At 68.9% G+C, this 57,114-nt stretch carries 52 protein-coding genes; 32 read left to right on the plus strand and 20 right to left on the minus strand.

The window, feature by feature from the left end; genetic code table 11:
• Positions 1-7 precede the first annotated feature (7 nt).
• The gene (locus VI238_RS07690) at positions 8-1,042 is read right to left on the minus strand and encodes an aldo/keto reductase (protein WP_331650108.1); all 1,035 of its coding nucleotides are present in this window, start codon (positions 1,040-1,042) and stop codon (positions 8-10) included.
• Positions 1,043-1,360: 318 nt separating this feature from the next.
• Here VI238_RS07690 and VI238_RS07695 point away from each other — a divergent pair, with 318 nt between their 5' ends.
• From VI238_RS07695 to VI238_RS07720, 6 genes are all read left to right on the plus strand, one after another.
• The gene (locus VI238_RS07695; protein ID WP_331650109.1) at positions 1,361-2,281 is read left to right on the plus strand and encodes a LysR family transcriptional regulator; all 921 of its coding nucleotides are present in this window, start codon (positions 1,361-1,363) and stop codon (positions 2,279-2,281) included.
• A gap of 58 nt (positions 2,282-2,339) precedes the next feature.
• Positions 2,340-3,026: a hypothetical protein gene (locus tag VI238_RS07700; RefSeq protein ID WP_331650111.1), complete on the plus strand. Its 687-nt coding sequence runs from the start codon at positions 2,340-2,342 to the stop codon at positions 3,024-3,026.
• 78 nt (positions 3,027-3,104) lie between these two features.
• Positions 3,105-4,643, plus strand: a complete 1,539-nt coding sequence (locus VI238_RS07705) for a right-handed parallel beta-helix repeat-containing protein (protein WP_331650112.1) — start codon at positions 3,105-3,107, stop codon at positions 4,641-4,643.
• Between the two features lie 175 nt (positions 4,644-4,818).
• The gene (gene acnD, locus VI238_RS07710; protein WP_331650114.1) at positions 4,819-7,428 is read left to right on the plus strand and encodes a Fe/S-dependent 2-methylisocitrate dehydratase AcnD; all 2,610 of its coding nucleotides are present in this window, start codon (positions 4,819-4,821) and stop codon (positions 7,426-7,428) included.
• Positions 7,429-7,484: 56 nt separating this feature from the next.
• Entirely contained in the window at positions 7,485-8,705 is a 1,221-nt protein-coding gene (gene prpF, locus VI238_RS07715; protein ID WP_331650115.1) for a 2-methylaconitate cis-trans isomerase PrpF, read from the plus strand.
• 242 nt (positions 8,706-8,947) lie between these two features.
• Positions 8,948-10,102 carry an OmpA family protein gene (locus tag VI238_RS07720; RefSeq protein ID WP_331650116.1) on the plus strand — a complete coding sequence of 385 codons (1,155 nt, stop codon included), beginning with the start codon at positions 8,948-8,950 and terminating at the stop codon, positions 10,100-10,102.
• A 255-nt stretch (positions 10,103-10,357) separates the two neighbouring features.
• Here VI238_RS07720 and VI238_RS07725 read toward each other — a convergent pair whose 3' ends face one another.
• The gene (locus VI238_RS07725; RefSeq protein ID WP_331650117.1) at positions 10,358-11,158 is read right to left on the minus strand and encodes an inositol monophosphatase family protein; all 801 of its coding nucleotides are present in this window, start codon (positions 11,156-11,158) and stop codon (positions 10,358-10,360) included.
• Positions 11,159-11,314: 156 nt separating this feature from the next.
• Between VI238_RS07725 and VI238_RS07730 the strand changes: the two genes are divergently transcribed.
• The gene (locus tag VI238_RS07730) at positions 11,315-12,070 is read left to right on the plus strand and encodes an RNA methyltransferase (protein WP_331650118.1); all 756 of its coding nucleotides are present in this window, start codon (positions 11,315-11,317) and stop codon (positions 12,068-12,070) included.
• A gap of 75 nt (positions 12,071-12,145) precedes the next feature.
• Here VI238_RS07730 and VI238_RS07735 read toward each other — a convergent pair whose 3' ends face one another.
• Positions 12,146-13,459 carry a hemolysin family protein gene (locus VI238_RS07735; RefSeq protein ID WP_331650119.1) on the minus strand — a complete coding sequence of 438 codons (1,314 nt, stop codon included), beginning with the start codon at positions 13,457-13,459 and terminating at the stop codon, positions 12,146-12,148.
• 215 nt (positions 13,460-13,674) lie between these two features.
• Between VI238_RS07735 and VI238_RS07740 the strand changes: the two genes are divergently transcribed.
• Together VI238_RS07740 and VI238_RS07745 are read left to right on the plus strand one after the other, a co-directional pair.
• Positions 13,675-14,304, plus strand: coding sequence for a DUF47 domain-containing protein (locus tag VI238_RS07740; protein WP_331650121.1), 630 nt, complete (start codon positions 13,675-13,677; stop codon positions 14,302-14,304).
• Positions 14,305-14,463: 159 nt separating this feature from the next.
• On the plus strand, positions 14,464-15,597 hold the full coding sequence (locus tag VI238_RS07745; RefSeq protein ID WP_331650122.1) for an inorganic phosphate transporter: 1,134 nt from the start codon (positions 14,464-14,466) through the stop codon (positions 15,595-15,597).
• 93 nt (positions 15,598-15,690) lie between these two features.
• Here VI238_RS07745 and VI238_RS07750 read toward each other — a convergent pair whose 3' ends face one another.
• Positions 15,691-16,095, minus strand: a complete 405-nt coding sequence (locus VI238_RS07750) for a hypothetical protein (RefSeq protein ID WP_331650123.1) — start codon at positions 16,093-16,095, stop codon at positions 15,691-15,693.
• A 47-nt stretch (positions 16,096-16,142) separates the two neighbouring features.
• Between VI238_RS07750 and VI238_RS07755 the strand changes: the two genes are divergently transcribed.
• The 13 genes from VI238_RS07755 (at position 16,143) to VI238_RS07815 (ending at position 30,642) form a co-directional block, all read left to right on the plus strand.
• The gene (locus VI238_RS07755; RefSeq protein ID WP_414650037.1) at positions 16,143-16,592 is read left to right on the plus strand and encodes an MGMT family protein; all 450 of its coding nucleotides are present in this window, start codon (positions 16,143-16,145) and stop codon (positions 16,590-16,592) included.
• A gap of 39 nt (positions 16,593-16,631) precedes the next feature.
• The gene (locus VI238_RS07760) at positions 16,632-18,521 is read left to right on the plus strand and encodes a DUF1800 domain-containing protein (RefSeq protein ID WP_331650125.1); all 1,890 of its coding nucleotides are present in this window, start codon (positions 16,632-16,634) and stop codon (positions 18,519-18,521) included.
• Positions 18,522-18,564: 43 nt separating this feature from the next.
• Positions 18,565-20,094, plus strand: a complete 1,530-nt coding sequence (locus VI238_RS07765) for a DUF1501 domain-containing protein (RefSeq protein ID WP_331650126.1) — start codon at positions 18,565-18,567, stop codon at positions 20,092-20,094.
• 7 nt (positions 20,095-20,101) lie between these two features.
• A complete protein-coding gene (locus VI238_RS07770; RefSeq protein ID WP_331650127.1) occupies positions 20,102-20,482 on the plus strand; it encodes a cupredoxin domain-containing protein in 381 nt (126 codons plus the stop codon).
• Positions 20,483-20,623: 141 nt separating this feature from the next.
• Positions 20,624-21,691 (plus strand): M35 family metallo-endopeptidase, encoded by a 1,068-nt coding sequence (locus VI238_RS07775; protein WP_331650128.1) that lies wholly within the window; start codon positions 20,624-20,626, stop codon positions 21,689-21,691.
• Between the two features lie 210 nt (positions 21,692-21,901).
• Complete coding sequence (locus tag VI238_RS07780) at positions 21,902-22,531, plus strand: rhomboid family intramembrane serine protease (RefSeq protein WP_331650130.1); 630 nt, start codon at positions 21,902-21,904, stop codon at positions 22,529-22,531.
• A 7-nt stretch (positions 22,532-22,538) separates the two neighbouring features.
• On the plus strand, positions 22,539-23,852 hold the full coding sequence (gene folC / locus VI238_RS07785) for a bifunctional tetrahydrofolate synthase/dihydrofolate synthase (RefSeq protein ID WP_331650131.1): 1,314 nt from the start codon (positions 22,539-22,541) through the stop codon (positions 23,850-23,852).
• 74 nt (positions 23,853-23,926) lie between these two features.
• Complete coding sequence (locus tag VI238_RS07790) at positions 23,927-24,862, plus strand: SPOR domain-containing protein (RefSeq protein WP_331650133.1); 936 nt, start codon at positions 23,927-23,929, stop codon at positions 24,860-24,862.
• Between the two features lie 109 nt (positions 24,863-24,971).
• On the plus strand, positions 24,972-25,586 hold the full coding sequence (locus VI238_RS07795; RefSeq protein ID WP_331650134.1) for a CvpA family protein: 615 nt from the start codon (positions 24,972-24,974) through the stop codon (positions 25,584-25,586).
• A 15-nt stretch (positions 25,587-25,601) separates the two neighbouring features.
• The gene (gene purF, locus VI238_RS07800) at positions 25,602-27,080 is read left to right on the plus strand and encodes an amidophosphoribosyltransferase (RefSeq protein WP_331650136.1); all 1,479 of its coding nucleotides are present in this window, start codon (positions 25,602-25,604) and stop codon (positions 27,078-27,080) included.
• Between the two features lie 126 nt (positions 27,081-27,206).
• The gene (locus VI238_RS07805; protein WP_331650138.1) at positions 27,207-28,025 is read left to right on the plus strand and encodes a ferritin-like domain-containing protein; all 819 of its coding nucleotides are present in this window, start codon (positions 27,207-27,209) and stop codon (positions 28,023-28,025) included.
• Positions 28,022-29,224: a hypothetical protein gene (locus VI238_RS07810; RefSeq protein ID WP_331650140.1), complete on the plus strand. Its 1,203-nt coding sequence runs from the start codon at positions 28,022-28,024 to the stop codon at positions 29,222-29,224. Before VI238_RS07805 ends, VI238_RS07810 begins: the two co-directional genes overlap by 4 nt.
• Entirely contained in the window at positions 29,221-30,642 is a 1,422-nt protein-coding gene (locus VI238_RS07815; RefSeq protein WP_331650142.1) for a hypothetical protein, read from the plus strand. The genes VI238_RS07810 and VI238_RS07815 overlap by 4 nt, the downstream gene beginning before the upstream one ends.
• On the opposite strand, the gene VI238_RS07820 is transcribed toward VI238_RS07815, so the two are convergent.
• From VI238_RS07820 to VI238_RS07830, 3 genes are read right to left on the minus strand one after another with little or no spacing between them, the layout of a single operon-like run.
• Complete coding sequence (locus VI238_RS07820) at positions 30,597-31,754, minus strand: glycosyltransferase (RefSeq protein ID WP_331650143.1); 1,158 nt, start codon at positions 31,752-31,754, stop codon at positions 30,597-30,599. The genes VI238_RS07815 and VI238_RS07820 overlap by 46 nt on opposite strands.
• 15 nt (positions 31,755-31,769) lie before the next feature.
• Entirely contained in the window at positions 31,770-32,153 is a 384-nt protein-coding gene (locus tag VI238_RS07825) for a DUF2304 domain-containing protein (RefSeq protein ID WP_331650145.1), read from the minus strand.
• Positions 32,147-32,845 carry a glycosyltransferase family 2 protein gene (locus tag VI238_RS07830; protein ID WP_331650146.1) on the minus strand — a complete coding sequence of 233 codons (699 nt, stop codon included), beginning with the start codon at positions 32,843-32,845 and terminating at the stop codon, positions 32,147-32,149. The genes VI238_RS07825 and VI238_RS07830 overlap by 7 nt, the downstream gene beginning before the upstream one ends.
• 469 nt (positions 32,846-33,314) lie before the next feature.
• On the opposite strand from VI238_RS07830, the gene VI238_RS07835 reads away from it, so the two are divergent.
• The 6 genes from VI238_RS07835 (at position 33,315) to VI238_RS07860 (ending at position 38,401) form a co-directional block, all read left to right on the plus strand.
• A complete protein-coding gene (locus tag VI238_RS07835; RefSeq protein ID WP_331650148.1) occupies positions 33,315-34,061 on the plus strand; it encodes a hypothetical protein in 747 nt (248 codons plus the stop codon).
• A 43-nt stretch (positions 34,062-34,104) separates the two neighbouring features.
• Entirely contained in the window at positions 34,105-34,611 is a 507-nt protein-coding gene (locus VI238_RS07840; protein WP_331650150.1) for a hypothetical protein, read from the plus strand.
• A 79-nt stretch (positions 34,612-34,690) separates the two neighbouring features.
• Entirely contained in the window at positions 34,691-36,076 is a 1,386-nt protein-coding gene (locus tag VI238_RS07845; protein WP_331650152.1) for a hypothetical protein, read from the plus strand.
• Between the two features lie 628 nt (positions 36,077-36,704).
• Positions 36,705-37,187, plus strand: a complete 483-nt coding sequence (locus VI238_RS07850; RefSeq protein WP_331650154.1) for an integrase core domain-containing protein — start codon at positions 36,705-36,707, stop codon at positions 37,185-37,187.
• Positions 37,188-37,356: 169 nt separating this feature from the next.
• A complete protein-coding gene (locus VI238_RS07855) occupies positions 37,357-37,860 on the plus strand; it encodes a hypothetical protein (RefSeq protein ID WP_331650156.1) in 504 nt (167 codons plus the stop codon).
• Positions 37,861-37,927: 67 nt separating this feature from the next.
• Positions 37,928-38,401, plus strand: a complete 474-nt coding sequence (locus VI238_RS07860) for a hypothetical protein (protein WP_331650158.1) — start codon at positions 37,928-37,930, stop codon at positions 38,399-38,401.
• 46 nt (positions 38,402-38,447) lie between these two features.
• On the opposite strand, the gene VI238_RS07865 is transcribed toward VI238_RS07860, so the two are convergent.
• The 8 genes from VI238_RS07865 to VI238_RS07900 form a co-directional block, all read right to left on the minus strand.
• Positions 38,448-39,167 (minus strand): UDP-2,3-diacylglucosamine diphosphatase, encoded by a 720-nt coding sequence (locus tag VI238_RS07865; protein ID WP_331650160.1) that lies wholly within the window; start codon positions 39,165-39,167, stop codon positions 38,448-38,450.
• 172 nt (positions 39,168-39,339) lie between these two features.
• On the minus strand, positions 39,340-40,044 hold the full coding sequence (locus tag VI238_RS07870; RefSeq protein WP_331650162.1) for a peptidylprolyl isomerase: 705 nt from the start codon (positions 40,042-40,044) through the stop codon (positions 39,340-39,342).
• Positions 40,045-40,130: 86 nt separating this feature from the next.
• The gene (locus VI238_RS07875; RefSeq protein ID WP_331650164.1) at positions 40,131-41,663 is read right to left on the minus strand and encodes a Ppx/GppA phosphatase family protein; all 1,533 of its coding nucleotides are present in this window, start codon (positions 41,661-41,663) and stop codon (positions 40,131-40,133) included.
• Positions 41,664-41,736: 73 nt separating this feature from the next.
• The gene (ppk1, locus tag VI238_RS07880; protein WP_331650166.1) at positions 41,737-43,815 is read right to left on the minus strand and encodes a polyphosphate kinase 1; all 2,079 of its coding nucleotides are present in this window, start codon (positions 43,813-43,815) and stop codon (positions 41,737-41,739) included.
• A gap of 16 nt (positions 43,816-43,831) precedes the next feature.
• On the minus strand, positions 43,832-44,749 hold the full coding sequence (locus VI238_RS07885) for a phosphate ABC transporter substrate-binding protein (RefSeq protein ID WP_331650240.1): 918 nt from the start codon (positions 44,747-44,749) through the stop codon (positions 43,832-43,834).
• Positions 44,749-46,065 (minus strand): phosphate regulon sensor histidine kinase PhoR, encoded by a 1,317-nt coding sequence (gene phoR, locus VI238_RS07890; RefSeq protein WP_331650168.1) that lies wholly within the window; start codon positions 46,063-46,065, stop codon positions 44,749-44,751. The genes VI238_RS07885 and phoR overlap by 1 nt, the downstream gene beginning before the upstream one ends.
• 66 nt (positions 46,066-46,131) lie before the next feature.
• A complete protein-coding gene (phoB, locus tag VI238_RS07895) occupies positions 46,132-46,821 on the minus strand; it encodes a phosphate regulon transcriptional regulator PhoB (protein WP_331650242.1) in 690 nt (229 codons plus the stop codon).
• A gap of 238 nt (positions 46,822-47,059) precedes the next feature.
• Positions 47,060-48,808 (minus strand): M48 family metalloprotease, encoded by a 1,749-nt coding sequence (locus VI238_RS07900; protein ID WP_331650170.1) that lies wholly within the window; start codon positions 48,806-48,808, stop codon positions 47,060-47,062.
• Between the two features lie 191 nt (positions 48,809-48,999).
• On the opposite strand from VI238_RS07900, the gene grxC reads away from it, so the two are divergent.
• Positions 49,000-49,263 (plus strand): glutaredoxin 3, encoded by a 264-nt coding sequence (gene grxC, locus VI238_RS07905; RefSeq protein ID WP_331650172.1) that lies wholly within the window; start codon positions 49,000-49,002, stop codon positions 49,261-49,263.
• Entirely contained in the window at positions 49,260-49,622 is a 363-nt protein-coding gene (locus VI238_RS07910; protein WP_331650174.1) for a carboxymuconolactone decarboxylase family protein, read from the plus strand. The genes grxC and VI238_RS07910 overlap by 4 nt, the downstream gene beginning before the upstream one ends.
• Before the next feature lie 13 nt (positions 49,623-49,635).
• On the opposite strand, the gene VI238_RS07915 is transcribed toward VI238_RS07910, so the two are convergent.
• A complete protein-coding gene (locus tag VI238_RS07915; protein ID WP_331650176.1) occupies positions 49,636-50,718 on the minus strand; it encodes a hypothetical protein in 1,083 nt (360 codons plus the stop codon).
• Between the two features lie 191 nt (positions 50,719-50,909).
• Here VI238_RS07915 and VI238_RS07920 point away from each other — a divergent pair, with 191 nt between their 5' ends.
• A complete protein-coding gene (locus tag VI238_RS07920; RefSeq protein WP_331650178.1) occupies positions 50,910-51,920 on the plus strand; it encodes an isocitrate dehydrogenase in 1,011 nt (336 codons plus the stop codon).
• Between the two features lie 25 nt (positions 51,921-51,945).
• Here VI238_RS07920 and thiD read toward each other — a convergent pair whose 3' ends face one another.
• Positions 51,946-52,746, minus strand: coding sequence for a bifunctional hydroxymethylpyrimidine kinase/phosphomethylpyrimidine kinase (thiD, locus tag VI238_RS07925; protein ID WP_331650180.1), 801 nt, complete (start codon positions 52,744-52,746; stop codon positions 51,946-51,948).
• 303 nt (positions 52,747-53,049) lie between these two features.
• Between thiD and VI238_RS07930 the strand changes: the two genes are divergently transcribed.
• Positions 53,050-54,132: a hypothetical protein gene (locus tag VI238_RS07930; protein WP_331650182.1), complete on the plus strand. Its 1,083-nt coding sequence runs from the start codon at positions 53,050-53,052 to the stop codon at positions 54,130-54,132.
• Between the two features lie 156 nt (positions 54,133-54,288).
• On the opposite strand, the gene VI238_RS07935 is transcribed toward VI238_RS07930, so the two are convergent.
• The 3 genes from VI238_RS07935 to VI238_RS07945 all read right to left on the minus strand — a co-directional run bounded on the left by VI238_RS07935 (position 54,289) and on the right by VI238_RS07945 (position 56,940).
• A complete protein-coding gene (locus VI238_RS07935) occupies positions 54,289-55,689 on the minus strand; it encodes a PhoH family protein (protein ID WP_331650184.1) in 1,401 nt (466 codons plus the stop codon).
• A gap of 205 nt (positions 55,690-55,894) precedes the next feature.
• Positions 55,895-56,356, minus strand: coding sequence for a peroxiredoxin (locus tag VI238_RS07940; protein ID WP_331650185.1), 462 nt, complete (start codon positions 56,354-56,356; stop codon positions 55,895-55,897).
• 2 nt (positions 56,357-56,358) lie between these two features.
• A complete protein-coding gene (locus VI238_RS07945; RefSeq protein WP_331650187.1) occupies positions 56,359-56,940 on the minus strand; it encodes a glycine cleavage system protein R in 582 nt (193 codons plus the stop codon).
• Positions 56,941-57,114: the final 174 nt, after the last annotated feature.

Raw genomic sequence — 57,114 nt, forward strand, 5'->3', positions numbered from 1 at the left:
CGCTGCCTCAGACCGGCGGCGGGTTGCGTTCGGCGAAGCCGGCCTGATGCCAGTAGGGGTAGTACGGATACGCGGTCGTCTTGCCGCTCGCCTCGTCGAGTTTGGCGACGTGTTCCGGCGTGAGGTTCCAGCCGACCGCGCCGAGGTTCTGCTTCAACTGGTCCTCGTCGCGCGCGCCGATGATCACGCTCGACACGGTCGGCCGCTGCAGCAGCCAGTTGATCGCGATCTGCGCAATCGTCTTGCCGGTTTCCATCGCGATGCCGTCGAGCGCGTCGACGACGCGGTAGAGCTGCTCATCGTCGACAGGCGGGCCGAACTCCGCGCTGCCGTGCAGGCGGCTGTTCTCCGGCAACGGGCGGCCGCGCCGGATCCTGCCGGTGAGGCGGCCCCAGCCAAGCGGGCTCCATACCATGGCGCCTACGCCCTGGTCGATGCCGAGCGGCATGAGTTCCCACTCGTAATCGCGCCCGATCAGCGAGTAGTAGGTCTGGTTGGCGACGTAGCGCGACCAGCCGTGGCGATCGGCGATCGCGAGCGATTTCATGAGGTGCCAGCCCGAGAAGTTCGACACGCCGAGATAGCGGATCTTGCCCGCGCGCACGAGGTCGTCGAGCGTGGAGATGGTTTCCTCGATCGGCGTCTTCGCGTCGAATCCGTGCAGTTGGAACAGGTCGATGTAGTCGCTGCCGAGACGCTGCAGCGCGGCATCGATCGCGCGCACGAGGTGGAAGCGCGAGGAGCCGACGTCGTTCGGGCCGTCGCCGCTGCGGAACGTCGCCTTGGTGGAGATCAGCACCTTGTCGCGACGGCCCTTGATCGCGGCGCCGAGGATCGCTTCCGACGCGCCGCTCGAATAGACGTCGGCGCTGTCGAACAGCGTGAGCCCGGCGTCGAGGCAGATGTCGACGAGGCGTTTCGCGCCGGCGACATCGGTGTTGCCCCAGGCGCCGAACAGCTTGCCTTCGCCGCCGAACGTGCCCGTGCCGAAGCTGAGCGCCGGGACCTTGAAGCCGGAGCGGCCGAGATGACGGTATTCCATGCGAACCTCCAGAAGGGATGACGGATTCAATGCGCATCGCGCGATGCCGCGTACGTCGCGCGCGGCCGACGTTGCCGGGCGCGAGCGTGCGTGCGCATGGGCATCCCGTGCGTGCACGGCATGCGTACGGTCGTCGAGGTCGCACGGAGCTTGCGGCGAACCGATGCGGCGAACGTGGGCGACGCGTACGGGTCGAACGGCAGGATGGGGAAGGCGAACATCGGGGATCCGGGTACGGATGCGTGGGTGCAGCGTAGGCGGGGCGCGGCCGTCGAAAAACCTTTGATACGGACAAGCACTTTCGCCAGAGTATTGAGAATGGACCGCCTGGACGACATCGCCTTGTTCCTGCGCGTGCTCGATCTCGGCTCGATCAGCGCGGCTGCACGCAGTCTCGACCTGTCCGTCGCGCTCGCGAGCCAGCGACTCAAGCGGCTCGAGCAGCAGCTCGGCGTGCGCCTGCTGCACCGGACGACGCGGCGCTTGCATCCGACCGCGGAAGGCAGCGCGCTCGCCGAGCGGGGACGCGCGCTCGTCGACGACCTCGAAGCGCTCACGGCCGAGTTGCGTCGTGGCGGCGCGGAGGCATCCGGGACCTTGCGCATGACGGCGTCCGCATCGTTTGGCCGGCAATACCTCTCGCCGCTGCTGCCGCAATTCCTTGCCCGCTATCCGAAGGTGCGCATCAACCTCGATCTCAGCGATTCGATGAAGGACCTCGTGAGCTCGGGTTACGACCTCGCGGTGCGCATCGGCGCGCTCGACGATTCCTCCCTCGTCGCGCGCAGGATCGCGACCAACCGGCGCGTGCTGTGTGCGTCGCCCGACTACCTCGCGCGGCACGGCACCCCGCAGGTGCCCGACGACCTCGCGCGCCACGAGTGCCTCGTGCTCGTCGGCAGCCAGGGCCGCCAGGACGTCTGGCGCATGAACGACCACGACGGATGCGAGGTCGCGGTGAGCGTCGGCGGGCGGTTCGAGTGCAACTTCGGCGAGGCGCTGCGCGACGCCGCGCTCGGCGGTCTCGGCATCGCCCTGCATTCGACCTGGCATGTCTGCGACGACCTGCGCAGCGGTCGCCTGCGCCGGGTACTGCCCGCGTACACCGTCGCCGAATCGGGCATCCACGCCGTGATGCCGCAGCGCCGCCTCGTCCCTCCGCGCGTGCGCGCGTTCGTCGACTTCCTGTGCGAGCAATTCGCCGATCCGCCGTGGGAGCGCGACGGCGCGCAGGTTTGACGACCCGCATCGGCGCCTCGCGCGATATGCTCGGCGCCGGTTCCCGCAGGGATGCGCCATGCGCCGCCTCGTCTTCCCGATCCTGCTCCTTCCCACGCTGGCCTTCGCCGCGCCCGATCGCGCCGGCCTGATCCAGGCATGGGAAGCGGCGATGCGCCGCGACGGCACGCTCGAGGCGGAAGACGGCGGCTATCGCTATCGCAGCGAGTCGCTCGGCTACGACGGTTCCGTGCGGTTGCTCGCCGCGATCGTGCGCGCAGAAGGCGGTCACGGCGCCGACCACGTCGCCGCCCGCGGCACGGTCGACTTCGATCTGCCGGACCTGCCGGTCGCGCAACCGGCGACGCCACTGGCTCCAGTCGGCGTCGCGAGCTGGAAGGCCGAGCGGCAGAATTTCGTCTACACGGACGATCGCCAGGCATGGCTGTCGATCGCCGAATGGGCCGCGGCGTACTACCGCGACGACGAGCGCGCGAGCGACGGGTTCTGGTCGCGCTGGAGCCTCGTGCTCGGCCTGCTCGGCGTGCTGCTGCTCGCGTTCGCGCTCGTCTTCGCGGTGCAGCGGCGCGCGTGGCGCCTGCTGCGCGAATCGGCCGATGTGAACCGCCTCGGTCGCGAGAACATCGCGCGCGCGGCGGAGCTGCGCGACGCCCAGTTCGCCGCGACGCAGGAATCGCTCGAGCTCGCGCGTCGCAATGCGGCCACCCTTGCGGCGATCCTCGAGGAGCTGCGCCGCCGCGGCTGACCGGCGATGTGATCGCGTGCGCCTTCGTGCCGGCAGCCGGCTGGCATAGTGCGAACGTTCCCGATCGAGGCTGTTCGCATGCGTGCATTCGCCGGACTCGCCGCCTGCTGCGCGACGTCGCTCGCGGCGGCGCAATGCCCACGTACGGGCGATACCGTGTTCGATTCCGGGTTCGAGCAGCCTCCCGTCCACGCCTACCACGTCGCTCCGGGCGGCGACGACGGCCACGACGGCAGCGCGGCGTCGCCGTGGGCGTCGATACAGCATGCGGTCGACGCGGTCGCGGCGGGCGACGCGATCTGCGTGCATGCGGGCGTCTACAACGAGCTGGTCACGATCACGCGTTCGGGGTCGGGCGCAGCGGGTCCGATCGTGCTGCAGGCGGTACCCGGCGACGCAGTGGTCATCGATGGCACGGCGCTGCCGATCCCCGGCGGGCAGCACGGCCTCGTCACGCTCGTTGACGCGAGCCACGTGATCGTGCGCGGACTCGAGCTGCGCGACTATTCGACTGCGTCGGTCGCGAACGTGCCGATCGGGCTCTACGTGACCGGCGCGGGCAGCGACATCCGCGTGGAGGGCAACCACATCCACGGCATCCGCACGACGGCGAGCGGTTGCGCCGCGAACGCGTTCGGCCTCAAGGTCGACGGCACGCGCGCTCCGGCGTCGATCAAGCGACTGGTGATCGCCGGCAACGAGATCGACCATCTCGTGCTCGGCTGCAGCGAATCGTTCTCGCTCGACGGCAACGTCGAGCAATGGACGATCAGCGGCAACCACGTGCACCACACCAACAACATCGGCATCGGTGCGATCGGCTTCGAGGGTGTCGCGCCGGACCCTGCCTTCGACCAGGCGCGCGACGGCGTCATCGTCGGCAACGTGGTGCACGACGTCAGTTCGTACGGCAATCCGGCCTACGGCAACGAGTACGCCGCCGACGGCATCTACGTCGACGGCGGCACGCGCATCACGGTCGAGCGCAACCTCGTGCATCACGTCGATCTCGGCATCGAGCTCGCGAGCGAGCACGCGGGGCGCACGACGAGCCATGTCGTCGCGCGGTCGAACATCATCCATTCGGGCAACTCGAGCGGCATCTCGCTCGGGGGCTACGCGGCCGGCGTCGGCGGCACCGAGCACTGCAGCGTGGTCGGCAACACGCTGCTGCGCAACGACGTGCAGGGAACGGGCTCGGGCGAGCTGCAGATCCAGTACCACGCGAGCGACAACCTCGTCGTCGACAACGTGGTGTACGCGGGACCGGGCGGCGTGCTCGTCCACGCCTACACGGGCGACACGGCGATGCCGGCCGTGCTCGATCACAACCTGTACTGGTCGGACGCGGGCGCGGCGGGATCGACCTGGACCTGGCGCGGCAGCGACTACGACAGCCTCGCGGGCTGGCGCGCGGGCTCGTCGCAGGACGCGCATTCGCCGTTCGCGGATCCGCTCTTTCTCGACCTCGTGGGCCCCGACCTGCGTACTGCGCCCGGCTCGCCCGCGATCGACGCAGGCGTCGAACCGGACGGCGGGCTCGCCGGCTCGTTCGACTACGGCGGCGATCCGCGCGTGGCCGGCGGCGCGATCGACATCGGCGCGTACGAGCGTTGAAGCGCCCGACCCGCGCCCGCATCTCCTTGGCACGCCATTGCGACCGCCGCGCGCATCCTGTCTGGCACAATAGGCGTTTTGGAAGGCCTCGGTCGCCGTCGCTTCGCGCGGGCGCGCCGAACGACCCGTGAACGGCGCCGAAGGTCTTCCGCCGACCGCCATCCACGGTACCGCCATGAATACCCGATTCCGCAAGCCGCTGCCGGGCACGTCGCTCGACTATTTCGATGCGAGCGCCGCCGTCGAGGCGATCGAACCCGGAGCGTGGGCCACGTTGCCCTACACCGCGCGCGTGCACGCCGAAAACCTCGTGCGTCGCGCCGAGCCGGACAAGCTCGATGCCTATCTAGGCCAGCTCGTCGGCCGCAAGCGCGAAATCGATTTCCCGTGGTTTCCGGCCCGCGTCGTCTGCCACGACATCCTCGGCCAGACCGCGCTCGTCGATCTCGCGGGCCTGCGCGACGCGATCGCCGACCAGGGCGGCGATCCGGCCAAGGTTAACCCGGTCGTGCCGGTGCAGCTGATCGTCGATCATTCGCTCGCCGTCGAATGCGGCGGCTACGACCCGGACGCGTTCGCGAAGAACCGCGCGATCGAGGATCGCCGCAACGAGGACCGCTTCCATTTCATCGACTGGACCAAGCGCGCGTTCCGCAACGTCGACGTGATCCCGCCCGGCAACGGCATCATGCACCAGATCAACCTGGAGAAGATGTCGCCGGTGATCGCCACGGAGGGCGGCGTCGCCTATCCGGACACCTGCGTCGGCACCGACAGCCACACGCCGCACGTCGACGCGCTCGGCGTGATCGCGGTCGGCGTCGGCGGCCTCGAGGCCGAGAACGTCATGCTCGGCCGCGCGTCGTGGATGCGCCTGCCCGACATCGTCGGCGTCGAGCTTTCGGGCAAGCCGCAGCCGGGCATCACTGCGACCGACGTCGTGCTCGCGCTGACCGAGTTCCTGCGCAAGGAAAAGGTCGTCGGCGCCTACCTCGAGTTCCGCGGCGAGGGCGCCGCCGCGCTCACCGTCGGCGACCGCGCGACGATCTCCAACATGGCGCCCGAGTACGGCGCGACCGCGGCGATGTTCTTCATCGACGGACAGACGCTCGATTACCTGCGGCTGACCGGCCGCAGCGACGAGCAGGTGCGCCTCGTCGAGGTATACGCGAAGACCGCGGGCCTGTGGGCCGACGCGCTGGCGACCGCGCGCTACGAGCGCACGCTGCACTTCGACCTCTCGGGCGTCGTGCGCAACATGGCCGGCCCGTCCAACCCGCACAGGCGCCTGCCGACCACCGCGCTCGCCGAGCGCGGCATCGCCGCGAACCTCGAGGGCGCTCGCGCACAGGAAGCGCAAGGGCTGCTGCCCGACGGCGCCGTGATCATCGCCGCGATCACGAGTTGCACGAATACGTCGAACCCGCGCAACGTGATCGCCGCGGCGCTGCTCGCGCGCAATGCGAACCAGAAGGGCCTCGTGCGCAAGCCGTGGGTGAAGACCTCGCTCGCGCCGGGTTCGAAGGCGGTGCAGCTGTATCTGGAAGAAGCGGGGCTGTTGCCGGATCTCGAGAAGCTCGGCTTCGGCATCGTCGCGTTCGCGTGCACGACCTGCAACGGCATGAGCGGCGCGCTCGACCCGAAGATCCAGCAGGAGATCGTCGAGCGCGACCTCTACGCGACCGCGGTGCTGTCGGGCAACCGCAACTTCGACGGTCGCATCCACCCGTACGCGAAGCAGGCGTTCCTCGCCTCGCCTCCGCTCGTGATCGCCTACGCGATCGCCGGGACGATCCGTTTCGACATCGAGAGGGACGTGCTCGGCCACGACGCGCACGGCAGGCCCGTGCGCCTCGCCGACATCTGGCCAGACGACGCCGAGATCGACGCGATCGTGCGCGAGCACGTGAAGCCGGCGCAGTTCCGCCGCGTGTACGAGCCGATGTTCCGGATCGCGGTCGGGCACGACGGCGCTGCGAGCCCGTTGTACGACTGGCGGCCTCGGAGCACCTACATCCGCCGGCCGCCGTACTGGGAAGGCGCGCTCGCGGGCGAACGCACGCTGCGCGGCCTGCGCCCGCTCGCGGTGCTCGGCGACAACATCACGACCGACCATCTGTCGCCGTCGAATGCGATCCTCGCCGACAGCGCCGCGGGCGAGTACCTCGCGAGGATGGGCTTGCCCGAGGAAGACTTCAATTCGTACGCGACGCATCGCGGCGACCATCTCACCGCCCAGCGTGCGACATTCGCGAACCCGAAGCTCCTCAACGAGATGGCGGTCGTCGACGGCGAGGTGAAGCAGGGCTCGCTCGCGCGCGTCGAACCGGACGGCAAGGTCATGCGCATGTGGGAAGCGATCGAGACCTACATGGAGCGCCGCCAGCCGCTCATCATCGTCGCCGGCGCCGACTACGGCCAAGGGAGCTCGCGCGACTGGGCCGCGAAGGGCGTGCGCCTCGCCGGCGTCGAGGCGATCGTCGCCGAAGGCTTCGAGCGCATCCACCGCACGAACCTCATCGGCATGGGCGTGCTGCCGCTCGAGTTCAAGCCGGGCGAAACGCGCAGGACATTCGGCATCGACGGCAGCGAGACGTTCGACGTCGTCGGCGAACGAAGGCCGCGCGCGACGCTGACGCTCGTGATCCACCGCCGCACCGGCGAGCGCGTCGAGGTGCCGGTCATCTGTCGCCTCGATTCGGACGAGGAAGTCTCGATCTACGAGGCGGGCGGCGTGCTGCAGCGCTTCGCGCAGGATTTCCTCGAATCGACGCGCGCGGCCTGACCGCCGCCCCACCCATGCCGGCGAAGCGCCGGCCCCGGCACACGGAAGACCGATCGATGTCCATGCATCCGCAGATCCGCATCCCCGCCACCTACATGCGGGGCGGTACGTCGAAGGGCGTGTTCTTCCGGCTGGAGGATCTGCCCGATTTCGCCCAGGCGCCGGGCAAGGCGCGCGACGCGCTGCTGGTGCGCGTGATCGGCTCGCCCGACCCGTACGGCAAGCACACCGACGGCATGGGGGGCGCGACCTCGAGCACGAGCAAGGTCGTCATCATCTCGAAGCCGTCAGTGCCTGGTCACGACGTCGACTACCTGTACGGACAGGTTCCGATCGACGGCGACTTCATCGACTGGAGCGGAAATTGCGGCAACCTGTCCTCGGCGGTCGGCCCGTTCGCGATCGCGAACGGCTTCGTCGACCCCGTACGGGTGCCGCGCGACGGCGTCTGCACGGTGCGCATCTGGCAGGCCAACATCGGCAAGACGATCGTGGCGCACGTACCGATGCGCGCGGGCGAGGTCGAGGAGACCGGCGACTTCGAGCTCGATGGCGTGGCCTTCCCCGCCGCGGAGATCCAGCTCGAATTCCTCGACCCCGCCGATGAGGGCGAGGACGGCGGCGCGATGTTCCCGACCGGGCAGGTCGCCGAGCGGCTCGAGGTGGAGGGCTACGGCACCTTCGAGGCGACGCTGATCAACGCGGGCGTGCCGATGGTCTTCGTCGACGCGGCCGCCGTGGGGTGCGTCGGCACCGAACTGCAGCCGGCGATCAACGGGGATGCGGCGTTGCTCGCGAAGCTGGAGGCGATCCGCGCCGCCGCCGCGGTGCGCATGGGCCTCATCGACGATGCGTCCAAGGCCGCGTCGAGGCCGCTGACGCCCAAGGTTGCGTTCGTCGCGCCGCCGGCGGACTACCTCGCCTCGAGCGGCAAAGCGGTCCGCGCGAGCGATATCGACCTGCTCGCGCGGGCGATTTCGATGGGCAAGCTGCATCACGCGATGATGGGCACCGCCGCGGTCGCGATCGCGACCGCGGCAGCGGTTCCGGGCACCCTCGTCAACCGCGCCGCGGGCGGCGGCGAGCGCGAGGCCGTGCGATTCGGGCATCCATCCGGCACCCTGCGCGTGGGCGCGCGGGCGCGCCGGGTCGAGGGCGCCTGGATCGTGACCAAGGCGATCATGAGTCGCAGCGCGCGCGTGCTCATGGAGGGGGCGGTGCGCGTGCCGTTCGAGGCGGTCGGCATGGACGCGTCGACCGCCACGCAGCGCGCCTGAACGCCGGGCTCGCACGGGCGCGTTTTGCGCCAACTGAGCGAACCCTTAACGGCATCTTCACAATAGCGTTGGCGGGGCCGGGGGATCTGGCTACACTGCGGCCGCAGCCCGCCGCCCATGCTAAAGTGTTAAACGCTCGTTTCCCTGTCATTGTTTTGGCGTAGACTAGGGAGGAGTGTGAGCGTCCTGCGGACATTGGGCGGGCACGCGTTGATACCAAAACGAGAGAGGAGTCCTCCAGAATGAAACGTAATGCCCTTAGTGCGCTCATCGCCCTGGCGCTCGTCGGCGGCAGCGCTGCCGTGCACGCGCAGGATTTCGGCAACTGGTACATCGCTCCGCGCATCGGCGCGAATTTCTCCGACAGCGATCGCATGACCGATACGTCCGTCTGGGGCGGCGTCGGCGTCGGTGTGTGGGTCAACCCCCACTTCGCGGTCGATTTCGAGTACACGATGAACAACGCCGAGTTCGACAACAACTCGTGGCGCGACGGCCATGAGTGGGAAAGCGTCGGCCTGGGCGTCAGTGGCCGCTGGTTCTTCGGCGACGAGGGCGCGCAGTGGCGTCCGTACGTGATGGGTGGCATCGGTGCGCTGCGCCACGCCGCGTATTCGGGCTACCTGCTCGACGGCCAGGGCTACGATCCGCACGGCTGGGATCCGATGCTCACCGTCGGCGGCGGTATCCAGTACAACCTGTCCGAGCGCGTCGCGATCCGCGGCGAACTCGCGGCGCGCTACGACCGTGACAACAACACGCGTGGCAATCTGTCCGATGCGCTCGGCTACAGCGTCTCGCACAAGACGGGCTACGTCGACGGCATCGCCAGCGTCGGCCTCGTCTACAGCTTCGGCCACGCCGCCCCGGCGGTCGCGGAAACCCCGGCGGCTCCGCCGGCGGCGCCGGATTGCCACTCGCTCGACGACGATCATGACGGCGTCAACAACTGCGACGACCGTTGCGCGGACACGCCGGCCGGCACGATCGTGGGTCCCGACGGCTGCCCGCAGAAGGTCGTCATCGACCTGCGCGGCGTGAACTTCAAGTTCGACCGTCCGAAGAAGGGTGAGCACAACATCGATCCGACCCTCGCGGTCCCGACCTCTGATTCGATCGCGATCCTCGACCAGGCGATCGACGCGCTCAATCGTTACCCGCAGATCAAGGTCGAGCTGGACGGCCACACCGACTCCGTCGGTACCGACCAGTACAACCAGGGCCTGTCCGAGCGTCGTGCGCAGATCGTTGCCGACTACCTGACGTCGCACGGTGTCGATGCCAGCCGCATCACCGCGGTCAAGGGCTTCGGCGAGAGCCAGCCGATCGACACCAACTCGACCAAGGAAGGCCGTGCGCGCAACCGTCGCACCGAGCTGAAGGTCGAGAACCCGTAATACCGGTTCTCTGCAAGGCAATACGAAGAAGCCCGGCGCAAGCCGGGCTTTTTCTTTTGTGGGACTTGCCTTGCGCGGCTCGCGGCGTGGTGCCGCCCAAGCGTATCCACGGTGCGAGGGGCAACGTCGAGCATCGAGGGAAATTCGCTTTTCCTTCGTGTTCTTCGTGTCCTTCGTGTTTCGGTCTTCTGCTTTGGCTTTGGCTTTGGCTTTGGCTTCAGCTTCAGCTTCAGCGTCCCCGCGTGGTTCCGGTGTTCAGCGCGCGAGCACCGGCGTCACTTCGGGCGCGATCGCCTTGACCATCGCATTCGCGACGTGGACGTTGCCTGCGACGAGGTTGCCGGTTTCCGGGATGCCTTCGCGTCCGGTGAAGTCGCAATAGCGGCCGCCGGCTTCGCGCACGAGCAGGCAGCCCGCGGCCATGTCCCAGGTATAGAGGCCGATCTCGAAATAACCGTCCATCCGACCGGCAGCGACGTAGGCGAGGTCGAGCGCGGCCGAGCCGGTACGGCGGATGTCCTCGGCCTCGGCGAGCAGTACGCGCGTCATGCCGAGCTGGGCATCGAGATGGCGCCGCTGGCGGTACGGGAAGCCCGTCACGAGCAATGCACCCGCGAGACCGTCGCGCTTGCCGACGCGGATGCGCCGATCGTTGAGGTAGGCGCCGTCGCCCTTGCTCGCGGTGAACAGTTCGTCGCGCAACGGATCGTAGACGACGCCGACGACCGGCTCGCCGGCCTCGAGCAGTGCGATCGAGACGCAGAAATGCGGGAAGCCGCGCAGGTAATTGTGGGTGCCGTCGAGCGGATCGATCGCCCAGACATTGCGCGAATTGCCGATCCGACCGGATTCCTCGCCGAGGATCGCGTCGCGCGGGTAGGCGCGGCGCAGCTCGCGGATGATCTCCGCTTCGGCGAGCTTGTCGACTTCCGACACGTAATCATGCCGCTGCTTCTCGATCACCTCGAGGCTGTCCAGGCGATTCATGTAGCGCAGGATGATCTGGCCGGCGGCGCGCGCGGCGCGCACCGCCACGTTGACGGCGGGTCTGGGCATGGGTCGTTTCGCTGGGCGGCGTTGGAAAGAACGGGCGCGATCGGGCCGCGCAAGCGCGCGAGGGTAGCAGATCGGGTGCTCTTTATGCGATTGTCGCCGACCGCGTGAAGCGAGAAGCGGCCTTGCCCATGGCCGCCGCACGCCGGCCAGGAACCCGTGACGTCACCGCTCGAACTCGTCCGCGTCGTACTCGTCCGCACGTCCCATCCGGGCAACATCGGCTCGGCCGCGCGCGCGATCCGCACGATGGGCCTGCATCGGCTCTCGCTGGTGGCTCCCGAGGCGTTCCCGCACGCCGAGGCGAGCGCCCTTGCAGCCGGCGCGGGCGACGTCGTCGACGCCGCGGCCGTGCATGCGACCCTGCCCGAGGCGGTCGCCGATTGCCGCCTCGTGCTCGGCGCGACCGCTCGTCGCCGCGGCGTCGTGCTCGAAGAGCTCGATCCGCGCGAGGCGGCGCGGCGCGTACTCGGTGCCGCCCGTGCCGGACATGAGGTGGCGTTGCTGTTCGGCAACGAGCGCTCCGGCCTCGACAACGACGAGATCAAGCACTGCCATGCCGGCATCACGATCCCGGCCGATCCGACGTATTCGTCGCTGAACGTCGCCCAGGCGGTGCAGGTGGTCGCGTGGGAAGTGCGCATGGCATGGCTCGAGCACCGGGTGGAAGCAGAGCCGGTGCCGGGCGACGCGCGCGCGGATGCGGCCGCGATGGAGCAGTTCTTCGCCCACCTCGCGCGCACGCTCGACGCAATCGATTTCCACAAGGGCCGATCGCCCGAGCGCATCCTGCAGCGCCTGCGGCGCGTTTTCCTGCGTGCGGCGCCCGACGCGCGCGAGCTGCGCGTCCTGCACGGCATCCTCGCCGATGCGATGCGCATGGCGGACATCGCGCGGCAAGGACCAGTGAAGTAGGGCGGGGCGAGCGCGCAGCGCGAGTCCCGCCGCAGGTGCGTGACGGGATCGGCGGCGCGCGCTTCGCGCGCCGCCCTACGGTCGCGCCGGCTCTTCGGCGCGCGATATGAGGAGCTTGTCGATGCGCGCGCCGTCGAGGTCGACGACCTCGAAGCGGAAGCCGCTCCAGCTGAAATGCTCGCCCGCCTGCGGAATGCGCCCGAACCGCGCCATGACCATCCCGGCCGCCGTGCGGTACTCGTGTTCTTCCTCGTCCGGCAGTTCGGTCAGGCCCAGCAGCTCGCGCAGGTCGTCGGTGCCGACGCTGCCGTCGACGAGCCAGCTGCCGTCCTCGCGCTGCACGATCGGATGTTCCGCGGGACCGGTCGACGGCGCTGCCGCGGACTTGCCGAGCACCGCCGACAGCACGTCGTTGAGCGTGACGAGGCCGTCGATCTCGCCGTATTCGTCGACGACGAGCGCCATCGGGATCTCGGCGTCGCGGAACTCTTCCAGCAGGTCCAGCGCGCGCGCGGTCGACGGTACGTACAGCGGCTCGCGCAGTTGTTCGAACAGTTCCCCCGCGAGCGGGCCGGCGAGGAGGCCGATCAGGCGCTTGCTTTCGAGTACCCCGAGGACGTCCTGCAGGCCGCCGCGGCAGACCGGGTAGCGCGAATAGGGCGTATCGCGCATGGTCGCGAGGTTCTCCTCCAGCGGTGCATCGGCATCGAGCCATGCGATGCGCGTGCGCGGCGTCATGACGCTGTCGGCGCTGCGGTCGCCGAGTCGCAGCACGCGGTTGACCATGTTGCGCTCGTCACTGTCGATCACGCCCTGGTCGGCCCCTTCGGCGACGAGCAGGCGGATCTCCTCCTCGCTCACGTTGCCGCGGCTGACGCGGTCCAGGCGCAGGCTGCGCAACAGCCAGCGCGTGAGGCCGATCAGCACGAACGTGAATGGCGCCGCGAGCCAGGCCAGTGCGCGCATCGGCAGGGCGACCGCGACCGCGAACTTCTCCGGGTCGACGAGCGCGGCGCGCTTCGGGGCGAGTTCGCCGAGCAGCATGTTGAGGAATGTGATGCCGGCCACGCTGAGCGACACGCCGATCGCCACGGCATAGCGATCCAGCAGCGGCAGGTCGAAGGCGTCGAGCTCAGCGCCGATGCGGTCGCCGATGTCGGCGCCGAGCGCTGCGCCCGCGCTGATCTGCAGCAGCGTGATGAACACCTGCACGGTGGCGAGGAACCCTTCCGGCTGCTGCACGAGGTCGAGCGCAGCCTGCGCGCGGCGGCTGTCGCGCGCGAGTTGCTTGAGCCGGCTGTGGCGCGCCGTCATGAGGGCCATTTCGCTGAGCGCGAAGAAGCCGTTGCAGAGTGCGAGCACGACGACGAGCAGGAATTCGATCAGCATCCGGGCCGGTTGCCCTCCAGGGTGGCGGGAGATCGTCCCCGGCCCGCCGGGAACGACGTCGCCGGCGCGCCATGGACCGCTGGCTGCGCCCGCAGCGCCGCCGAGTGTAGCAACGACGCGGCGGTCGGCGCGGTCGGACGGCGACACCGTGCTGAAACGGTGCTGTAACATACGCGCCGCCCGCGCGGCACGGCCGACCACGACAGGACCCCACCATGTTTTCGTTGCAGACGATTTTCGGCAAGGGCGACAAGTTCTACGGCCTGCTCGAGGCGAGTGCCGGCGCTGCGCGCGACTCGGCCGCCGCGCTCGTGCAGATGCTCGCGACGCGCCAGTCGGCGGTATCGCTCGACGAGTTCACGCTCGCGCGCAGGCGCGAGAAGGACCTCACGGCCCAGATCAGCAGGGAACTGGTCAATACGTTCGTGACCGCGCTCGACCGCGAGGACATCGAGGCGCTGTCCGCCGCGCTGAACAAGATCACCAAGGCGATCTCCAAGTTCGCCGAGCGCTACTCGCTCGCCGCCGATCGCCTCGGCGACATCGACTTCGGGGCGCGCGCCGCGCTGCTCGAGAAGGCCGCGGACGTGATCCGCCAGATGGTCGCGCAGTTGCGCAAGGGCATGAACCTCGAGGCGATGAGCGCGCTCAACGACCGCCTCCAGGCCATCGAGAACGAAGCCGATCGCCTGTTGCTGGAACTCTACCGCGACCTCTACGGCGGACGTCACGAACCGATCCGCATCCTGTTGCTGAAGGACCTGTTCGAACTGCTGGAGAAGGCGATCGACCGTTGTCGCGACGCCGGCAACGTCGTCTACCAGATCGTCCTCAAGAACTCCTGATCACGCTTCGGCCGCAAGAAGCGACCGAAGCCGCACTCGCGTTCGCAGTCGCCGTCGCATCGGGCCCGTCGGCCCGATGCGTGATACCCGGCCTACCGCGACCGCTTTCCCGCACGCAACGGCAGGACGCCGGGCTGGCGGAACCACCGAGGATCGTGGATGGAACTGACGCTCGTCCTGCTGGTCGTGCTGATCGCGCTGGCCTTCGAATACATCAACGGCTTCCACGACACCGCGAACTCGATCGCGACCGTGGTCGCCACCAAGGTGCTCAGCCCGGGGCAGGCGGTTCTGCTCGCCGCGGCGACGAACCTCGTCGGCGCGCTCCTCGGCACCGCCGTCGCGAAGACGATCGCGTCGGGCCTGATCGATACCCACCTTGTCGCGGTCACGCCGGTCGTGCTGATCTGCGCCCTGCTCGGTGCGGTGGTCTGGAACCTCATCACGTGGTGGTGGGGCCTGCCGTCGAGTTCCTCGCACGCGCTCGTCGGCGGCCTCTGCGGCGCCGCGCTGGCCGCCGCCCACGATGACTGGAGCGCGATCATCTGGGCGCAGGGTGGCGTGCACTGGTGGGGCGAGAAGGGCGTGCTGCCGAAGGTGATCGTACCGATGGTGACGTCGCCGCTCGCGGGCTTCGTGCTCGGCCTGCTCGTCATGGGCCTGCTGTTCTCGCTGATCGAATTCCTCGGCTCGCGCAAGGGAAGGCTGCAGCGGCTCGGGCGCACGCGCTTCGCGAATGCATTCTTCGGCAAGGCGCAGCTCGTTTCGGCGAGTGCGATGGGTCTGTCGCACGGCATGAACGATGCCCAGAAGACGATGGGCATCATCGCACTCGCGCTCGCCACGGCGACCGCGTCGGGCACGCTCGACCACGTGCCGTCGTGGCTTCACTTCCTGCGCGTCGAGGAAGACGCCGGCAAGCAGTTCGGGATCGCGTTGTGGATCAAGGTGCTCTGCGCACTCGTGATGGCGGCCGGCACGGCCGTCGGTGGCTGGCGCATCATCAAGACGCTCGGGCACAAGATGGTCAAGCTTCACCCGATCAACGGCTTCGCGGCCGAAACCGCATCGGCAAGCGTGATCCTAGCCGCGTCCCACTTCGGCATCCCGGTGTCGACGACGCACAACATCTCGGCCGCGATCCTCGGCGTGGGCATGGCCAAGCGCGCCAATGCGATCCGCTGGACGATCGTCGAGCGCATGGTGTGGGCGTGGATCCTGACCCTGCCCGTCACCGGCGGCATCGCGTGGCTGCTCGTGCGCGCGGCGCGCATGCTCGGCCTCGTCGGTTAGCGATACCGCACGGCGCCGCGGGCGTGCGCGCCGGCTGCCGCGATGTCCTCGGCGCCCGGCTCCCGACAGCAACGCCGCGTGCGCGGCCCAGGCTCAGAAGGTGTCGCCGCCGTTGGAAATCGCCTGTTCCATGCGGTCGCCGAGCGCGCCGAGTTCGGCGATCACGCGGTCGATCTCGCCCGGCGAAAGCAGCGCATACGGGCGGTTTTCGCACAACTGCAGGTACGGCGAGCCCTCGAGGTCGCTCAGCGCGAGGTATCCGGTCCGCTGTTCCCAGTTGAAGCGCAGGCAACGCGTGCCGTCCATGCCGGTGTAGGGGCCGATCGGCGTCGAAATGCGCAGGTATTTCGCGCCTTCCTCGTCTTCCATTTCCGCGAGATAGACGCCCTGGTGACGGCCGTCGTCGAGCGCGAGGTCGAAGCTGATCAGGTACGGATCGTTCGTGCGCAGCGCGTGGCGGCTGCCGACATGGGAACGGATCTGTTCGAAACTCTGCACGTGGAATCTCCGACTGGCGCGACTTCGTATGCTAGCGTGCGCGCGCCATGAAGTCAGGTCGCCCCGACGCACCGCCCGCCCACGATGCGATCCGGGCGACGATCGCCGCCATCCCGTGCGGGCGTGTCGCCGCTTACGGCGAGATCGCGCGGCGCGCGGGCCTGCCGGGTCGCGCGCGGCTGGTCGGGACGGTGCTGCGCGAAGCACCTCCCGCGCTCTCGCTGCCATGGCACCGGGTATTGCGGGCGGACGGCCGCCTTGCGTTTCCGCCGGGCAGCAGGGCGTTTCGCGAACAGGTGCGCCGCCTCGCGGGCGAGGGCGTGCTCGTGCGCGCAGGTCGGGTCGACCTCTCGCTCCACGGCTGGGAACGCGACGTCGACCGACTGCTCTGGGGGCCCGCTGTGCCGGGCGATCGGACATCGGCGCGCGCGAAAACCGGCAAGCGGCATCGCGCAACTGCGGTACGCGTCATGAACGCGACCGGACGGGAGGATTAGAGTCCGCGCATTCCGGAATCGCCGGAAGGGGAGGTCGTGATGCGGTTCGCAAGATGCCTGCGGGACATCCGGGTGGCCGTGCTCGCGTGCCTGTGCGCGCTGCCGGCGGTGCGTACGAACGCGCAGAGCCAATGGCCCGACCAGAACTTCCAGGACGGTTTCGAAGGCATCGTCGGCGGCCCGGCGACGGACGCCGACGCTTCGCGCTTCCTCGCCCAGGCGACGTTCGGCGCGACCGCGGAAGACATCGCGCACCTGCGTGCGGTCGGCTACGACGGCTGGCTTGCCGAGCAGTTCGCCAAGGCACCGTCGACGCAGGTGCCGTACCTCGATTGGGTGCAGGGCCTCTCGTGCGAGGCCGGCGACGACTATTGCAACACCGTCGCCGAATGGGCCGGCACGCGCCTGCAAGCGTGGACGATCAATTCGGTCGGCACCCCCGATCCGAGCCGTGCGCAGCAGGTGCCGACCGACCAGCTGCGCCAGCGCGTCGCGTTCGCGCTCAGCGAGATCTTCGTCGTGTCCAATAGCAACGGCACGCTCGCACAGCAGCCGTGGGCGCTCGCGAGCTATTACGACATGCTCGCCGCCGACGCGTTCGGCAACTACCGCACGCTGCTCGAGGACGTGACCAAGCATCCGGCGATGGGCGTGTTCCTGAGTTCGATCCAGAACCAGAAGGCGAACCCGGAGGAGAACATCCATCCGGACGAGAACTACGCGCGCGAGATCAACCAGCTCTTCTCGATCGGTCTGGTCCAGCTCAACCTCGACGGCACGCCGAAGCTCGTCAACGGACAGCCGGTCGCGACCTACGGCCAGGAAACCGTGCGCGGCTTCGCCGCCGTGTTCACCGGCTGGGACTTCAACAGCATCGGCTGCAGCGTGGACTACCAGGACGGCGTACCGCTCTGCTGCAACAACCCCGACAACCCGTGGCAGTATTTTTACTGCGGGCCGGCCAACCTCGACGACCTGGCGTGGCAGCGCCCGATGGAGCCGGTCGAGTACTGGCACGACGATGCGACCGACAAGCAGTTGCTCGACTATCCGGGCGTCGCCCTGTCGGGCGGCGTGCTCATGCACGGCGGCGATGCGCAGTCCGAGCTCACGGCGGCGCTCGACAACGTGTTCCATCATCCGAACGTCGGCCCGTTCATCGCGGTGCGCCTGATCCAGCGCCTCGTCACCAGCAATCCGACCCCGGCCTACGTCCAGCGCGTCGCGCAGGTGTTCAACGACGACGGCAGCGCATCGCACGTTCGCGGCAACCTCAAGGCGGTGGTGAAGGCGATCCTGCTCGATCGCGAGGCGCGCTACGGCCAGTGGCAGAGGCCGGACACGTTCGGCAAGCTGCGCGAACCGCTGCTCAAGATCACGCAGATGTGGCGCGCCATGTCCGCGCGCACGCCGACCGGCGATCCGCGCTACAGCGGCCGTTCGGGCAACCTCGACACCTGGCCGCCGATCATCGAACAGATCGGCGAGGCGCCGTTGTACTCGCCGACCGTGTTCAACTTCTTCAAACCCGATTTCGCGCAGGCGGGCGAGGTGCGTACGCGCGGCCTGGTCAGCCCCGAATTCCAGATCCTCGGCGATACGACCTCGACGGCGATGCCGAATTACCTGTTCCACCAGATCTTCTGCAACTACACCGCGAGCGACGCCTGCTGGGACGCGAGCGATCCGCAGACGCTGCAGATGGACGAAGCGCGCGACGCGCCGCTCGCCGCGAGCGATCCCGCCGCACTCGTCGACCGCTACAGCCTGCTGCTGATGGGCGGGCAGATGTCGCCGTTCATGCGCGGCGTGCTCGTCGCTCGCCTCGCGTCGATGGCGCCGGGCGACTACGACGACATCGGTCGCGCGCGCGTGCAGGAAGCGCTCTATCTCATCTTCAACTCGCCCGAATACTCGATCCAGAAATGAGCCGCGCCGCCGGTTTGCCCGCGTCCGCCGAGAGGAACCACCCATGCACGTGAATCGACGTGAATTCCTGCGCCGGAGCATCTGCGCCGCGCTCGGCGGCGCCGGCCTCTACGGTGCGCTCGGAAACCTGCGCCTGATCTCCGCCGCGGCCGCCGCGCGTCGATACGCGTTCGGCGACTACAAGGCTCTCGTGTGCGTGTACCTCTACGGCGGCAACGACAGCTTCAATACGATCGTGCCGTGCGACGCCGCGCATTATCCGGTCTACCAGAGCACGCGGCAGGGGCTCGCGCTCGCGCAGGCCGAGCTGCAGGCGAACGTGCTGTCCCCGCTCGCTGCGCAGGGTGGATTGCCCGGCGGGTTGCCGAGCGATGGCGCGACCTACGCGATGCATCCGTCGATGGGCCAGGCGGCCGGCGGCAATGCGGGGCTGCGCGGACTGTTCAACAGCGGCAAGGCCGCGATCGTCGCCAATGTCGGCACGCTGCTGTACCCGATCACGCAGCAGCAGTACCAGGACGGCTCGGTGTCGACGCCGTCGCAGCTGTACTCGCACGACGACCAGACCAACCAGTGGCAGACCTCGCGCCCCGACGACGCCAACGCGAACGGCTGGGGCGGGCGCATCGCCGACATGCTCTACGGATCGAACGCGGGCGGGTTGCCGATGAGCATCACGCTGTCGGGCGAGAACCGCTTCCAGCGCGCGGCGAGCGTCAACCAGTTCGCCGTCGACGCGTACGGCGCGGCGTTCGCCGCCGCCGGTGTCGACGACCAGGGCAACCCGGTCGATTTCTTCCGCGTGCAAGGCATGAGCTTTCGCGGCGACGGTCCCGAATCGTGGCTGGTCGGCAACGGCAACGATCCAGGGCGCGCCGCGGCGTACGACGCGCTGCGCGCAGGCGGCACGCAGACGCACGTGCTCGAGCGCGCGTTCGCCGACACCGCGAACCGTTCCATCGCCAATGCGGTGCTGCTCAACGCTGCGATGACCGGCACGCGGCTTGCCACGCCGTTCCCCGACACCGATCTCGGCAACCAGCTAGCGGCCGTCGCGCTCATGATCAAGGTGCGCGCGGCGCTCGGCATGAGCCGCCAGGTGTTCTTCGTCTCGGTCGGCAACTACGACACGCACGGATCGCAACTCACCGACCAGGCGGACAACCTGCTGCAGCTGTCGCAGGCGCTCGCCGCATTCCATGCTGCAACCGTCGAGATGGGCGTGGCCGACGGCGTCACCGCGTTCACCGCGTCGGATTTCGGGCGTTCGCTCGCCGTCAACAGCGACGGTACCGACCACGGCTGGGGCGGACATCATGTCGTGGTCGGCGGCGCCGTGCGCGGCCAGCGCTTCTACGGCACGATGCCGTCGCTCGCCCAGTACGACGAGGCCCAGCCCGGCAACGGCAATCCCGACGATACCGGCTACGGCCAGATCATCCCCACGCTCGCCGTCGACCAGTATTCGGCGACGCTCGCGCGCTGGTTCGGCGTCGACGCGGGCGGCATCGCCGATCTCTTCCCGAACCTCGGCCGCTTCCCGGGCGGAGGCGACCTCGGCTTCATGGCCTGACCGCGCGATGCGCGCGCTCCTTCTCGTCCTCGCATGCTGCGCGGCCCAAGCGCAGGCGCGTTCGTTCACCGTGACGGCGAACGAGGACATGACGTTCTCGCCCGCGCAGATCGAGATCTACCAGGGCGACACGATCCGTTTCGTCAACAATGGCGGCCTGCACAACGTCCGCGCCGACGACGGCAGCTTCACCTGTGCGCTCGACTGCAACCTGCACAACGCGCCGAGCAGCCAGCACTGGCAGGTGTCGGTGCGCTTCAACCGCCTCGGCGACGTGGGCTACTACTGCGAGCAGCACGGCGACCTCACGAGCGGCATGCGCGGTGCAGTGACGGTACTGGATCGAATCCTCGTCGCCGGGTTCGAAAAGGTATACCTGCCCGAATAGCGACGCACGTCGCATCGTACTGCGCGGTTGTTGCGCCGCGGCGTTGCGTGCGTGCGCATCAGCCCATAACCTCGGGTGCGCGGCTTTGGGGGCCGCGCGGGCATCGTCGATGTCCGCTTCCTGACCACATGAGGGAGAGCCATGGGTAAGGTCTTGTTGGGAGCGTTGTTGCTCGGCTGCGCGTTCGCGGCCACCGCCGGCGCGGCGCCGGGCGGAGTTTCCGTGCATCTCGACGCGTCGGCCGTCGCCGCCGACGTCGGCAGCGGCAAGCTCGTCTTCACGATGACGAACGAAAGCGCGTCGGCGCTGCACGTGCTGCGCTGGCAGACGCCGCTCGACGGCGTCACGTCCGACCTGTTCGACGTCGAACGCGACGGCGTCGCGGCCGCCTACATCGGCCCGATGTACAAGCGGGCGACGCCGGGCGCGCAGGACTACGTCGAACTGAAACCGGGCGAGTCGCGCACGGTCGATGTCGATCTCAGCGCGTACTACGACATGAAGGCAGGCGGGCAGTACACGGTCCGCTACGTGCGCGATGCGCAGAGCGCGCTGCTCGAGGCGCTGCAGGCATCGAAAGCCGGGGTCGCGGCGACCGTCGCGATCGATAGCGATGCGGTGACGCTGTGGGTCGACGGCGCGCCGGGTGCGCTCGATGACGGCGCGGCGGCGCAGGGCATGCCCGGCGTGCTCGCCGCGAGCAACAGCTTCGTCAGTTGCAGCAATACGCGCCAGTCGCAGCTCGCGACCGCACGCAATTCGGCGGTCACGTACGCGACCAACGCGAAGAGCTACCTCGACGCGGGCACGCGCGGCAGTCGCTACACCTGGTGGTTCGGTACCTACACCAGCAGCCGCTATGGGACGGTTCGCTCGCACTTCACGAACCTGAAGAGCGCGTTGTCGTCCCAGCCGTACACGTTCGACTGCAGCTGCACCGACCGCAACACGTACGCCTATGTGTACCCGACGCAGCCGTACCGCGTGTACCTGTGCGGCGCGTTCTGGTCGGCGCCGAATACCGGCACCGATTCGCGTGCGGGCACGCTCGTGCACGAGACGAGCCACTTCAACGTCGTCGCCGGCACCGACGACTGGGCCTATGGCCAGACCGCCGCGCACAATCTCGCGTTGAGCAATCCGAGCCATGCGGTCGACAACGCCGACAACCACGAGTACTTCGCCGAGAACAACCCGGCGCGCAATTGAGTCCCCGGGGGCCGCTGCGGCGGCCCCCGTTTCTCGCGGTCATCCGGGAGCGCTGCCCGCGGGCCTGCATGGGGTGAATCCGTCACATCGGCGGCGGCGCGTCGGGAGCCGGGCGGTCCGTGCCCGCACGCGTCGCGAGGCCGTTTCATCCACACTCGCCTGGGACGATCGGAACCGTCACAATGCCGTGTCGCTCCGGTCGCCACGCGCATGCCCGTCGAAATGCCCCCGATCACCCGCGTCCTGCTCATCGCGAACGTCGTCGCCTACCTGCTGCAGCAGGTGTTCGGCGATGCGCTGCTCGTGCACTTCGCGCTGTGGCCGCTGGGCCCATCGCCGTACGGCGACGTGCCGGGGTTCGAGCCGTGGCAGCTCGTCACCTATGCGTTCCTGCACGGCAACTTCGCGCACATCGCGTTCAACATGCTCGCCTTGTGGATGTTCGGCGGACCGATCGAACAGTTGTTCGGTTCGCGTCCGTTCGCGCTGTACTACGCCGTGTGCGTCGTCGGCGCGGCACTGACCCAGCTCGCGGTCGTGCACTTCTTCGACGGCGGTTACCAGCCGACGCTCGGCGCTTCCGGCGGCGTCTTCGGCCTGCTGCTCGCGTACGGAATGATGTTCCCGCACGCGCGCATCCTCGTCTATTTCGCGATCCCGATGCCCGCGTGGCTGTTCGTGACGCTCTATGGCGGCCTCGAACTGTTCCTCGGCGTCACCGGCTCGCAGGTCGGCGTCGCTCATTTCGCGCACCTGGGCGGACTCGCATTCGGCTTCGTGCTGATCCAGTACTGGCGCGGGCGCCTGCCATGGAAGCCGCGGCGCGTCCTGCGTCGCTGAGGCATCGATGGCGACGCAACCGGCGGGCCTGGCCGACTGGCTCGACTACCAGCAGCGCCTGCATCCTCGCGCGATCGAACTCGGCCTCGATCGCGTGCGCGAGGTGTGGCGGCGGCTCGGCGCGCCGGCGCCGGCGCCGCTCGTCGTCGTCGTCGGCGGCACCAACGGCAAGGGCTCGACCGTCGCCTTCCTCGAGGCGATGCTCGCCGCCGACGGTCGGCGCGTCGGTGCGTACACCTCGCCGCACCTGCAGCGCTACAACGAGCGCGTGAGAGTCGCCGGCGAGGAGGTCGACGACCGCCTCCTCGTCGACGCGTTCGCGCGCATCGAGGCGGCGCGCCTCGCGACGGCCGGCCCGGCCGATCCGGCCATGGCGATCGAGCTCACCTACTTCGAGTTCGGCACGCTCGCGGCGCTGTGGATCTTCGCCCATGCGGAACTCGACGTCGCCGTACTCGAGGTCGGCCTCGGCGGCCGGCTCGACGCGGTCAACATCATCGATGCCGATGCGTCGATCGTCACCACGGTCGATCTCGACCATCAGGACTGGCTCGGCAACGACCGCGACAGCATCGGGCGCGAGAAGGCCGGCATTTTCCGCGCCGGCCGCCCCGCGATCGTCGCCGAATCGGACCCGCCCGCGGCGTTGCTCGATGCCGCGCAGCGCATCGGTGCGGACCTCCGGCGTGCGGGCCGCGACTACGCCTGGGAGACCGCTGCGGGTTCGATGCAGTGGCGCTGGCGCGGGGACGGGGCCGACCTCGTGCTGCCCAAGCCGGGGCTCGTCGCGCCGTGCCAGCACGCGAACGCTGCCGGTGCGATCGCGGTACTGCGCGCGTTGCGCACGCGCCTCCGCTGGAATCCGGCGGCGATCGCGCGCGGTGTCGCGGATGCGCGCGTCGGCGCGCGGCTGCAGCGCTTCGACGGCGATCCGGAATTCGTCGTCGACGTCGCGCACAACCCGCAGGCAGCGCGCGTGCTCGGCGACTGGCTGGGTCGCGAGCCCGCGCGCGGCCGTACGCTCGCGGTGTTCGGTGCGCTCGCCGACAAGGACGTGCGCGGCATCGTCGCTGCGGTCGCTGCCCGTGTCGATCGCTGGTATCCGGCCGGACTCGATCGGGATTCGCCACGCGGACTCGATGCAGAAACACTCGCGAGGCTGGTCGGGGAAATCGCCGGCAGCCGCGTCGCCGCCGCGAGTCCCGACGTCGGCACCGCCCTGGCGGCAGCCCGGGCCGACGCGCGGCCGGGCGATCGCGTGCTCGCGTTCGGATCGTTCTTCGTCGCCGCGGCCGCACTGGCGTTCGTCGCGCAACGCTGAACGCGGGGGCCGTCGCGTGCGGGATCGTTGCGCCGGGCGCGTATAATCGCGCCGTCGCCCGAAGCGGATCGCTCATGGATCTGTCGTTGAAACAGCGCCTGCTCGGCGCCGCGGTGCTGATCGCGCTGGCCGTGATCTTCGTGCCGATGCTCATCTCCGGCTCCGCGCCGCAGAAGTCGGCCGAAATGGAGACGTCGACGCTCGCGATCCCGCCGGCTCCTGATCGGGAGTTCCAGACGCGCGTGCTGCCCGTCGATCCGTCGGCGGCCAATCCGACCGCGGCGTCGACGCCCGCACCGCCGCCGGACACGATCGCGACCGTCGATACATCGACCGCGCCGAAGCCCGCGCCGCCGGTGGCGGCCGCTCCGGCCGAAGTCGCCAGCGCCGCGCCGTCCAAGCCTGCGCCCACGATGCCGGAAGCCGTCAAGCCGCAGGCCGCCAAGCCGGAGCCCGTCGAAACCGCCAAGCCGATGCCGGGGCTGGCCGCCAATGGCCGCTATTACGTCCATCTGGGCGTATACGCGAGCGACAAGAACGCCCGCGACCTCGTCGCGAGCCTCAAGAAGGGCGGTTTTCCGGCGTCGGCCGAAGCGAGCGAGTACCAGGGCAAACCCGCCGAACGCGTGCGCGTCGGCCCGTTCGCCGATCGCGCTGCGGCCGAGGCAGCGAGGCTGCGCATCAAGCAGGCGCAGCCGGGCGTGCCCGGAAGCGTCGTCGCGGCGATGGAGGACGCGACGTCCGATGCGCCCGCCAACGCAGTGCCGGCGGCGCGCGCCGGCGGCTGGGCCGTGCAGCTCGGTGCGCTCAAGACGGTCGATGATGCGAACAAGCTGCGCGATCGGGTCAGGAATGCGGGCTTCGTCGCGTTCGTCGACAAAGTCGACGCGAGCGGCACGGCGCTCTGGCGCGTGCGCGCGGGACCGGAAGTCGATCGCGCTGCGGCGGAGAAGCTGCGCGCGGGCATCAAGGACAAGCTCAAGCTCGATGGCATCGTCGTGACGCAGTGATGAAGCCGGGAACCTGGAATCGGGAACCTGGAATCGTCGGAGGGCGTGACGACGCGCCGTTCGGGTTGCATCCGGTCCGGCGCGCCGATGGCCGGTTCGCGGCGTCCCGATGAACTGGGTCGATTACACGATCGTCGCGGTGCTCGCCCTATCGGTGCTGATGGGGCTCTGGCGCGGGTTCATCGGCGAGGTCCTCGCGCTGGCGATATGGATCGCCGCATTCTGGACCGCATGGATGGTCGGGCCCGCCCTTGCAGAGCGCTTTTCCGCCAGCATATCCACCCCGTCGGTGCGCGTGATCCTCGCCTACGTCCTGTGCTTCGTGGCGGTGCTGATCGCGGGCGCGATCGTCACCTTCCTCGTACGCAAGCTGGTAGAGGGCAGTGGCTTGTCGGGCAGCGACCGGCTGCTCGGCATGGTATTCGGCCTTGCGCGCGGGCTGGCGCTGGTCGTGCTGGTCGTGCTGCTGCTCGGCTTCACGCCGTTCGCGCGCGACCCGTGGTGGCACCAGTCACAATTGCTGCCCGGCTTCGAGCGCGGGGCGCAATGGCTCGCCGCGCGTCTGCCGCAGGAGGTCGCGCGACATCTCGAGCCGGTGCAGGGCCTGCTCGAGCCGTTCGTGCGACCGGCCGCGCCGGCCGCTTCGCCGGGCAAACCTGCCGCGCCCGGCGGCACGCCGGCCGGCAGCAGCGACACCGCCGCCGTCCAGACCCCATCCACTTGAAGTAGCCAGACAACTATGTGCGGAATCATCGGTATCGTCGGCAAGTCGGAAGTCGCCTCGGCGCTCTACGACGCGCTCACCGTCCTGCAGCACCGCGGCCAGGACGCCGCCGGCATCGCGACCGTCGACGGCAATCGCCTGCGCCTGCACAAGGGGCAGGGGCTCGTGCGCGACGTGTTCGACGAGTCGAGCATGCTCGCGCTGCGCGGCAGCGTCGGCATCGGCCATTGCCGCTACCCGACCGCGGGCTCGGAGGGATCCGCCGAAGCGCAACCGCTGTACGTCAACTCGCCGTACGGCATCGCGCTCGCGCACAACGGCAACCTCATCAACACCGATGCGCTGCGTCGCGAGGTGTTCGAGGACGACCGGCGCCACATCAACACCGATTCGGATTCCGAAGTGCTGCTCAACGTGCTCGCGCACGAACTGCAGATCCAGGACCGGCGCCAGCTCACGCCCGACCACATCTTCAAGGCCGTTGCCGGCACGCACGCGCGCTGCGTCGGCGGTTACGCGGTCGTCACGATGCTGCTCGACTACGGCGTGCTCGCGTTCCGCGATCCGCACGGCATACGCCCGCTCGTGCTCGGCGAGCGCGACACGGCGGCCGGCAAGGAGTACGCGGTCGCGTCCGAATCGGTCGCGCTCGACATCCTCGGTTTCCGCCTGCTGCGCGACGTCGCGCCCGGCGAAGCCGTGCTGCTGACGCTCGACGGCCGCCTGTTCGCGCGCCATTGCGCGGAGCCGGCGAGGCACGCGCCGTGCATCTTCGAGTACGTCTACCTCGCGCGTCCGGACTCGATGATCGAGGACGTCTCGGTGTACAAGGCGCGCCTGCGCATGGGCGAGAAACTCGGCGAGAAGATCCTGCGCGAGATGCCCGATCACGACATCGATTCGGTGATCCCGATCCCCGACACCTCGCGCACGGCCGCGGTTCCGCTCGCGCAGATCCTCGGCGTGCCCGTGCGCGAAGGCTTCGTGAAGAACCGCTACATCGGCCGCACGTTCATCATGCCGGGGCAGAGCGAGCGCGTGAAATCGGTACGCCGCAAGCTCAACCCCATCGGGCTGGAGTTCCGCAACAAGAACGTGCTGCTCGTCGACGATTCGATCGTGCGCGGCACCACGTCCAAGCAGATCATCCAGATGGCTCGCGAGGCCGGCGCGAAGAAGGTCTACCTCGCCTCCGCCGCTCCGCCGGTCCGCTATCCGAACATCTACGGCATCGACATGCCGGTCACCGCCGAACTCGTCGCGCACGGTCGCAGCGTGGAAGAGGTCGAGCGCATCCTCGGCGCGGACCGGCTCATCTACCAGGACCTCGACGATCTCGTCTGGGCCGTGCGCGACGGCAACGACAAGCTCGTCGACTTCGACACATCGTGCTTCTCGGGCGAGTACGTCACCGGCGTGGAGCCGACCTACCTGCGCGACCTCGAGTTCGCGCGATCCGATGGCGCGAAATCGCAGCGGCGCCAGGCCGGCTGAACGGAACCGATGCGCGAAACTGCGTGTCCGGTCCGCGCGCCGGGCGACGTTGGACAGGGATAATCAGGAAGCGGCGCTCCGAAGCGCCGGTGCCGCGGGCCCGCGGCACGACGACGGAGTGCGAGCATGGCCGGCAGCGCGAAGGAGAATGTGTTCGATGCCGCCGCGCGCTGCCTCGCGTGCGCGGATGTCGCGCAGAAGCTCGAGCTGACCCGCGTCGTCGCGGGCGCGATCATCGCCGGCGAGCTCGCCACGGAGGCGGATGCGGCCGCGCCGCGCCCGATCGGCGATCCGGGTCGGCCCGCGCGCCCGCGGCTCGTCCCGCCGCGCGAACTCGCCCAGCGTGGCCTCGGCTCCTCGAGCGGCCGGGCTGCACTCGTGCATGCCGTCGCACACATCGAGTTCAACGCGATCAACCTCGCCTGGGATGCGGTCTACCGGTTCCGCGGCATGCCCGCCGACTACTACAGCGACTGGGCGCGCGTCGCCGACGACGAGGCACGCCACCATGCGTTGCTCGCGGCGCGCCTTGTCGAGCTCGGCCATCGCTACGGCGATTTCGATGCGCACGACGGCCTCTGGGACATGGCCGTGCGCACGGCCGATTCCTGCCTCGCGCGCATGGCGCTCGTGCCGCGCGTGCTCGAGGCGCGCGGCCTCGACGTGACGCCGGGCATGATCGCGCGCCTGCGCGCCGTCGGCGACGACGCGACCGCGGACATTCTCGAGACGATCCTGCGCGAGGAGGTCGCGCACGTCGCCGCGGGATCGCGCTGGTACGCCTGGTGCTGCGCGCGCGAGGGGCTCGATGCACCGGGGACGTTCCGGCGCCTGCTCGACGAACACATGCGCGGCAGCCTGCGCGGCCCGTTCAACGTCGATGCGCGGCTGCGCGCGGGCTTCACGCCGGCGGAGTTGGCCGGGCTGGACGAAATCGCCGCATGACGGCCGCGCGCTGGCGGTACACGGCGTTCGCCGCCGCGCTCGTGGCGGCCTGGTCGACGTTGTTGCTGTGGGCCGCGGGCGTCGATCCGCGCGAGCCGTTCGCGCCGACGCGAACGCATTCGCTGCCCGGCAGCCGCTACCACGCGGTGTTCGGCACGGCGTCGCCGGAAGCGCAGCGGCTGCGCGTCTCGGCCCCGGCCGACGACTTCTCCGCGTTGCAGACGACCGGCGTGCCGGAGCTTGCAGCGGAGGCATTTCCGATCCTGCACTATTCGTTCACGGACTTTCCGCGGACGCTCGAAGTGTCCTTCGTGTTCCGCACGAGCGACGCGCCCGACGACGTGCAGGCGATCCAGCTGCCGCCGCCCACGGGCGGGTCGGCGACGGTCGACCTGTCGCGCGTCGCAGCCTGGCGGGGAACGATCGTCGAAGTCGGATTCTCCCAGTTCCCCGTCGCGCAACTGGTGCCGCCCGAGCAGGGGTTCCGGCCGTTCGAACTCGAAGGAGCGCGGCTCGAGTCGGATTCGTGGCGCGGGCGCCTCGCCGCGACATGGTCGTCATGGTTCGCGCATTCGCCATGGCAGCTCATCTCGGTGAGCGCGATCGGTCCCAGCGAAATCGGCGACACCACGGCGCATGCGCCGCGTCCGCCGCTCGTGGTGGCACTCGCTCTCGGCCTGCTCGCCGCGATCGCACGGCTCGTCCTGGGTTGGCGCGCAGAGCGCCTCGCGCGGCTCCTGTTCGTCGCGGCCGCGACGGCCTGGGTCGCGCTGGATGCTGCCTGGCTGCGCGAACTCGCCTATCGACGCGAAGTCGACCGCGCGATATGGGGTTCGGTCCCGTTCGCCCAGCGCCAGGCGCACGTCGCCGATGCGCGCACGCTCGCGGCGGCCGAACGGTTGAAGGCCTTGCTCGCGAACGATCCGCCGACGACGCGCGTGCTCGTCAATGCGGAGACGCCGCACGAGATCTTGCGCTTCATCTACCTCGCGTCGCCGATCAACGCGGCGAGCCTCGGCAGCTACATGGGCGCACCGTACGCGCGCGTGCCGAGCGGCACCGTGCTGGTCAATTACCGCGTCGACCGGCCGCGGCCGCTCAACGACGTGATGCGCATCGGCATGCGCAAGGTGCGGGTCAAGGTGATCGATCGCTACGAGGACATGGTCGTGTACCGCGTGGAGGCGGTCATACGATGAACGTGCTGCCCGGCCTCGTCGTCTGGATCGCGCCGCTCGTGCTCGGCAGCGGACTGTGGGCCGCCGCCACCGGCTGGCCACGCCGTCGCGGCGCGCTGGCGATCGTGCTCGGCGGCGGATGGATCCTCGGCGCGCTGTCGTGCGGATTGCTCATGCGCGCGTTGTGCGCGACGGACCTGTCTGCGGGACTGTCGCGCGTCGGAACGGCGGCCGTCGCGATCGGCGCCGCGGGCTGGGCCTGCGCGTGGTGGCTGCGCGAGCGGACGCCGCCGCCGGCGATCGCGTCACCGGCGACGCGCGGCATGCGGATCGCCGCGGTTTTGATCCTGCTCGTGCTCGCATGGCGCGCCTGGCTGTTCGCTTCGGACATCGTCGCTCATCCCACGTTGCCGTGGGACGCGTGGGCGGTCTGGCAAGCCAAGGCCAAGGCGTGGGTTTCGGCCGGCCACGCCTCGCCCTATGTTCCGTTCGCGCGCTGGATCCTGCAGCCGCAACTGGACCTGCGTACGGCCTCGGCGTGGAGCTACCCGGAGCTGCTGCCGTGGACCATGACCTGGTTCGCGGTCGATACGGGCTGGCTCGAACCGTGGATCAACCTCGCCTGGCTCGGCCTGTGGGCGGGGCTGCTCGCAGCCCACTATGGACAGTGGAGGGTGCTCGGCGCAGCGCCGATCCACGCACTCGCCGGGGTCTACCTGCTCGCGTCGCTGCCGCTGCTCGATGCGCACGTGGCGCTCGGCGGCTATGCGGACCTGTGGGTCGCTGCGCTGATGTCGCTCGGGGGGCATGCCTGGCTCCGCTGGCGCGCGGCGCGCGAGCATCGGCAGCTTTCGATCATCGCGGCGGCCGTCGTGCTCCTGCCGATGGTCAAGCTCGAGGGCGCGATGTGGAGCATCGTGCTCGGCGTCGCCGTCGTATTCGGCGCGCTGCCCACGCGCATGCGCAGCAAGCGCTTCTTCGTCGGGGCCGCCGTCGCGGCATTCGCGATCGCGCTGTGCGCGACGTTGAGCCTGCCATGGGTCGAGGTGGCGCGCCGCTACGTGCACGGCGGCATCGTCGTCGACGGCGGCAGGGTCGCCGAATCCCTCGATGCGTTCGCCCATGCGCTGTGGGGCCAATGGAACTGGAACCTGCTCTGGTTCGCGTTGCCTGCCGCGTTGTACTGGAAGCGGGCGCGCTGGTCGCAGTCGACGGCGACACGGCGGATGGTCGTGCTCGTCGCGGTGCCGCTGCTGCTGATCGGCGGCCTGTTCGCGTTCACGACGGCATCGCGCTACGCGCAGAGCTATTCCGCGGTCAACCGGCTGCTGTTGCAGTTGACGCCGATGCTCGTCAGCCTGCTCGTGCTCGCATTGTGGCTGCCTGCCGAGGATCACGCGACGGAGCGCGTGCCTCCGGAGGCCGACGCGTCCGCATAGATCGCGCGTACCGTTTGCACGCAGCGTTCCAGCGTGAACCGTTCGTTCCACCGCGTGCGCCCGGCGTCCCCGAGCCGCGCGCGCAGCAGTGGGTCGCGCAGCCGCGCGAGTGCGGCCGCGAGCGCGGCCGGATCCCCCGGCTCGACCAGCAGGCCGGACTCGCCGCCGGCGACGACGAAGCCCACGCCCGACCCGGGTATCGCGCTGGCAACGACCGGAACGCCGACGCGCATCGCTTCGAGCAGCACGAGCCCGAATGCCTCGCCACGATCGAGCGAGGGCAGGACGAGGGCATCCGCTCCCGCATACGCGGCGCCGAGTGACGCGTCGTCGACGTCGCCGGCGAAGGCAACGCGCGCTTCGACGCCGCGCGATCGAGCGAGCGCGCGCAACTCGCCGGCGCACTCGCCGTCGCCGACGAGCAGCAGGCTGGCGTCGGGCATCGACGGCAGGGCCTCGATGAGGACGTCGAATCCCTTGTAACGCCCGAGGCGGCCGACCGCGAGCAAATGCATGCCGCCGCTCGCGGGCCACATGTCGCGACGCGGAACGACGGTGGCAGCCGGCTCGATGCCGAGCGGCACGATGCGCACCTTCGAGCTCCATCGCTGCAATGCGCGGCTCGCCTCGAAGTACGGCTGCGACGTCGCGATCACGGTCGTGGCGCGCGCGAGCACGGCCTGCTCGAACGGCCGATAGAAGCGATAGCCGGCGCGCAGGCGCCAGTCCGGCGCGTCGGGCGGCACGTCGGCGTGCCAGTGCACGACCCATGGCAGTCGCCGCGCGGCCGGCAACGCGAGGGCCGCGAAACACGATGGGTTGGGCAGGTGCAGGTGCAACAGGTCCGGCGCGAACTCGCGCAGTGCGCGCGCGAGCTCGATGGGGAAGGTGGGGCTCACGGGCGTGTACACCGGTGCCGCGATGCACCCCGCGCGGCGCACGTCCACGCCCGCCATCGTCTCTCGCATGCCACGCCAACGCCCCGGCGCCTGGTGAACGAGCACGGCGACCGCGTCGCCGGCGCGCACGCACGCTTCGGCAAGGGCCTGGGTATGCCGCTCGATGCCGCCGCGCTGCGGCGCGTAGTACTTCCCCAGATGCAGGATGCGCATGCGCCGGGACGGCACTCAGCCGTCTTCGTCGTCGACCGCCGCATCCGGAGGCGCGACGCCGCCGAGCCGGGTCAGTTCCTGTTCGAGGATCGCGAGCTTCTGGGTCAGGCGACGGATCCGGCGTTCCTGCTTCGAGCGGTCGATGTCGAGCTTGAGCAGGCGGATGAGCACGAGGGACAGGCCGATGATGATCGGCAGCACCGGCGCATAGAAGATGCCGGTCTGGTGGCCGAGCCAGACCACGATGCCGGGGAACACGCCGAGCACGAACGTCGCCGCGGCGATCACGAACCACCACACGGCGTACGGACCGTGCAGGTGGTCGCGGCGCACGAGGAAGAGGATCGCGCCCGCGAGGGCGACGCCGAGGATCGCCGATGTGATCTGGCCGGTCAGCATGCGGTGCAGCGTTCCTGCAAGGGCTTCTCCTTGCGGCGTCCGGCATCGATCTGCGCCAGGCAGAGCACGGTCGTGTGCATCATGTACCGCGCGACGACGGGCCAGGAGGCGAATACGCGCGAATGGCCTTCGCGGCGAGGCAGCATCGGCACCGGCGTCTCCTCGATGCGCAGGCCGTTCTTCGCGAGCAGCATGAGCACGCCGACGTCCTGGTAGTCGAGCAGGCTGGCTTCGGGCCCGGCGAGGATCGCCATCGCCCGGGCATCATACAGGCGCAGGCCGGACGTGAAGTCGGCCAGCCGCAGCCCGGTGAGTGCCCGCAGGTACAGCCAGGCGACGCGCTTGGCGCGGCTCAGGCGATCGATGCAGGTGCCGATGACGATGTTTGCGGCGGTGCGTTGCTGCGCCTCGAACAGCGCGGGCAGCGACGCCGGCTCGTGCTGGCCGTCGGCATCGAGCGTGATGACGCCGGCGTAGCCATTGCGTCGTGCATAGCGGATCCCGGTCTGGGTCGCTCCCCAGGCACCGAGCCCGAAGGTCAGGCGCAGCGACTCCGCGCCGGCTGCACGCGCGGCCTGGCCGGTCCGGTCACGACTCGCGTCGTCCACGACGAGCACCGCGCAGCCGAGTGCCTCGCGTACGCCGGCCACAACCGCACCGACGGTGGCCGCCTCGTCGCGTGCGGGGATCACCGCCAGGCAATCGGCGGCACGGAGGGCGGGCGGGCGAGCGGTCACGGAAACCGGGTGCAGCAGAGGGGACGGCGATTCTGCGCATCGTGCCTGGCGAGGTCAACGCCGACCGGTGGGCTAGCGCGGTCCCTGGAGCGCGGGCCGGAGCCGGACGTGATCTCTTTCGAGGGGGCCTTCCGTATATAAGTCCGGCAGGCCGCCGTAGCGTGTCCGGTTTCCCTCCGCTCGTGCGTCATTGAGCTGCGTGGGCTGGAGGCGATGCGCCGCCGGCCGGGTCCGGACCCCCGAAATCGGGGTGTCCGTCTCGAAACTGGATGGTCGGCCAGGCCCACGCTCGGTTCGTGTTGACACGGTGTTAAGACTTCACTATCGTCCGCGCGGATCGGGCTTGGTTGACCACTAAACCAATGGGGACGGGAGTAATCCACTCCGCCCGAGACACTCTGGGAGATTTTCCATGAATGCAAAGATGAAAGTCCTGTCGATCGCTCTCGTTGGCCTCTGCGGTTTCGCGGGTAGCGCGATGGCGGCCTGCCCGGCCGGTCCGACCACGGCCGAAGGTGGCGCGTGGACGAGCAAGTCGGTTCTGCCTCCGTCGACCTCGACGCTCGCCGTCACCACCCCGGGTCTCGACGCGACCGAGTGCGCGCTGAGCTCGTCGCTCGGCCCGAGCACGACCGCTTCGGCGTTCGTTCGTTACAACCATGCGGCTTCCGAGCCGAACTACCGCTTCCAGTTCCTCGTCGACACGACCGCCCTGTCGAGCTTCAGCGCGACGGACAACGTGGTCGTGTTCCAGGCGCCGGCGACGACGGCTGCGAACGGCTTCAACCGCCTCCTCCGCGTCTCGCTCGTCGCGGGCCCGGCCGGTGCGAAGCGCGTGCGCTTCATCGCGCAGTGCGGCACGGGCACGTTCTCGTGCGGCCAGACGTTCGCGACCGACCTGATCGCCGGCGTCAACCGCATTGAAGGCAAGCTCACCGTCGGTGCAGGTGCTGCCGGTCAGCTCGACTACTGGGTCAATGCGGCAGCGGGCACGACGGAGCCGGCCGCTTCCGGTACGATCGCGAACCTCGACAACGCGGCGTGGGGCGGCGTGTCCGCCGCTTCGCTGGGCCTGACGGCGCCGAGCGCGGCGTACAAGACCAACCACCCGACGCAAGTCGTGAAGTTCGACCGTTTCGATTCCCGCCGCCAGACCTACATCGGCAGCTGATTTCGTAACCCAGCTTTAAATAATCGAATAGGAGTGACGATACATGAAGCGTAATCTGCTCTGTGGTGCGACCGCCCTGGCGGCGCTGTTCAGCATGTCCGCCGGTGCACAGACCTGCGCGTCGCCGGATACGAGCTGGCATCCGGATGCGGCGGGCACCCCGGCGTTGTCGGGTACGACCTGCGGACACGAGGCCGGCATCATCAGCGTGTGTCAGGGTGCTGGCGGCGCGCCGGCTGCGGCCTACGTCGCGCAGGTCACGATCGCCGACGCTCCGGGCGGCTCGTTCACGAACATCGACTTCACCGGCGGCGCCGGTTACGCGATCAGCGCGTACCTCGTCCCGACGTCGAGCGGCTGCAATGCCGACGCGGCGTGCACGACGGTCGGTGATGCGACGACGAACATGCTGCACGGCGACATCCCGGCCGGTTCGTACTTCCTGATCATCACCGGCGCTGACTTCGACGCGCCGGGCGCTTGCGGCCCGTTCACGGCTGCTGCGGACGGCACGCTGCCGGTGACCCTGCAGAGCTTCACGGTGGGCTGATCGCCGACCGGCGTTGAGTGATTCGACCCACCTGCGGCAACGCAGGTGGGTTTTTTATTGGACGTGATTCCCAAAGGCCATGCTGATCCTGACGCCCTTTTTCCTGTCCGTGCTCGCCGCGGCAACGAGTTCGCCGACGTCCCACCTCGTGATCGAGCCGTGCCTCGCTGGCGAGCGCCAGCAGTTCGAAACCGTGCCATGCGAGATTGCGCTGCGCAATTCCGGCGACAAGCCGGTCCACATCACCGACGCGCGTTCGGTCTTCGAGTGGGATTCGATCGATCCGAAGGTGACGGTGCCCGCACATGGTGCGGCCTACCTGAAGGCCACCATCGCGACGCGCGATGCTGTGGGATTCAGCAAACATTCGTTCCGGATCACGACCGATGAACCGGGTGTGCTCTCGCAACGGGGCGCGAGTGTCCATGTATTCGTCTCGACCGTGCTCGACCAGGCCGCACCCGCGCTCGATTTCGGCGCGGTGAAGCTCAGCGCAGGTCCGGTCAGCAAGGAGATCGCCCTAAGCAGTCGCGAAGTCCCGGACTTCCGCATCCTCGGGATTGCGTCGAAACCCGACTACGTCGATGCCGTGGTCGGTACCGACGGCAAGACACTGCGTGCGTCGATCAGCAAGAATGCCCCCTGGGGCCTCGTGCACGACAAGATCAAGCTCAAGATCAATGCACCGCAGCAGCCGGAAGCATGGGTCACGGTCGATGCGAACGTCATCGGCGAGATCGCGGCCAACGGCAATCCCTTCGCGTTCGGGCTCATGAGAACCAATGCGAAGAACGAATTCCTCATCCGCCTCACGAGCGAATCGGGCAAGGACTTCAAGATCGGCAGCGCGAAGCCCGATCATTTCGAGGGCAAGGTCGACGTGGTGCCCTGTACTCCGGAGGCGGCGGGTTGCCGGATGCTGCATGTACTCGTTTCGAACGAGCAGCAGCAGGGCCGTCTGCAGGGGAAGATCCTCGTCGATCTGCCGGAGTTCAAGCGGGTGCTGCCGGTCGATGTCGTCGGCATGCTGCTGGCACCTGAAGTGAAAGTGCACGATCTCAACAAGGAGCTCGAGAAGGCGACCGACACCGGAGGCGCGTCGCAGGCATCCGCTACCGTCCCCGGCAACTCGATCGACCTGAAGCAGGCGATCAGCCGAACTGCCGCGGCCGCGGAAACCGCGGCACCACCGGGCGATGGCCCGCTCCTTCGCTGGGCAGTCGCGAACGACGGCTCTGTCTACGGGTACATCATCTATCGAGCGGACGACGAGCACGGACCTTTCCTGCGCGTCAACAAGGAGCTGATTCGCGCCGGCGGCGGTTCGCCGAAGGAGGGCGTGCAGTACCAGTGGCGGGACGACTCGGCCGTCTCCGGCCACACCTACTGGTACCAGATCGGCATGGTCAAGAACAACGGCGAGAAGCAGCCGCTCAGCGGCGCGCAGAAGGTTACGGCCAAGTAGCCCGCCGTCCGGCCCGCATGCCGCGCAGGATCCCAACCTGCGCGGCAGGTGCGCGCGCTGCAACGCTCCAAGCCTTCGCAGCCGCCCCCTCGTGCCCGCGTGACGCCGACGAGCCTTGCGCGCGGCATTCTTTCAGTCGGGCACGTACGCCTTCGTGCGAGCGGCCATCGTAGTCGCGCGAGGATGAGGGCGTAGCGTCTCGCGTCGTGCGCCGGCTGGCCACGCGTGCGGGCACAGTCACATTCTTCCCCCACTTCACCAGGCCGCGGAGGCATGGCGCCTTGACGGCTGCCGCCGCGGCTCGGCGGCGCGCGCCCGCGACACGCTTGCCGTCGACGCGACGAAACCGCTGTTGCAATTCCTCGCGCGCCCGGATCCGCAGGCCGGCGCGCTGCGACGATCGCGCCGACGGGGCGCCCTCTCTTCGATGCGGCGACGACGATCGGCGCAGGACCCGCGCCGCACGCGCACCGGCGGTTGCGCCGCTCGAGGCTGCCGCACCGGGCGGGGAGGAGCTGCGGTATCTCTCCTCGCACCCGGAGAAAGCAGACAGCGTTCTACACGACCAACGACTGGGTCGACTACCAGCACTTTCCATTCACATCGTCGATGCCGGTTCGTCTCAACGATGGCGCAGAACAATCCTGGCTCGCTCGGCGCGCGATCGTGGGCGTACGGTTACGAGTACGCGGTCTACAACCACGTCGGCCGCGGCTTCCAGGGATTTGGCAAGATCATCCAGACGCAGATCGCGCCGGGTTCGTACCAGCCGCTGCAGATCGCGACGACGTACGCGCAGAAGTTCCCGCTCGCGGGCCAGATGCTCGAGCGCAGGGTCGGCATCCCGCCGGCGGTGGGCACGGGCGTCCTCACGCCGATCTCGATCGAGACGAACACGTGGTCGTGTTACGCCGCGGAGACCAGCAGCAATCCGCTGCCGCGCACGGGGTCGTGCGCGATGAAGGAGCAATGCGTGCATCGCCACCGCTTCGAGAGCCAGCAGCATGCCATGCGCGTGATCGGCGACTGGATCGGGTTCTACAACAGACGGCGCCCGCACCAGGCATTGGGAGTGGATACGCCGGACGAGGCATTCAAATTGGCAGCGTAACCTGAGCAGAAACCGCTGGGTCATTACATGCTCGGCAACTCGCTCTCGAAATCCGGCTACAGCACGACGCGGCGAACGCCTATCGCTACGCCAAAAAGGGAGCCGGTAGCAGTGGCCATGCGGCACATGATAAATTGCTGCGTCGGGGACACGTCCACGGAGAACGCCCATGATCGCGCGCATCGCTGCACTGTTGGTTGCGTTGCTTGTCGGGGTCTGCGCGCTGCCTGTAGCGGCCCAGACGTGCGCCTCGCCTGAGGTATGGCACGTGTTCCCCGGCGGCACTCCGCCGCTGACGGGCACGACCTGCGGACACGAGACCGGTATCATCAGCGTCTGCCAGGGCGCGGGCAGCGCGCCCGCGCAGGCGTTCGTCGTCGGTGGCCTGACGGTGACCGCGGATGCGCCGTTCACGCAGATCGATTTCACCGGTGGTGGGGGCTATACGCTCTCTGCGTATCTCGTTCCGCAATCATCAGGATGCAATGCGGACGCTGCGTGCACGACCGTCGGCGATGGTTCGACCAACATGCTCCACGGCGACATTCCGCCAGGTACGTACTACCTCATCATCACCGGTGCGGATTTCGATCCACCCAACGCCTGCGGTCCGTTCACGGCCAGCGCCGATGGTCCGCTGCCGGTGACGTTGCTGGGTTTCAGCGTCGACTGACACACGAAAGTCTGCGGGCGGCTTTTCCTCGAAGCGGAGATACTCGATGAATCCGTACAAGACCCTGATGGCGGCGAGCGCGATGGTTGCGTTGGCTGCGTCATCCGCGAACGCGCAGACCTGCGCGGATCCTCTGGTATGGACCTTTCCCTCGAATTCGCCGCCGCTGACGGGCACGACCTGCGGACACGAAACCGGCATCATCAGCGTCTGCCAGGGTGCGGACAGCGCGCCGGGACAGGCATTCATCGCGTCGATCACCGTCACGGCCCAAGGCACGTTCACGGACATCGATTTCACCGGTGGCGCGGGCTACGTGCTGTCCGCGTACCTCGTGCCGCAGGCGGCGGGCTGCAATGCCGACGGTCCCTGCACGACGGTCGGTGACGCGAGCACGAACATGCTCCATGGCGACATACCGCCCGGGGCCTACTACCTGATCATCACGGGCGCGGATTTCGACCCTCCGAATGCCTGCGGTCCCTTTACGGCGGCGGCAAACGGCACTCCCGTGTCGCTGCAAGCCTTCAGCATCGACTGATACGGGCGCGTCCGCGATCCCCGCGCGCGGGGCCGCACTCGCCGCTTCAGCCGAGGCGGCTCAGCGAGGTTTCACCGCTGCGGCAGCGCAATACGCTGCCGTGTTCGTACCAGTCGCCGAGCACGATGCGCTCGGCGGGCTGGCCGTCGAGTTCGAGCCGATGCTGCGCCGGTCGGTGCGTATGGCCGTGGATGAGGCGGCGCACACCGTGCGCGCGCAAGGTCGCTGCGACCGCGTCCGCGTTGACGTCGGTGATCGCGTCGTCCACCGAGCGCGTGTAGCGCTGGCTCTCCGCGCGCGCCTGCGCCGCGAACGCGCGGCGTTCGGCGAGTGGCCGCGCGAGGAACGCGCGTTGCCAGGCGGGCGTGTGCGATTGCGCGCGGAACGCCTGGTACGGCGCATCGTCGGTGCAGAGCGTGTCGCCGTGCATGAGCAGCACGCGCTCGCCTTCGATGTCGACCACGCTGCCGTCGGGCAGCAAGGTCATGCGTGCGCGTCGCGCATACGCGTCGCCGAGCAGGAAGTCGCGGTTGCCGTGGATGAAGAAGGTCGGCACGCCGCTCGCGTGCAGGCGTGCGAGCGCCGTGGCGACCTGATCGGCCGTCTCGTCGCTCGCATCGTCGCCGATCCACGCCTCGAACAGGTCGCCGAGGATGAACAGCGCGCCCGCCTGCGACGCTTCATCGCGCACGAACTCGACGAATAGTCGCGTGATGTGCGGCCGACTCGAATCGAGGTGCAGATCGGAAACGAACAGGATCGTCACGTCACCCCCGCGCGCCCTTCGCGATCATCCGTGCCGGGCGCGCGGGTGTCGCGTTCCATCATCGGCCAGTCGACGCAGCGGCATGCGATGGCGGTCGCCCGTACGCATGAGCAGCGTGCGCGGCTCTCGTCGCGCACGCCGCTCGGAATCGCGGACCTCGCCACGACGAGGCTCAGGGCAGGACCGTGACCTTCTCGATCACGACGGCGGTGGTCGGCACGTCGCTGCGGAACGGACCCTGCGCGCCGGTCGGGATCGCGCGGATCTTGTCGACGACGTCCATGCCGGCGACGACCTTGCCGAACACGCAGTAGCCCGGGTTCGCGTCGCCCGCGTAGTCGAGGCGCGGGTTGTCCACGGTGTTGATGAAGAACTGCGCCGTCGCCGAGTTCGGATCGGCCGTGCGCGCCATCGCGAGCGTGCCGCGCAGGTTGCTGAGGCCGTTCTTGGATTCGTTGACGACCGGCGCGCGCGTCTTCTTCTGGCGCAGGTCCGGCGTGAAGCCGCCGCCCTGGATCATGAAATCGGCGATCACGCGATGGAAGATCGTGCCGTCGTAGAACCCGCTCTTCGCGTAGGCGAGGAAGTTTTCGACGGACTTCGGCGCCTTGTCCGCGTAAAGCTCGACCGTGAGTTCGCCGAGGCTCGTCTTGATCTGCACTTTCGGGGTGGCCTGGGCGTCGGCGGCAGCCGCCTCGGCCTTCGCGGCCGGCTTCGTGACGGCCTTCGTGCCGGTGGGCTTCGCGGCCGCTGGCTTGGCAGCGGGTTTGGCGGCGGCCTTCGGCGTCGCGGCGGGCTTGTCGGCCGCGCCCGTGGCCTGGGCGAGGGCGAAGGCGGGCAGCATGAGCACGAGTGCGAGCAGCAGTCGCTTGATCATCGGGATTCTCCGGTGCGGTGCGGAAGCGGAAACCACAATGATAGGGGCTCGCGCGCGGCGCGTCAGCCGCCCGCGTTCCCCGCGACTCACGCCGCGGCCTTCTCCAGCGGCCGTACCTGCAGCTTCAGGTCGAGCAGCTTGATATGGTCGCGCTCCTGCTCGAGGTCGGCGCGCGTGAGCGGGTGCTGGTCGAGCCAGCGCTCCGGCAACTCCAGGCGCAGCAGGCGGTCGTCGACGGCGAGGCGCAGCGGCGGCAGCGGCTCGGTCGTGCGCGCACGCTCGAGCAGGGCGGCGAGCCGCAGCAGCGCGGTCACGCGTCGCGCCGGCTGGCGCAGTCGCTCGGGCAGCGCCTCGATCGTGTCGCGATCGGGCTTGCGACGATGCGAGCGGATGATCGCCGCGAGCGCCTGCTGGCCCTGACGGCTGAAGCCGGCGAGATCCGAGTTCGCGACGATGTAGGCGCCGTGGATGTGGTGCAGGCTGTGCGCGATCGCGAGGCCGATCTCGTGGATGTCCGCGGCCCAGCCGAGCAGGTCGCGTTCGAGGCCGCCCAGTTGCCAGTCGTCGGCGACCTGCTCGAACAGTTCGAGCGCGGCGTGGTGCACGCGCGCGGCCTGTGCGCGATCGACGCCGTAGCGCGAAGCGAGCGCGGCGACGCTGCCCGCGCGCGGGTCGCCGTGCAGCGCGCGACCGACCACGTCGTAGAGCAGTCCCTCGCGCATCGCGGTCTCGCACACGGCCATCTGCTCGAGGGCGAACGTCGCGAACACCGCTTCGAGGATCGCGACACCGCCCGCGATGATCGGCGTGCGATCCTCGGCGAGACCCGCGAGCCGCAGCGCGTCGACGCTGCCCGCATCGAGGATCGCCTCGCGCAACAGTGCGAGCGACGTGGCCGTGATGCCCTGGTCGCTCCAGCCGTTCGCCTGCACGATGCTGCCGATGGCCTTGGCCGTGCCGGACGAGCCGATCGCCTCACCCCAGCCGCGCGCGCGGTAATCCTCGGCGAACTGCTGCAGTTCGACCGCGATTTCGGTCTGTGCCTGGCGCCAGCGCTTCGGCGTGAACTTGCCGTCGCCGAAGAAGCGCAGCGTGCTCGCGACGCAGCCGACCTGGATGCTTTCGGTCTCGAGTGCGTCGAAGCCTTGGCCGATGATGAACTCGGTGCTGCCGCCGCCGATGTCGACGACGAGCCGGCGCTGGCTCGAGCGCGCGAGATCGTGCGCGACGCCGAGATAGATCAGGCGCGCCTCCTCGCGGCCGCTGACGATCTCGATCGGATGGCCGAGCGCGGTCTCGGCCGGCAGCAGGAACGCCTGCGGGTTGGCCAGGCGACGCACGGAGTTGGTCGCCACCGCGCGCACGCGTTCGTGCGGCAGCGCGCGCAGGCGCTGGCCGAAACGCGCGAGGCAGGCGAGCGCGCGCTCGCGGTAAGCAGGGTCGAGGCTGCCGTTCGCGCGCAGGCCCATGGCCATGCGGACGCTGTCGCGCAAGCGGTCGATGATGCGCAGCCCGCCATGTTCGTAGCGGGCGACGACGAGGTGAAAACTGTTGGAACCGAGGTCGACCGCCGCGAGCAGTTCGCCGTCACGCAGTCGGGTGGCAGTCGCGTCCTTCACAGGTGCGGCTCGCAGGGGGTCCGGACCGGATTGTCGCACGGCCCCGGCGGTGGCGGCAGCCGCGACGCGTCGCTCACTGCGCGAGCCGGCTCAACAGCATCTGTTGCGCCGAATGCGCCGGCGCGTCGCCGGCGACGATGCGTCGATAGCTGCCGTCCGCGTCGAGCTGCCAGGACTGGGTATTGTCGGCGAGGTAGTTCGCGAGCGACTCGTCATAGACGCGTTGCGCGAGCTGCGGGTCGCGGATCGGAAAGCAGGTCTCGATCCTGCGCAGCAAGTTGCGCTCCATCCAGTCCGCGCTCGAGCAATAGATCTCGGGCGTCTCGTCGTTCTGGAACCAGTACACGCGGCTGTGTTCGAGGAAGCGGCCGACGATTGAGCGCACGCGGATGTTGTCGGACACGCCCGGAATGCCCGGGCGCAGCGCACAGGCGCCGCGCACGATGAGGTCGATCTGCACGCCCGCCTGCGAAGCGCGATAGAGGACTTCGACGACATGCTCCTCGTTGAGCGCGTTCATCTTGGCGATGATGCGCGCCGGCTTGCCCTCCTGCGCGTGGCGGATCTCGCGCTCGATCTTCTCCATCAGCCCCTTATGCAGCGTGAACGGCGAGTGCAGCAGGCACTTGAGCTTGATGATCGGGCCGAGCCCGGACAGCTGCAGGAACAGCAAATGGGCGTCCTCGCCGATGTCCGGGTTGGCGGTCATCAGGCCGAAGTCGGTGTAGATGCGCGAGGTGATCTGGTGGTAATTGCCGGTCGACAGGTGCGCATAGCGCCGCAGCGCGCCCTGCTCGCGCCGCACGATCAGCAGCATTTTCGCGTGCGTCTTGTAGCCGACCACGCCGTACACGACCTGCACGCCGGCCTCCTGCAGGCGGTTGGCCAGGCGCAGGTTCGCTTCCTCGTCGAAGCGCGCGCGCAGTTCGACCACGACCGTCACGTCCTTGCCCTGGCGCGCCGCTTCGATCAGGTGATCGACGAGGGGCGAGTTGTTGCCGACGCGATACAGCGTCTGCTTGATCGCGAGCACATCCGGGTCGACGCTCGCCTGGCGCACGAGCTCGATCACCGCGCCGAACGACTCGAACGGATGGTGCAGCAGGATGTCGCGTTCGCGGATCGCATCGAACAGGTTGCCTTCGTCGACGACGACCGGCAGCGCGCGCGGCAGGAAGGTCGGGAACTTGAGGTCCGCGCGATCGATCTGTTCGTACACCGCGTTGATGCGGCTGACGTTCACGGGACCTTCGCAGCGATACACCTCCGACTCGGTGAGCTCGAAGTTCTGCATGAGCATGTCGGCGATCGCTCTGGGGCAGTTGTCGGCGACCTCGAGGCGCACCGGGCGCGCGAACCCGCGGCCCTTGAGCTCGTCGCGCAGCGCGAGCGCGATGTTCTGCACCTCGTCCTCGTCGACGACGAGTTCGCTGTTTCGCGTGACGCGGAACTGGTACGAGCCCTTCACCTGCATGCCCGGGAAGAGCTCGTCCATGAACTCGTGCAGCACGCTCGACAGGAACACGAAGTCGTACGCCGACTCGGCCACCTCGGCGGGCATGCGGATCAGGCGGGGCAGCGAGCGCGGCGCGCGCACGAGCGCCATGTGGCCCTCGCGGCCGAACGCGTCGCGTCCCTTGAGCACCACCGCGAGGTTGAGGCTCTTGTTGAGGATGCGCGGGAACGGATGCGCCGGATCGAGCCCGAGCGGCGACAGCACCGGCAGGATCTCGTTGCGGAAGTAGCCCTGCAGCCAGCGCCGCTGCTTGACCGTCCAGCGGTCGCGCCTCGAGAAGCGGATGCCCTCGGCCTCGAGCGCGGGCTGCAGGGTGCCATTCCAGAAGTCGTACTGCGCCGTGACGAGGGTGAGGGCGCGCTCGCGGATGCGCGCGAGCACCTCCGCCGGCGGCAGCGCATCCGGTCCCGGGCGCGAGTCGCTCAGGTTCACCTGTTCGCGCAGTACGGCGACGCGCACCTCGAAGAACTCGTCGAGGTTCGTGCACGAGATGCACAGGTAGCGCATGCGCTCGAGCAGCGGAACGCGCGGATCCTCCGCCTGCGCGAGGACGCGGAAGTTGAACTCGAGCTGCGCCAACTCGCGGTTGAGGTAGAGGCTCGGGTCCTTGAGGTTCATCACGACTTCGCGGTTCATGGGTGGCTCGCCATCGTCAATGCAGCACGGCACGCTGCTCGCGCGCCTCGTCGGTATCCAAGGGTACGAAACCTTCCTGGCGCACGAGCCGCTGTCCTTCGTCGGAGAGGATGTAATCGAGGAACGCCGATGGCAATGCGGCCGGCGGCAGCTGCGGACGCCGGTTCAGGTAGACGTAGATCGGGCGCGAGAGGGGGTAGCGGCCGGAAACGATGCTGCGCTCGTCGGGCACGATCGCGGGCTGGCCGGGGCCGCGCGCGATCGCGAGGGTACGCACGAGCCGGTTCACGTAACCGAAGCCGGCATAGCCGATCGCCTCGCGATTGCCGGCGACCGTCGCGACGACCGCGCCGTTGCCGGGCCACGCGACGACGTCCGCGCGATACTGCCCGCCGCACAGCGCGATCTCGCGGAACAGCTCGTGCGTGCCCGAGCCGCTGTCGCGGCCGACTGCGAGCAGCGATCGCGGGGCTGCGGCGCCGATGAGGTCGGCCCAGCGGCGGATCGCTGCCCCGGCGCCGCACGCGCGCGTGGACGAGTAGATCGCATCGAGATCGGCGAGGCTCGCCGAGGCGAGCGGGTTGTCGGGGTGCACGAACACCGTGATCGCGTCGTGCGCGACGACGATGCGCGTCGGCGCATGGCCGTAGCGCGTGCGGAACGCCGCCTCCTCGGCGGCGCTCATCGGCCGGCTCATCGGGCCGAGGTCGGCGGCGCCCTCGATCAGCGCGATCGGTGCGCTTGCCGAGCCGCTCGCCTGCGCCTGGATGCGCGCGCCCGGATGGCGCGCCTGGAACGCGGCGGCCCAGCGCATGATGAGCACGCTCGCGGTGTCGGAGCCGACGCTCGTCAAGGTGCCGGTGACCCGGTCCAGCGCGCGCGCCGGCCCGCCACACAAGCCAAGCGCGAGCGCGACGGCGAGCGCGAGGCGCATCACGGCGCTTCCGCCAGCGCGAGCGGTTCGAGCAGGCGTTCGCTGCCGAACACGCACGCGAACGTGCTGCCGACGCCGGGTTCGCTGCGGATGTCCAGCCGCGCCTGGTGCAACTGGAGTACGTGCTTGACGATCGACAGGCCGAGGCCGGTGCCGCCGGTCTCGCGCGAGCGGCTGGTCGAGACGCGATAGAAGCGCTCGGTCAGGCGCGGAAGATGCTGCGCGGGAATCCCCTGGCCGGTATCGGTCACGGCGAGGCGCGCGCCGCCGTCGGCATCGCCCTGCCAGCGCAATGTGATGCGGCCGCCCGCGGGCGTGTAGCGCACGGCGTTGGTGACGAGGTTCGAGAACGCGCTGTGCAGTTCCTTGGTCGAACCGAGCAGGTCGTGGCGGTCGTCGAGTTCGACCACGATCGCGTGCTGGCCCTGGCTCAGCGCATCGGCCTCGCGGCGCAGTGCTTCCAGCAGCGGCCGCATGCTGATGCGCTCCTGCGGCAGGTCGTTGCGAGCCTCGAGGCGCGACAAGGTGAGCAGGTCCTCGACGATCTGGGTCATGCGTCGCGACTGGTTGCGCAACTCGTGCAGGATCGGCTCGTACTCGGGTATCTGCTCCGGCTCGAGCATGTCGAGGTAACCGTGCACGACCGTGAGCGGCGTGCGCAGTTCGTGCGAGACGTTCGCGACGAAGTCGCGCCGCACCTGCTCGAGGCGCATGAGCTGGCTCACGTCGCGCACGACGAGCAGCGAGCGGTCGTCGGCGTAACGGATCAGGCGCAGGGTGAGGCGCCGCTCCTCGTCGAGCGGCGAGGGCAGGTCCGCCAGCGGTTCGTCGCCTTCGCGGCGCAGCCATTCCGTGAAGCGCGGAGCGCGCACGAGGTTGGGCAGGTGCGCGCCGAGATCCTGGGGATACTCGAGGCCGAGCAGGTCGGCCGTGGCCGCGTTGAACCATTCGATGCGATGTTCGCGGTCGAGCGCGACGACCGCGTCCGGCAGCGCCGCCGCGGCGTCGCGGAACGCGCGCAGAAGCTGCACCATGCGCCGCTTGTCCGCGACCGCCGCGCGCTGGCGCCGCCGCGTCGCATTCTGGATCTCGTCCCAGATGCCGCTTCCGTCCGCCGCGGGCATGCGCTGCGGGCCCGCGAGCAGGCGGGCGTAGCGGGCGAGCCGCAGCACGTGGTAGCCGAACGCGAGCGCGGTCGCCGCGAGCACGCAGGCCGCCGCCGCATGCAGCCACAGGCCGATCGCCCACGCGCCCGCGAGCAGCGCCGCGAGGCGCCACGCACTGGAGCGCCAGGCACGGCCGAGGCGCCGCATCATGTGCGGGCCGGCGTCGTGCAGTTCGACGTGTTGAGGATCGGCATCCGCATGGTGCGCCGCCCGGGCCTAGATGCTGGTCGAAAAACGATAGCCGGCGCCGCGCACGGTCTGCACGAGTTCGTCCTTGCCGAACGGTTCGAGCGTCTTGCGCAGGCGCCGGATGTGCACGTCAACGGTGCGCTCCTCGACGTAGACGCCGCCGCCCCACACGTGATCGAGCAACTGACTGCGCGTATAGACGCGCTCCGCATGCGTCATGAAGAAGTGCAGCAGGCGATATTCGGTCGGGCCGATGTGGACGGGCTGGTCGCCGCAGAAGACGCGATGCGCCGCGCTGTCGATGCGCAGCCCGCCGAGCTCGACGACGCCGTCGGCGTCCTCGCCATGCGTGCGCCGCATCACCGCGCGGATGCGCGCGAGAAGTTCGCGGGTGGAGAACGGTTTGACGACGTAGTCGTCGACCCCGGCATCGAGGCCGCCGACGCGGTCGGCTTCCTCGCCGCGAGCGGTGAGCATGATGATCGGCACCTCGCGCGTGAGTTCGTCCTTGCGCAGCCGGCGCGCGAGGTCGATGCCGCTCATGCCGGGCAGCATCCAGTCGAGCAGGATGAGATCCGGCACACGCTCCCCGATCGCGGTCTGCGCGGCGCGCGCGTCGGGCGCGTGCATCGGCTCCATGCCGGCCTTGCGCAGGGCGAATGCGACCATGTCGCGGATCGCGGTTTCGTCTTCGACGATCAGGATGTGTTTTTGCACGACTTCACCGCGCGCAGCGCCGAAGGGGCGCTTCATGACGTCATCATTGCAGCTTCGTTCTGTTACGCCGCAATGACATCGCCGCGTATCGAAGCTGCGTCGCACCGCCGAACCGGCCCGGGTCGACCGCCCGGGCCCGCGGGCGGGGAACACCCATCGATCAGAATCGCATTCTACATCAACGGGATGGAGTCGCTTCGGGGCGTCGCTCGCGATGCCAGGCCCGCGACGGCGAACATCACGGATTTGTGACGGTGCTGCGGCCGGTGCGGCAGCAGGTGAATCCCGCCGCGGCCAAGGATCCCGGTTCGCTCGGCGAGGAATGCTTGCGCAGCGCGAGGACGGCCGGCGTGAGCTCGGCGATGCGCGCGTCGATGCGGCTGCGCTGGTAATAGCTGAGGTCGGCCTGCTTCGACAGCGCCTTGAGCTGGTTCAAGGCATCCTCGGCGTGGCCACTCAGCCAGGCCGCCTCCGCGTAAGCCTCGCTCGCCCGCACCTTGTCGCCAGCGAGTTCGCTCGCGCGCGCGAACGCGCGCTGCAATTCGGGGTCATCGGCGCTGCGTTCGACCAGCGGGCGCAACAGCTCCAGCGCGAGACGCGCACTCTTCGCGTCCGCGCGTGCGACGAGCGCGTCGCTGTAGGCGAGCGTGATCGCGCGATTGCCGGGAAAGTCGCGATGCAGCTGCGAGAACGTCGCGAGCGCCTCGTCCCGGCGCCCGGCCTGGTCCTGCGCGTTCGCGAGCGCGAGGCGCAGCTCCGGCGAATCGGGTGCTCGCGCGACGAGCGGGCGCAGTTGCTCGATCGCCGCCGGCGCCTCGCGGCTCGCGGTGAGCGCGAGCGCGTAGCCGTAGCGGTTCGCGGTGCTGTCGAACGCGGGATCGTCGCGCAGGTTGTTGGCGTAATACGACCGGATCGCCGTGGCGGACTTCGCGATCTGCACGCGCATGCGTTCGCGCATGAGTTCGAAGTACGCCTGTGCCGGCTTGCCGCGTGGCGCGCACGTGGCCACGGTCACACGCGGCAGCGCGTTGCCCTCGCCGCGCTCGGCAACGGTCACCGTCGTGGCTTCGCTCGCGGCGACCGCACTCGCCTCGGTGGCGGGGCCATCGGTCGATTCGGCGTCGGCGCGGCGAGGGGCGAGCGAGAGATCGAGGCCGCCCGTGGCCGCCGCCGGCGTGCTGCGCACGCGCGTGGCCTTGGGGCAGCCGAGCTGTTCGGCTCGCGCCTTCGCGTCGGCGATGCGCCGGGTATCGAGGGGGTGATCGAGCAGGAATTCGGGGATGTCGACGCCGTTGACGCGCATGACTTTCTGCAAGGTCTGGAACGCGCCCGCCATCGCGCTCGGGTCGAACCCTGCGCGCGCGAGCGTCTGGATGCCGACGCGGTCGGCCTCGGCCTCGTCGCCGCGCGTGAAGTTGATCTGGCGCTGCTGGATCAGCGACGTCCCCGTCATCATCGCGGCGGCGGCCGCGTCGTCGGTCCGGTGCGCGCTTGCGATCATGACGCCGAGCATGCCGAGCATGATCGGGATCGACATCTTCTTCTGGTCCTCGAACGCGCGCAGGATGTGCTGCTGCTCGACGTGCGAGATCTCGTGCGCGAGGACGCCGGCGAGCTCGTCCTCGGTATCCATCGCGGTGATGAGGCCCGCATTCGTCGCGACATAGCCTCCGGGGGCGGCGAACGCGTTGATCTGGTCGTCGCGGACGATGAAGAACGTGAAGCCGGGGTCCGGGTGATCGCTCGACGCGACGAGGCGATAGCCGAGTGCGTTGATGTAATCGACCAGCAGCGGGTCGTCGACGACGAGATCGTACGCGCGCATTTCCTGCAGCATGCCCGCGCCGTACTCGCGCAGTTCCTGCGGGGTGGCGAGGCTCGCTGCGGAACTGCCGATGTCGGGAAGCTTGACGTCCGGCTCGCGCGCTCCCGCGAGCGCGCTGAGGCAGGCGACGGCGAGGGTGGAAATGACGGGTGCGAAACGCATGTCGAAACCGCGGCGGGAACCGATGCTCGGACCACATTAGCGCGTGCATGTTCCCGTCGCCACCCTTCGCATGCCCATCGTCCCCGCGGCGGGCGCGGCGCTCAGGAGGCATTCATGCCGGCGCGGGCCGCGGCCTTGCAAGCCGGCCTCGCGGACCCCACTCTTGGCGCAGTTTCCACGGACCGGCGCGCATGAATCGAGTCGAGATCTACACCACGGCCATCTGCCCGTACTGCGTGGCGGCCAAGCAGTTCTTCAAGCAGCGCGGACTGTCGTACGAGGAGGTGCGCGTGGACGTCGAGCCCGCGCGACGCGAGGAAATGCTTGCGCGGAGCGCGGGGCGGCGAACGGTGCCGCAGATCTTCGTCAACGGCGAACACGTCGGCGGATTCGACGACCTCGTCGCGGCGGAACGATCCGGCAGGTTGCGCGAACTGACGGAGGTGCGCGCATGAGCGATCGCATCCGCGATTTCACGGCCTTTCGCCAGCGCATGAACGAGCGGATTCTCGGCCAGGACAACCAGGTGATCCGGCGCTTCTTCGCGCTCGACACGCAGACCTACAAGGCCGGCGCGCTCGACGTGAAGACGAAGGAGATGCTCGGTCTGGTCGCTTCGCTGGTGCTGCGCTGCGACGACTGCATCAGCTATCACGTCGCGCAGTGCGTCGAGGCCGGCGTCGACGAAGACGAGTTCTTCGAGATATTCAGCGTCGGCCTCGTGGTCGGTGGCTCGATCGTCATCCCGCACCTTCGCCGGGCGGTGGATTTCCTCGACCAGGTGGCGGCGGAAAAGGCGCCGGGCGCGGACTGAGACCGCGGCCCAGTCAACGGCGCACGCGCAGCAATTGCACGCGCGCGCCATTGCCGTCGCGGCCGTCGAGTCGGTCCAGGCCCACCTGGTCGAAGTCGGCGACCGCCGAAGCGCCGAGCGAGAGGGTGCAGAAGTCCGGTGCCGACGCGAGCGGAGCGCTGCGGCAATCGAGGCTGGCGCCGTCGGCGGCGACGTAATGCAAGGCCCCCGCATCGCGGCGAGTCGGTGCGCCGAACTCGAACTGCCGCAGCGTCGCCTCGTCATCGCCGACAAGGATCCAGCGGCCGCTCCATTCCGCTCCGTCTGCGTTGGAGAAGCTCGAACGCGACAACGCGAGTGCACGGACGGCGATGTCGCGCCGATCGTCGCTGCGGACGAGCCAGGCGCGGGCACGCGAAGGCGAGAGGAAGTCGAGTTCGAGTCTCAGCCCCTCGATTGCGCTCGGCCGGCTGCCCGTCGGCGAGAACAGCGGATCGCCGTTGCGCAATTCCAGCAATGGCACGACCGCGATGCGGCCTTTGCGGCGCGCGCTGCCGAAATACCAGACCGGGCTGCCGTCGTCGCCGAAGCCGAACAGGCTCACGGCGAGCTGGTCCCCCTGTGCTTCGAGGCTGATACCCGTGCTGCGCGACGCCGGGCCGGTCTCGAGCGCCGCCTCCGACCACCAGAAGCCGTTCTCGGGCTGGGGCGCGCCGGCGCTCGACGCGCTGGTGTCGAGCACGCGGAAGGCGACGAGCCCGGGCAAGTCGGTCGCGTCGGAAAAGACGCTCACACGATAGGTCCGGCCCGCGCTGAGCGGCGTGCCCGACATCGACGGATCGACATGCAGGGCATAGGCGATCGTGCCGCGCGCGCAGCCGGTCGCCGGTGCATGCAGCATGACGCCGACGTCGTCGCCGTCGACGGTCACTCGCGCCACTGCCGGCAGGCACCGCGCAGGGGCTTGCCCGACCAGGCCGATGCGCAGCCCGGAACCGGTCGACTCGAGCCGCACGCTGAGCGCGCCAGCGGGCGACGCGAACGCGCCGAGCAGCAACGCGGCGCAGCCGGCCAGCGCCGAAGCGAGGGCGCGGTTTCTTGTACGCGGCAGGGACATTCGCGGATAATGCGCGCCGGCGTCGCCCCGGGCAAGTCCGAGTCGACGGATATCCTTGTCGCGCAAGGAATTTATTGCGCGGCTCCCCTCGCCGCATTTCCCCTTCGCGAAATCGGCCGCCTTTGCCGGCGTGGCCGCGGCGACCTGCCACGACCGGCGTGTCGAAGCATGCCGTACGGAGTCCCAATCGAATGAACACCACCATTGCCGTGATCCGCGGCGACGGCATCGGTCCGGAGATCATGGACGCGACCTTGCGCGTGCTCGACGCGATGCAGCTCGGCCTGAAATACGACTTCGTCGAAGCCGGCCTCGCCGCGTACGAGCAATGCGGGGAGCTGCTGCCACAGGCGACGCTCGATGCGATCGCCAAGCATCGGATCGCGCTCAAGAGTCCGCTGACGACGCCGGTCGGCGAAGGTTTCAGCTCGATCAACGTCCTGCTGCGTCGCAAGTTCGATCTCTACGCGAACGTGCGTCCGGCGATTTCCTTCCCGAACACGCGTTCGCGCTTCCCCGAGAACGTCGATCTGATCACCGTGCGCGAGAACACCGAAGGTGCGTACGCGGGCGAAGGCCAGCACGTGTCGGAAGACGGCGCGACGGCGACGCTCGTGCAGAAGATCACACGCAAGGGCTCCGAGCGGATCGTGCGCTACGCGTTCGACCTCGCGCGCCGCAACGGCCGCAAGAAGGTCACGGTCGTGCACAAGGCGAACATCCTCAAGTCGACGTCGGGGCTGTTCCTGAAGGTCGCGCGCGAGGTCGCCGCGCAGTATCCGGACATCGCGTGCAACGAACTCATCGTCGACAACTGCTGCATGCAACTGGTGATGAAGCCCGAACAGTTCGACGTCATCGTCACCACGAACCTGTTCGGCGACATCATCTCCGACCTCTGCGCGGGACTCGTCGGCGGCCTCGGCCTCGCGCCTGGGGCGAATATCGGCGCGGATGCCGCGATCTTCGAAGCCGTGCACGGCTCCGCGCCGGACATTGCCGGCAAGGGCATCGCCAATCCGTGCGCGCTGCTGCTCGGAGCGGCGCAAATGCTCGACCACCTCGAGCGTACGGGCGAGGCGAACCGCCTGCGCGGCGCGATCCGCGCGACGCTCCAGGATCGCGACCGCGTCACGCCAGATCTCGGCGGCGACGGCACGACGTCGGCTTTCGCCGACGCGATCATCGAACGCCTCGCTTGAACCGCAGCCGCCATGCCGTGCCGGATCACGGCGCGGCAGCGGGATGGTCGAGCACGAACAGCGCGCCCTTGCCCGGCCGGTAGCCCGCAGCGATTGCCCGCTGCACGAAGTGGACCGCCGCTTCGACGGCGTCCTCGAGCGGGTTTCCGAGCGCGAGTCCGGCAGCGATCGCGGCCGACAGCGAACAGCCGGTGCCGTGGAATTCCCCGCGACGGCGACGCTGGTGGAACCAACGTTCCCCGGCGGCGGTGAGGAGGAGGTCCGAGACTTCGCTGCCGCCGAGATGGCCGCCCTTCAGCAGCACCGCACGCGCGCCCGCCTCGAGGAGCGCCCGAGCCGCGCCGGCCATTGCCGTGCGCGAGCCGATGGGGCGCCCGAGCAGCGCCTCGGCCTCCGGAATGTTGGGTGTGGTGAGCGTCGCGAGCGGCAGCAGATGGCGGCGCAGCGTGCCGATCAGCGCGTGCGTGCCGAGGCGTGCACCCGTGGTCGCGACGAGCACCGGGTCGAGCACCACGGGCAGGCGCGGCCGGCGCGCGAGTGCCGACGCGACCTCGCGCGCGATCGCGGGCGTGGCGAGCATGCCCAGCTTCGCCGCGCCGACGCGGAAATCGCCGAGCACCGCGTCGATCTGCGCGCGCAGGAACGACGTCGGCGCGGCATGTATCGCGGTGACGCCGAGGGTGTTCTGCGCGGTCAGGGCCGTGATCGCGCTCGCACCATGTACGCCGAACGCGGCAAACGTGCGCAGGTCGGCCTGGATGCCTGCACCGCCACCGGAGTCGGAGCCGGCGATCGTCAGCGCGATGGAAGGGGATCGGGTCGGCATGTCCTGTCGATGTTGCATTTTCGCGACGCCGCCAAAGGCTCGACTGCGTCACAATGAAGGCCGCTGAAGTGCCGGTTTCATAACGGGTTATGGCAGCGGCCCCGACCCGTATTGCTTGACAACTGTTGCGTTTTCGCAAACGATAGCGGGGGGATTACACCACATACCACATCCACGGTCGCAAACAGGGCGATGCAGCGGGCAACGGCAACTGCAGGGAGATGGATGGGAGCGCTGGGCACAGGGCTGGCGCTCCCATTCCTTTCGATGATGGCACAGGCGGCACCGCTCGAAGGGGCCGGATTGACCGTCGCGGACGCGCTCGCGACGCCATCCTCGGGCGGCGCCGCACTCGCGCGCTGGCACGACTACGCGCTCGCGAGCATCACGCCGCAATTCTCGTGGGCCTTGCAACCGCAGGAGCTCGTCGCGCCGCATGTGCTCGACAGCTACTCGACCGATGTCGCCCGCGCACCGTTGTTCGAGGCGCGCGCGAAGGGGCCGGGCCGCCTTTCGATTTCCGTCGCGACGGGGGCCGTGTCGGACACGCCCGCCGTGCTGTCGACGACCCAACCAGAGCATCTGGCCGTGCCCTCGGCGGGCTTGCAGCGCACCGTGGTCGCACCGTCGCTCGCCACGAACTGGGGCGAGACCGGCAGCCTGCGGTTGACCGGCGTGCTCGCCTATCAGCGATTCGCGAGCTTCGCTCTCGGCACCACCACCGACGCCTGGCGCCCGCTGCCGAGCTGGCAGCGCGACAGTTCCTACGGCGCCGGGGCGCGCGTCGACGTCGGCAACGAGATCGGCGAGCGCCTGCATTGGACGTTCGGCTATCAGTCGCGTGTCGGGATGGACGCACTCTCCAACTATCGCGGCGTGTTCGCCGACGCAGGCGACTTCGACATCCCCGCGAGTGCGGCCGCGACGCTGAGCTATTCGGTCACGCCGGATTTCTCGATCGATGCGGGCGTGCAGCGCGTGCAGTACAGCCGCATCAAGCCGTTCACGAGCTCGAACCTGCCGACGCGTTTCCTCGCCCTGCTCGGCGACAGCACGAGCCCCGTTTTCGCATGGCGCGACCTCGATGTGTACAGTCTCGGCTGGACCCTGCGCGACGAGGAGCTCGGCAACCTGCAGGTGCGCTACAGCACGCGCCAGCAGCCGGTGCCGACGTCGCGGCTGCTCGAGAGCGCGCTCGCGTCGGCCACGGCGGACGGCATGTTCTCGCTCGCATGGGGGCGTCCGTTCGGCCGCTCGACCAATCTGAGTTTTTCGGCGAACTACGCGACGTCGCCCTACTACCTGCTGATGCCGACGTACGTGTCGCGCGAAAATTCGACCGCGAGCCGTTTCGAGTTCGAGGCGCTCTGGTCGACCCGCTTCTGACCCCGGCCTTCCATCGAGGGACGCTCCGGACGCCCGCACTCGCGGGCGTCGTCCGTTACGGCGAGCGCGGGTACCGGGCCGGATGCAGACACCGTCATGGACGGGCATTGGCGCGCACGTGCCGGTTCGGCGCGTGCGCGCTACGTCCGTCGGCGGTCAGAGCACTTCCGACGCATAGTCCGCCAGGCGCGAGCGCTCCCCGCGGCGCAGCGTGATGTGCGCGCTGTGCTCCCAATTCTTGAAGCGGTCGACCGCATACGTGAGGCCCGACGTCGTCTCGGTCAGGTACGGCGTGTCGATCTGTTCGACATTGCCGAGGCAGATGATCTTGCTGCCGGGGCCCGCGCGCGTGACGAGCGTCTTCATCTGCTTCGGAGTGAGGTTCTGCGCTTCGTCGATGATGACGTAACGGCTGAGGAATGTGCGTCCGCGCATGAAGTTCATCGAACGGATCTTGATCCGCGACGCGAGCAGGTCGTTGGTCGCCGCACGGCCCCATGCGCCGCCTTCCTGCGGGTTGGTCAGCACCTCGAGGTTGTCGGTGAGCGCGCCCATCCACGGCGTCATCTTTTCCTCTTCGGTCCCGGGCAGGAAGCCGATGTCCTCGCCGACCGATACGGTGGCGCGTGTCATGATGATCTCGCGGTAGCGCTGCTGGTCCATGACCTGGGCGAGGCCCGCGGCAAGCGCCAGAAGGGTCTTGCCCGTACCGGCGGTACCGAGCAGGGTCACGAAGTCGATCTCCGGGTCCATCAGCGCATTGAGCGCGAAGTTCTGTTCGCGGTTGCGCGCCTGGATGCCCCAGACCGAATGCGATGCACCGATGCGATAGTCGTCGACGATCTGCAATATCGCCTTCTGGCCGTCCAGGCGCAGCACGCGCAGCTCGACTTCGTCCTCGCCCGGCAGGAAGAGGTTCTGGTTCGGGTGCCAGTCCTCGTCCTTGCGCCGCTTCACTTCATAGAACGTGCGGCCGCGTTCGGACCACGAGCGCAGCTCGCCGTGCCGATCCCAGAAGTTCTTGGGCAGTTCGGCCAGGCCGTTGTAGAGCAGGCTGAAGTCGTCGAGCGCGCGATCGTTCTCGTAATCCTCGGCCGTGATGCCGTAGATCTTCGCCTTGATGCGCAGGTTGATGTCCTTGGACACCAGCACGACCGGTTCGCGCGGACGCGCCTCGCGCAAGCCGACGACTGCGGCGAGGATGAGATTGTCCGGCATCGTGCGCGCCGACCGCTTGTCGATCGCGACGTGCGCATTGGTCTGGAAATACAGGCGGCCCGCCTTCGGTTTGCGATCGAGCTGCAGGCCCTGCGGCAGGCGCAGCTCGACGCCGTCCTCGATCGGATGGCCATTGCCTGCGACCATGAGTTCGTTGAGGAAGCGGCTGACCTGACGGGCGTTGCGCGACGTTTCCGACGTGCCCTTCTTCGCGGCATCCAGTTCCTCGAGCACCGTCATCGGAATGAACACGTCGTGTTCCTCGAATCGGAACAACGACGTCGGGTCATGCATGAGCACGTTGGTGTCGAGAACGTAGATGCGCTTGCCTCGAGTCATGCGGGAGCCTCGTGCGAAAAGGAAGGGCCGCGCACGCGCAGCCGCGCGCGCGGATCGTGCAGCAACGCTGGAGACGGCGCGCGCCGCGATCCACGTGGATCGCGGCGGGAGCGTCGGTGCGTAGGTCGGCTCGCCGATTCGAACGTCCGCCGGCGGGGCGGACTCTCGAAGTTCCCGGGCGGCATATGGCAGGGCGAGATGACGGTCACAGCTGGGTGGCGCGCTCCAGTACGGCGGCGGCGTGGCCCGGCACGCGTACGTTTCGCCACTCCGCGACGAGCGTGCCTTCGGCGTCGACGAGGAACGTGCTGCGGATGACGCCGACGAAGGTGCGCCCGTACAGCGTCTTCTCGCCGAGCACGCCGAACGCGTTGCACCAGGTCTCGTCGATGTCGGCGACGAGCGGAAACGGCAGCGCGTGCTTTTCGCGGAACTTCGCGTGCGAGGCGGCGGAATCGCGCGAGACGCCGACGATCTCGCAGCCGGCCTTGCGGAACTGCTTGTAGAGATCGCGGAAGCCGTGCGCCTCGTTGGTGCAGCCGGGCGTATTGTCCTTCGGGTAGAAGTACACGACCACGGCCTGGCCGCGCAGGTCGGCGAGGGCGAGCGAGCTGCCGTCGTGCAGGACGCCCTTGAGTTTCGGAACCTTCTTGCCGATCTCGGGCATGGTCAGAACTTCATCGGATCCATGATCGCGTCGAGGTTGAGGCCGTCGCAGAACTCGAGGAAATCGTCGCGCAGCGCAGCGATGTGCATCGTGTTCGGGATGCCGATGGTGATCTGTGCCGAAAACATGTCCGCGCCGGTCTGCATCGCGCGGTAGCGGGTCGAATGCAGCTGCTCGATCGTGATGTTCTGCCGCTCGAAGAACTCGGCGAGCTGGAACAGGACCCCGGTCTTGTCGGCGGCGACCACCTCGACTACGTACGGCAACAGGTTCGACTGCGGTTGTCGCGCGCTCGTGCGGAAGTGGGTCAGCCGCAACTCGCCGTCGCGATCGAGCCGGGCGAGCGCATTCTCGAGTTTGGCGATCGCGTCCCAGGCTCCCTGGGCGAGGGCGAGCACGCTGAGTTCGTTGCCGAGCGTGGAGACGCGCGCTTCGGCGAGATTGCAGCCGCATTCGGAAATGCGCTTGCTCAGTGCGACCAACGGCGAATGCGCGGGAGCGCCGAAGGCGCTGATGAGGAGGTAGTTCTCGTTCGAAGCGGGTCGCGTGGCGTCGCCCGGGGCCTGCCTTCCTGACTGCTTCACGGTTCCCATGTCCTGCCCGCCGCATCGGCCGGCGATGCGCTCGCCCGCAGAATACTTGTGCACCCCTGGGGTCGCAAGCGGACGCGCCGACGGGCGGCGCATGTCACTGCAATGCCATGAATCGCCCGCTCCCGCGCATGGACTTGCTCGGACCTCAGCCCGTACCATCGCTGG

The organism is Dokdonella sp., from assembly GCF_036518555.1.
GTDB lineage: Bacteria > Pseudomonadota > Gammaproteobacteria > Xanthomonadales > Rhodanobacteraceae > Dokdonella_A.

Bases quoted from the DNA above. Each gene is read 5' to 3' on its own strand.
- VI238_RS07690 (WP_331650108.1), bottom strand. From the start codon at position 1,042: ATGGAATACCGTCATCTCGGCCGCTCCGGCTTCAAGGTCCCGGCGCTC.
- VI238_RS07695 (WP_331650109.1), top strand. From the start codon at position 1,361: ATGGACCGCCTGGACGACATCGCCTTGTTCCTGCGCGTGCTCGATCTC.
- VI238_RS07700 (WP_331650111.1), top strand. From the start codon at position 2,340: ATGCGCCGCCTCGTCTTCCCGATCCTGCTCCTTCCCACGCTGGCCTTC.
- VI238_RS07705 (WP_331650112.1), top strand. From the start codon at position 3,105: ATGCGTGCATTCGCCGGACTCGCCGCCTGCTGCGCGACGTCGCTCGCG.
- acnD (WP_331650114.1), top strand. From the start codon at position 4,819: ATGAATACCCGATTCCGCAAGCCGCTGCCGGGCACGTCGCTCGACTAT.
- prpF (WP_331650115.1), top strand. From the start codon at position 7,485: ATGTCCATGCATCCGCAGATCCGCATCCCCGCCACCTACATGCGGGGC.
- VI238_RS07720 (WP_331650116.1), top strand. From the start codon at position 8,948: ATGAAACGTAATGCCCTTAGTGCGCTCATCGCCCTGGCGCTCGTCGGC.
- VI238_RS07725 (WP_331650117.1), bottom strand. From the start codon at position 11,158: ATGCCCAGACCCGCCGTCAACGTGGCGGTGCGCGCCGCGCGCGCCGCC.
- VI238_RS07735 (WP_331650119.1), bottom strand. From the start codon at position 13,459: ATGCTGATCGAATTCCTGCTCGTCGTCGTGCTCGCACTCTGCAACGGC.
- VI238_RS07740 (WP_331650121.1), top strand. From the start codon at position 13,675: ATGTTTTCGTTGCAGACGATTTTCGGCAAGGGCGACAAGTTCTACGGC.
- VI238_RS07745 (WP_331650122.1), top strand. From the start codon at position 14,464: ATGGAACTGACGCTCGTCCTGCTGGTCGTGCTGATCGCGCTGGCCTTC.
- VI238_RS07755 (WP_414650037.1), top strand. From the start codon at position 16,143: ATGAAGTCAGGTCGCCCCGACGCACCGCCCGCCCACGATGCGATCCGG.
- VI238_RS07760 (WP_331650125.1), top strand. From the start codon at position 16,632: ATGCGGTTCGCAAGATGCCTGCGGGACATCCGGGTGGCCGTGCTCGCG.
- VI238_RS07765 (WP_331650126.1), top strand. From the start codon at position 18,565: ATGCACGTGAATCGACGTGAATTCCTGCGCCGGAGCATCTGCGCCGCG.
- VI238_RS07770 (WP_331650127.1), top strand. From the start codon at position 20,102: ATGCGCGCGCTCCTTCTCGTCCTCGCATGCTGCGCGGCCCAAGCGCAG.
- VI238_RS07775 (WP_331650128.1), top strand. From the start codon at position 20,624: ATGGGTAAGGTCTTGTTGGGAGCGTTGTTGCTCGGCTGCGCGTTCGCG.
- VI238_RS07780 (WP_331650130.1), top strand. From the start codon at position 21,902: ATGCCCGTCGAAATGCCCCCGATCACCCGCGTCCTGCTCATCGCGAAC.
- folC (WP_331650131.1), top strand. From the start codon at position 22,539: ATGGCGACGCAACCGGCGGGCCTGGCCGACTGGCTCGACTACCAGCAG.
- VI238_RS07790 (WP_331650133.1), top strand. From the start codon at position 23,927: ATGGATCTGTCGTTGAAACAGCGCCTGCTCGGCGCCGCGGTGCTGATC.
- VI238_RS07795 (WP_331650134.1), top strand. From the start codon at position 24,972: ATGAACTGGGTCGATTACACGATCGTCGCGGTGCTCGCCCTATCGGTG.
- purF (WP_331650136.1), top strand. From the start codon at position 25,602: ATGTGCGGAATCATCGGTATCGTCGGCAAGTCGGAAGTCGCCTCGGCG.
- VI238_RS07805 (WP_331650138.1), top strand. From the start codon at position 27,207: ATGGCCGGCAGCGCGAAGGAGAATGTGTTCGATGCCGCCGCGCGCTGC.
- VI238_RS07810 (WP_331650140.1), top strand. From the start codon at position 28,022: ATGACGGCCGCGCGCTGGCGGTACACGGCGTTCGCCGCCGCGCTCGTG.
- VI238_RS07815 (WP_331650142.1), top strand. From the start codon at position 29,221: ATGAACGTGCTGCCCGGCCTCGTCGTCTGGATCGCGCCGCTCGTGCTC.
- VI238_RS07820 (WP_331650143.1), bottom strand. From the start codon at position 31,754: ATGCGCATCCTGCATCTGGGGAAGTACTACGCGCCGCAGCGCGGCGGC.
- VI238_RS07825 (WP_331650145.1), bottom strand. From the start codon at position 32,153: ATGCTGACCGGCCAGATCACATCGGCGATCCTCGGCGTCGCCCTCGCG.
- VI238_RS07835 (WP_331650148.1), top strand. From the start codon at position 33,315: ATGAAAGTCCTGTCGATCGCTCTCGTTGGCCTCTGCGGTTTCGCGGGT.
- VI238_RS07840 (WP_331650150.1), top strand. From the start codon at position 34,105: ATGAAGCGTAATCTGCTCTGTGGTGCGACCGCCCTGGCGGCGCTGTTC.
- VI238_RS07845 (WP_331650152.1), top strand. From the start codon at position 34,691: ATGCTGATCCTGACGCCCTTTTTCCTGTCCGTGCTCGCCGCGGCAACG.
- VI238_RS07850 (WP_331650154.1), top strand. From the start codon at position 36,705: ATGGCGCAGAACAATCCTGGCTCGCTCGGCGCGCGATCGTGGGCGTAC.
- VI238_RS07855 (WP_331650156.1), top strand. From the start codon at position 37,357: ATGATCGCGCGCATCGCTGCACTGTTGGTTGCGTTGCTTGTCGGGGTC.
- VI238_RS07860 (WP_331650158.1), top strand. From the start codon at position 37,928: ATGGCGGCGAGCGCGATGGTTGCGTTGGCTGCGTCATCCGCGAACGCG.
- VI238_RS07870 (WP_331650162.1), bottom strand. From the start codon at position 40,044: ATGATCAAGCGACTGCTGCTCGCACTCGTGCTCATGCTGCCCGCCTTC.
- ppk1 (WP_331650166.1), bottom strand. From the start codon at position 43,815: ATGAACCGCGAAGTCGTGATGAACCTCAAGGACCCGAGCCTCTACCTC.
- VI238_RS07885 (WP_331650240.1), bottom strand. From the start codon at position 44,749: ATGCGCCTCGCGCTCGCCGTCGCGCTCGCGCTTGGCTTGTGTGGCGGG.
- phoR (WP_331650168.1), bottom strand. From the start codon at position 46,065: ATGATGCGGCGCCTCGGCCGTGCCTGGCGCTCCAGTGCGTGGCGCCTC.
- VI238_RS07900 (WP_331650170.1), bottom strand. From the start codon at position 48,808: ATGCGTTTCGCACCCGTCATTTCCACCCTCGCCGTCGCCTGCCTCAGC.
- grxC (WP_331650172.1), top strand. From the start codon at position 49,000: ATGAATCGAGTCGAGATCTACACCACGGCCATCTGCCCGTACTGCGTG.
- VI238_RS07910 (WP_331650174.1), top strand. From the start codon at position 49,260: ATGAGCGATCGCATCCGCGATTTCACGGCCTTTCGCCAGCGCATGAAC.
- VI238_RS07915 (WP_331650176.1), bottom strand. From the start codon at position 50,718: ATGTCCCTGCCGCGTACAAGAAACCGCGCCCTCGCTTCGGCGCTGGCC.
- VI238_RS07920 (WP_331650178.1), top strand. From the start codon at position 50,910: ATGAACACCACCATTGCCGTGATCCGCGGCGACGGCATCGGTCCGGAG.
- thiD (WP_331650180.1), bottom strand. From the start codon at position 52,746: ATGCCGACCCGATCCCCTTCCATCGCGCTGACGATCGCCGGCTCCGAC.
- VI238_RS07935 (WP_331650184.1), bottom strand. From the start codon at position 55,689: ATGACTCGAGGCAAGCGCATCTACGTTCTCGACACCAACGTGCTCATG.
- VI238_RS07940 (WP_331650185.1), bottom strand. From the start codon at position 56,356: ATGCCCGAGATCGGCAAGAAGGTTCCGAAACTCAAGGGCGTCCTGCAC.